At 40.3% G+C, this 57671-nt stretch carries 51 protein-coding genes, 1 pseudogene and 1 riboswitch (2 of these 53 cut by a window edge); of the genes and pseudogenes, 40 read left to right on the forward strand and 12 right to left on the reverse strand.

Going from position 1 to position 57671, the window contains the following annotated elements; translation table 11 throughout:
- The 3 genes from secA (QUF94_RS01840) to QUF94_RS01850 form a co-directional block, all read left to right on the forward strand.
- Nucleotides 1–1648: the 3' portion of a preprotein translocase subunit SecA gene (gene secA, locus QUF94_RS01840; protein WP_289314355.1), read on the forward strand. The gene continues 734 nt to the left of window position 1, outside the view; 1648 of the gene's 2382 nt are visible here — the last part of the coding sequence; its start codon lies beyond the left edge, outside the window; its stop codon occupies nt 1646–1648.
- Entirely contained in the window at nt 1642–2124 is a 483-nt protein-coding gene (locus QUF94_RS01845) for an SLAP domain-containing protein (RefSeq protein ID WP_289314356.1), read from the forward strand. Before secA (QUF94_RS01840) ends, QUF94_RS01845 begins: the two co-directional genes overlap by 7 nt.
- Before the next feature lie 514 nt (nt 2125–2638).
- Nucleotides 2639–4405 carry an LTA synthase family protein gene (locus tag QUF94_RS01850; protein WP_289314357.1) on the forward strand — a complete coding sequence of 589 codons (1767 nt, stop codon included), beginning with the start codon at nt 2639–2641 and terminating at the stop codon, nt 4403–4405.
- Nucleotides 4406–4452: 47 nt separating this feature from the next.
- Here the strand turns inward: QUF94_RS01850 and QUF94_RS01855 are convergent, their stop codons facing one another.
- Together QUF94_RS01855 and QUF94_RS01860 are read right to left on the reverse strand one after the other, a co-directional pair.
- Nucleotides 4453–5379: an LCP family glycopolymer transferase gene (locus tag QUF94_RS01855; protein WP_289314358.1), complete on the reverse strand. Its 927-nt coding sequence runs from the start codon at nt 5377–5379 to the stop codon at nt 4453–4455.
- 288 nt (nt 5380–5667) lie between these two features.
- Complete coding sequence (locus QUF94_RS01860) at nt 5668–6708, reverse strand: C40 family peptidase (protein WP_289314359.1); 1041 nt, start codon at nt 6706–6708, stop codon at nt 5668–5670.
- Between the two features lie 1087 nt (nt 6709–7795).
- Between QUF94_RS01860 and QUF94_RS01865 the strand changes: the two genes are divergently transcribed.
- Nucleotides 7796–9355 carry a glycosyltransferase gene (locus QUF94_RS01865; RefSeq protein ID WP_289314360.1) on the forward strand — a complete coding sequence of 520 codons (1560 nt, stop codon included), beginning with the start codon at nt 7796–7798 and terminating at the stop codon, nt 9353–9355.
- A gap of 240 nt (nt 9356–9595) precedes the next feature.
- On the opposite strand, the gene QUF94_RS01870 is transcribed toward QUF94_RS01865, so the two are convergent.
- Complete coding sequence (locus tag QUF94_RS01870; protein ID WP_289314361.1) at nt 9596–10780, reverse strand: CDP-glycerol glycerophosphotransferase family protein; 1185 nt, start codon at nt 10778–10780, stop codon at nt 9596–9598.
- Nucleotides 10752–11150, reverse strand: a complete 399-nt coding sequence (gene tagD, locus QUF94_RS01875) for a glycerol-3-phosphate cytidylyltransferase (protein ID WP_289314362.1) — start codon at nt 11148–11150, stop codon at nt 10752–10754. The genes QUF94_RS01870 and tagD overlap by 29 nt, the downstream gene beginning before the upstream one ends.
- Before the next feature lie 552 nt (nt 11151–11702).
- On the opposite strand from tagD, the gene QUF94_RS01880 reads away from it, so the two are divergent.
- From QUF94_RS01880 to tagH, 4 genes and pseudogenes are all read left to right on the forward strand, one after another.
- On the forward strand, nt 11703–13844 hold the full coding sequence (locus QUF94_RS01880; RefSeq protein ID WP_289314363.1) for a CDP-glycerol glycerophosphotransferase family protein: 2142 nt from the start codon (nt 11703–11705) through the stop codon (nt 13842–13844).
- A 68-nt stretch (nt 13845–13912) separates the two neighbouring features.
- Nucleotides 13913–15103 (forward strand): annotated as a pseudogene (locus QUF94_RS01885) (CDP-glycerol glycerophosphotransferase family protein); the annotation flags it as partial.
- Between the two features lie 3 nt (nt 15104–15106).
- Complete coding sequence (locus QUF94_RS01890) at nt 15107–15904, forward strand: ABC transporter permease (protein WP_289314364.1); 798 nt, start codon at nt 15107–15109, stop codon at nt 15902–15904.
- A 17-nt stretch (nt 15905–15921) separates the two neighbouring features.
- On the forward strand, nt 15922–16719 hold the full coding sequence (gene tagH, locus QUF94_RS01895; RefSeq protein WP_289314365.1) for a teichoic acids export ABC transporter ATP-binding subunit TagH: 798 nt from the start codon (nt 15922–15924) through the stop codon (nt 16717–16719).
- A gap of 38 nt (nt 16720–16757) precedes the next feature.
- Here the strand turns inward: tagH and QUF94_RS01900 are convergent, their stop codons facing one another.
- From QUF94_RS01900 to QUF94_RS01910, 3 genes are read right to left on the reverse strand one after another with little or no spacing between them, the layout of a single operon-like run.
- Nucleotides 16758–17924, reverse strand: a complete 1167-nt coding sequence (locus QUF94_RS01900; RefSeq protein ID WP_289314366.1) for a glycosyltransferase family 4 protein — start codon at nt 17922–17924, stop codon at nt 16758–16760.
- A 24-nt stretch (nt 17925–17948) separates the two neighbouring features.
- Nucleotides 17949–19475, reverse strand: coding sequence for a murein biosynthesis integral membrane protein MurJ (murJ, locus tag QUF94_RS01905; RefSeq protein WP_289314367.1), 1527 nt, complete (start codon nt 19473–19475; stop codon nt 17949–17951).
- Between the two features lie 4 nt (nt 19476–19479).
- Nucleotides 19480–20910 carry an O-antigen ligase family protein gene (locus QUF94_RS01910; protein WP_289314368.1) on the reverse strand — a complete coding sequence of 477 codons (1431 nt, stop codon included), beginning with the start codon at nt 20908–20910 and terminating at the stop codon, nt 19480–19482.
- A 112-nt stretch (nt 20911–21022) separates the two neighbouring features.
- Here QUF94_RS01910 and QUF94_RS01915 point away from each other — a divergent pair, with 112 nt between their 5' ends.
- The 3 genes from QUF94_RS01915 to QUF94_RS01925 all read left to right on the forward strand — a co-directional run bounded on the left by QUF94_RS01915 (nt 21023) and on the right by QUF94_RS01925 (nt 24026).
- Nucleotides 21023–21766: a WecB/TagA/CpsF family glycosyltransferase gene (locus QUF94_RS01915; protein WP_289314369.1), complete on the forward strand. Its 744-nt coding sequence runs from the start codon at nt 21023–21025 to the stop codon at nt 21764–21766.
- 18 nt (nt 21767–21784) lie between these two features.
- Complete coding sequence (locus QUF94_RS01920; RefSeq protein ID WP_289314370.1) at nt 21785–22888, forward strand: glycosyltransferase family 4 protein; 1104 nt, start codon at nt 21785–21787, stop codon at nt 22886–22888.
- Nucleotides 22889–22964: 76 nt separating this feature from the next.
- Nucleotides 22965–24026, forward strand: a complete 1062-nt coding sequence (locus QUF94_RS01925) for a glycosyltransferase family 4 protein (protein ID WP_289314371.1) — start codon at nt 22965–22967, stop codon at nt 24024–24026.
- A gap of 145 nt (nt 24027–24171) precedes the next feature.
- Here QUF94_RS01925 and QUF94_RS01930 read toward each other — a convergent pair whose 3' ends face one another.
- A complete protein-coding gene (locus QUF94_RS01930) occupies nt 24172–25194 on the reverse strand; it encodes an LCP family protein (RefSeq protein ID WP_289314372.1) in 1023 nt (340 codons plus the stop codon).
- 174 nt (nt 25195–25368) lie between these two features.
- Nucleotides 25369–26004, reverse strand: a complete 636-nt coding sequence (locus QUF94_RS01935; RefSeq protein ID WP_289314373.1) for a YigZ family protein — start codon at nt 26002–26004, stop codon at nt 25369–25371.
- Nucleotides 26005–26630: 626 nt separating this feature from the next.
- Between QUF94_RS01935 and QUF94_RS01940 the strand changes: the two genes are divergently transcribed.
- The 20 genes from QUF94_RS01940 to sinI all read left to right on the forward strand — a co-directional run bounded on the left by QUF94_RS01940 (nt 26631) and on the right by sinI (nt 42992).
- On the forward strand, nt 26631–27773 hold the full coding sequence (locus QUF94_RS01940) for a sensor histidine kinase (RefSeq protein WP_289314374.1): 1143 nt from the start codon (nt 26631–26633) through the stop codon (nt 27771–27773).
- A gap of 47 nt (nt 27774–27820) precedes the next feature.
- The gene (locus QUF94_RS01945) at nt 27821–28504 is read left to right on the forward strand and encodes a response regulator (RefSeq protein ID WP_283916290.1); all 684 of its coding nucleotides are present in this window, start codon (nt 27821–27823) and stop codon (nt 28502–28504) included.
- Between the two features lie 198 nt (nt 28505–28702).
- Nucleotides 28703–29545 carry a DegV family protein gene (locus QUF94_RS01950; RefSeq protein ID WP_289314375.1) on the forward strand — a complete coding sequence of 281 codons (843 nt, stop codon included), beginning with the start codon at nt 28703–28705 and terminating at the stop codon, nt 29543–29545.
- A gap of 187 nt (nt 29546–29732) precedes the next feature.
- Nucleotides 29733–31064 carry an ATP-dependent helicase ComFA gene (locus QUF94_RS01955; RefSeq protein ID WP_289314376.1) on the forward strand — a complete coding sequence of 444 codons (1332 nt, stop codon included), beginning with the start codon at nt 29733–29735 and terminating at the stop codon, nt 31062–31064.
- The gene (locus tag QUF94_RS01960; protein ID WP_289314377.1) at nt 31057–31749 is read left to right on the forward strand and encodes a ComFC family protein; all 693 of its coding nucleotides are present in this window, start codon (nt 31057–31059) and stop codon (nt 31747–31749) included. The genes QUF94_RS01955 and QUF94_RS01960 overlap by 8 nt, the downstream gene beginning before the upstream one ends.
- Before the next feature lie 98 nt (nt 31750–31847).
- Nucleotides 31848–32267: a TIGR03826 family flagellar region protein gene (locus QUF94_RS01965; RefSeq protein ID WP_289314378.1), complete on the forward strand. Its 420-nt coding sequence runs from the start codon at nt 31848–31850 to the stop codon at nt 32265–32267.
- Nucleotides 32268–32490: 223 nt separating this feature from the next.
- The gene (gene flgM / locus QUF94_RS01970; RefSeq protein ID WP_289314379.1) at nt 32491–32754 is read left to right on the forward strand and encodes a flagellar biosynthesis anti-sigma factor FlgM; all 264 of its coding nucleotides are present in this window, start codon (nt 32491–32493) and stop codon (nt 32752–32754) included.
- Between the two features lie 77 nt (nt 32755–32831).
- Nucleotides 32832–33320 carry a flagellar protein FlgN gene (locus tag QUF94_RS01975; RefSeq protein WP_289314380.1) on the forward strand — a complete coding sequence of 163 codons (489 nt, stop codon included), beginning with the start codon at nt 32832–32834 and terminating at the stop codon, nt 33318–33320.
- A gap of 30 nt (nt 33321–33350) precedes the next feature.
- Nucleotides 33351–34910: a flagellar hook-associated protein FlgK gene (flgK, locus tag QUF94_RS01980; RefSeq protein ID WP_289314381.1), complete on the forward strand. Its 1560-nt coding sequence runs from the start codon at nt 33351–33353 to the stop codon at nt 34908–34910.
- Between the two features lie 12 nt (nt 34911–34922).
- Nucleotides 34923–35801 (forward strand): flagellar hook-associated protein FlgL, encoded by an 879-nt coding sequence (flgL, locus tag QUF94_RS01985; protein ID WP_289314382.1) that lies wholly within the window; start codon nt 34923–34925, stop codon nt 35799–35801.
- A gap of 44 nt (nt 35802–35845) precedes the next feature.
- Nucleotides 35846–36424 (forward strand): DUF6470 family protein, encoded by a 579-nt coding sequence (locus QUF94_RS01990; protein ID WP_289314383.1) that lies wholly within the window; start codon nt 35846–35848, stop codon nt 36422–36424.
- Between the two features lie 8 nt (nt 36425–36432).
- Nucleotides 36433–36876 (forward strand): flagellar assembly protein FliW, encoded by a 444-nt coding sequence (gene fliW, locus QUF94_RS01995; RefSeq protein ID WP_289318264.1) that lies wholly within the window; start codon nt 36433–36435, stop codon nt 36874–36876.
- The gene (csrA, locus tag QUF94_RS02000; protein WP_289314384.1) at nt 36876–37109 is read left to right on the forward strand and encodes a carbon storage regulator CsrA; all 234 of its coding nucleotides are present in this window, start codon (nt 36876–36878) and stop codon (nt 37107–37109) included. The genes fliW and csrA overlap by 1 nt, the downstream gene beginning before the upstream one ends.
- Before the next feature lie 136 nt (nt 37110–37245).
- The gene (locus QUF94_RS02005; protein WP_289314385.1) at nt 37246–38343 is read left to right on the forward strand and encodes a flagellin N-terminal helical domain-containing protein; all 1098 of its coding nucleotides are present in this window, start codon (nt 37246–37248) and stop codon (nt 38341–38343) included.
- A gap of 233 nt (nt 38344–38576) precedes the next feature.
- Nucleotides 38577–38936 (forward strand): flagellar protein FlaG, encoded by a 360-nt coding sequence (gene flaG, locus QUF94_RS02010; protein WP_289314386.1) that lies wholly within the window; start codon nt 38577–38579, stop codon nt 38934–38936.
- Nucleotides 38937–38949: 13 nt separating this feature from the next.
- A complete protein-coding gene (locus tag QUF94_RS02015; protein WP_289314387.1) occupies nt 38950–40455 on the forward strand; it encodes a flagellar hook-associated protein 2 in 1506 nt (501 codons plus the stop codon).
- Between the two features lie 24 nt (nt 40456–40479).
- Nucleotides 40480–40881, forward strand: a complete 402-nt coding sequence (gene fliS / locus QUF94_RS02020) for a flagellar export chaperone FliS (RefSeq protein WP_289314388.1) — start codon at nt 40480–40482, stop codon at nt 40879–40881.
- On the forward strand, nt 40881–41225 hold the full coding sequence (gene fliT, locus QUF94_RS02025) for a flagellar protein FliT (protein ID WP_289314389.1): 345 nt from the start codon (nt 40881–40883) through the stop codon (nt 41223–41225). The genes fliS and fliT overlap by 1 nt, the downstream gene beginning before the upstream one ends.
- A gap of 252 nt (nt 41226–41477) precedes the next feature.
- On the forward strand, nt 41478–42035 hold the full coding sequence (gene hpf / locus QUF94_RS02030; RefSeq protein WP_289314390.1) for a ribosome hibernation-promoting factor, HPF/YfiA family: 558 nt from the start codon (nt 41478–41480) through the stop codon (nt 42033–42035).
- A gap of 699 nt (nt 42036–42734) precedes the next feature.
- Nucleotides 42735–42820: riboswitch (cyclic di-GMP riboswitch) on the forward strand.
- Between the two features lie 31 nt (nt 42821–42851).
- Nucleotides 42852–42992, forward strand: a complete 141-nt coding sequence (sinI, locus tag QUF94_RS02035) for a DNA-binding anti-repressor SinI (RefSeq protein ID WP_289314391.1) — start codon at nt 42852–42854, stop codon at nt 42990–42992.
- 137 nt (nt 42993–43129) lie between these two features.
- Here sinI and QUF94_RS02040 read toward each other — a convergent pair whose 3' ends face one another.
- Nucleotides 43130–43453 carry a helix-turn-helix domain-containing protein gene (locus QUF94_RS02040; RefSeq protein ID WP_289314392.1) on the reverse strand — a complete coding sequence of 108 codons (324 nt, stop codon included), beginning with the start codon at nt 43451–43453 and terminating at the stop codon, nt 43130–43132.
- A 421-nt stretch (nt 43454–43874) separates the two neighbouring features.
- Here QUF94_RS02040 and secA (QUF94_RS02045) point away from each other — a divergent pair, with 421 nt between their 5' ends.
- The 9 genes from secA (QUF94_RS02045) (at nt 43875) to QUF94_RS02085 (ending at nt 55407) form a co-directional block, all read left to right on the forward strand.
- Entirely contained in the window at nt 43875–46388 is a 2514-nt protein-coding gene (secA, locus tag QUF94_RS02045) for a preprotein translocase subunit SecA (RefSeq protein ID WP_289314393.1), read from the forward strand.
- 169 nt (nt 46389–46557) lie between these two features.
- Nucleotides 46558–47656, forward strand: a protein-coding gene (gene prfB / locus QUF94_RS02050) for a peptide chain release factor 2 (protein WP_289314394.1) whose coding sequence is annotated in 2 segments (ribosomal slippage) — nt 46558–46620 and nt 46622–47656 — 1098 coding nt in all. Because the reading frame shifts where the segments join, the coding sequence is not laid out codon by codon here.
- Between the two features lie 216 nt (nt 47657–47872).
- Nucleotides 47873–48688, forward strand: a complete 816-nt coding sequence (locus QUF94_RS02055) for a YitT family protein (RefSeq protein WP_483313675.1) — start codon at nt 47873–47875, stop codon at nt 48686–48688.
- 49 nt (nt 48689–48737) lie between these two features.
- Nucleotides 48738–49079, forward strand: a complete 342-nt coding sequence (gene cccB / locus QUF94_RS02060; protein ID WP_289314396.1) for a cytochrome c551 — start codon at nt 48738–48740, stop codon at nt 49077–49079.
- Between the two features lie 293 nt (nt 49080–49372).
- On the forward strand, nt 49373–50059 hold the full coding sequence (gene ftsE / locus QUF94_RS02065) for a cell division ATP-binding protein FtsE (RefSeq protein WP_061141190.1): 687 nt from the start codon (nt 49373–49375) through the stop codon (nt 50057–50059).
- Nucleotides 50049–50942: a permease-like cell division protein FtsX gene (ftsX, locus tag QUF94_RS02070; protein ID WP_289314397.1), complete on the forward strand. Its 894-nt coding sequence runs from the start codon at nt 50049–50051 to the stop codon at nt 50940–50942. The genes ftsE and ftsX overlap by 11 nt, the downstream gene beginning before the upstream one ends.
- 99 nt (nt 50943–51041) lie before the next feature.
- The gene (locus QUF94_RS02075) at nt 51042–52433 is read left to right on the forward strand and encodes a murein hydrolase activator EnvC family protein (protein ID WP_289314398.1); all 1392 of its coding nucleotides are present in this window, start codon (nt 51042–51044) and stop codon (nt 52431–52433) included.
- 141 nt (nt 52434–52574) lie between these two features.
- Complete coding sequence (locus tag QUF94_RS02080; RefSeq protein ID WP_289314399.1) at nt 52575–53999, forward strand: S41 family peptidase; 1425 nt, start codon at nt 52575–52577, stop codon at nt 53997–53999.
- A gap of 172 nt (nt 54000–54171) precedes the next feature.
- On the forward strand, nt 54172–55407 hold the full coding sequence (locus tag QUF94_RS02085) for a PDZ domain-containing protein (protein WP_289314400.1): 1236 nt from the start codon (nt 54172–54174) through the stop codon (nt 55405–55407).
- Between the two features lie 167 nt (nt 55408–55574).
- Here QUF94_RS02085 and QUF94_RS02090 read toward each other — a convergent pair whose 3' ends face one another.
- Nucleotides 55575–56564 carry an ABC transporter substrate-binding protein gene (locus tag QUF94_RS02090; RefSeq protein ID WP_289314401.1) on the reverse strand — a complete coding sequence of 330 codons (990 nt, stop codon included), beginning with the start codon at nt 56562–56564 and terminating at the stop codon, nt 55575–55577.
- Nucleotides 56565–57007: 443 nt separating this feature from the next.
- On the reverse strand, nt 57008–57671 hold the 3' portion of the coding sequence (locus tag QUF94_RS02095; protein WP_289314402.1) for an ABC transporter substrate-binding protein. 326 nt of this gene lie beyond the right edge of the window; the window shows 664 of its 990 coding nt (coding positions 327–990); its start codon lies off the right edge, out of view; its stop codon occupies nt 57008–57010.

Here is a 57671-nt window from a genome sequence, read left to right on the forward strand (position 1 = left end):
AGAAAATGATGATTACGAGATTTTCACTGAGTCAAAGGCTGCCTTTTTCACGGATCAAGGGGCTTCCAAGATTGAAGAGGCTTTTGGTATCGACAATCTGTATGGTCTGGATCATCAAGAGTTATTGCATAATGTCACACAGGCGCTTAAAGCCCACGCAATCATGAAATTGGATGTGGACTACATTGTCATGGATGGAAGGATTGCATTAATCGATAAATTCACAGGCAGGGTGATGGAAGGGCGAAGCTTCAGTGATGGGCTTCATCAAGCAATTGAGGCAAATGAGGGCTTGGAGATTTCCGAAGAGAATGAAACACAGGCGTTGATAACCATCCAAAATTATTTTCGTTTATATCATTCAATGTCCGGGATGACAGGCAGTGCTGTGCAATCAAAGTCGGAATTCCAGGAAACATATCAGCTCCCCGTCATTGAAATTCCAACTAATAAGCCTATTATTCGAGTGGATGAGATTGATTTGATCTATAAGGATGAAATCAGCAAAATCAACAAAATCGTCACGGAAGTAAAACGGATTCATGAAGAAGGCAGACCTATTCTGATCGGGACGACCTCCATTGAACAATCTGAAAAAATTTCGGTTCATTTAGATAAGGGGAAAATTAAGCATAAAATCCTTAATGCGAAGACGGAAGAGGATGAAGCGGAAATCATCGCCAATGCCGGGCAAAAAAATCAAGTCATGCTGGCTACGAACATGGCTGGGAGAGGAACGGATATAGTGCTGGATGATGCTGTCAAGGAATTAGGCGGCCTTCATATCATCGGTACGGAGCGACACGAGAGCAGTCGGATTGACATGCAGCTAAGGGGACGTTCCGGCCGGCAGGGTGATCCAGGTTCAACACAATTCATCATTTCCTTGGAAGATGATTTGTTTGATTACTATGATGAAGAAGAGATCGAACGGTATATAAATAAAATCAAAACGGACGAAAATGGATTGGTTGTGGGCCCTGCACCCGATAAATTCGTGAAAAGGGTGCAGGAAACGATAGAGCAGATGCATCAATCAAGTCGTTACCATTTGTTGAAGTTAGAACATGCATTAAATGAGCAAAGAAAAATCATCTATGCGATGAGAGATAGGATTCTTGATTGGGATTCTGGACGGATGTCGGCCATATTACTAGAATATATCGAAAAATACGTTCGTCGTCTCATAGAGAAACATTCCCCTGAACATCTAGCAGAGCCTGATTCCTCCGCCTTTATTGATGAGCTTTCCCTTGTTTTCCTGTCTTTGGATTGGCAGGCAAGTGATTTGAAGGATTTGGAAGGTCATTTAGTTGAAGCAAAAGCATTGGATGCTTTAGGTGAATTGGAATCGATGCTAGTAATTTTTCAAGACGATGCAGAATGGGGAAATCAGTTACGTGCTTTCATGCTGCAGCATATTGATACAAATTGGATGAATCATTTGGACGAAATGAGTAGTATGAAGGAAGGCGTTGGTTTAAGCGGATATGGTCAACAGGACCCATATATGTTGTTTGAAAAAGTGGCACTTAGCCAATTCAACCTTCTCTTAAGTATAATCGAGTCGGAGATAAGCATCCGTTTTATGGAATATATGAATAGCAATCAGGAAGATGAAGCTGCTTTGGAGAGTGAAGAATGGTGAGTTTATTTGGAAAAAGGGATATAAGGGTTAATGAAAAGAAAAACCATTTAACTATAGATGAACGTGAGGTACTCAATCAGGACGCTGTTCATACTGCCCTGATGTTTCACAAGGAATGGGAAATTTCCAAGCAAGAGGAATATGTATATAGATTCCACCATCAAAGGCTGGCTGCATTAAAACCGAATCAAATTTCAATATCCGGCGTTAAGCTGACTAGGGTAGAGGATGATGTAATCATAGTTGCTTTTCTCCGAAATTCATTGGAGAAAGCAGTCCGGTTTGATATCGTGGATTTATTGTTAGTGGATGGGAACGGAAAATTATTGGCAAAAAAGGCATTCGATCTATCAAATCTGGGGGAGATACCGGCACTTTCAAGCATGCCATGGCGTTTCTTATTCGAAGAAGGGGATATGTTGGCAGAATCGATTCCTGATGAAGATTGGAAGATTGCTTTTGAATGGAAGAGATAGTAGGAAAAACACTCACATGAATTGGCGGCAACCGGAATGAAAAGAAATGATTAAGTATGTTGAAAAGCCCTCATCTATACCAGTTTGTCGACAAAATAGGGTGCGGAATGGTCTCATCCCGAATCCCTTTCACGATTTTATCGAGGGAAGTATTACCCGAATTATAAAAACGGGAAGGGGTTATGCTCCTTGATTTTTTACTGGTTTATATGGGATGAAACCCTCACTGGATTGAAGAAATTTGTGACACTCCTCTCGAAGCAATTTCTGAAAACAACTGAAGTTTATTAAATAATAAACTTGCTTTTCTCGAGTTTGTCTACAGTCTGAGCCCTCATCTATAGATGAAGGCTCTTGTTTATGAGGGAAGGCATTAAGACTGGTTTGACAACTTAATGCTGTTTTCTGTCTGCAATTTCTCATAAATGGTAACGCTAAGTAATATTTATAAGTAATCTTCCGTAATCAGGCGTAACGATGGCCTGGAAATAATGAAGAGGAAAGTGGCTGGAGCATGAAGAATAACCTAAATCAGCGATTGAAGGAGAGGCTATTTGAGATTTTGTCCATTTCAATCGTGGCCATACTTTTCATTTATACGAATGATAGGATGGGTAATGATCTTTCTATCGGGATTATTACGATAATCATCGGTGTTGCCGGTTTTATTGTTTATCTGAAGGAATGGATACCGAATTGGATCCTAAAGGGCATCATTTTTTCTGTCCTCCTTCTTTCGATCATGGTCTTTTTCCTTGGGGACATCTGGTTTTATCGCTATTACTCGACACCTATAACTTCCTATATGTGGATGCAAAAAAGCAATCTGAATGGGCTTGGTGAAAGTATATTCAGTATGATGGAAATGAAAGATTCTATCTTTCTTCTGGTAGGCATTCCAATTGCAGAATCATTCGTGAAGAAAAAATACCCCCTCAAGCATATGGCACTTATACCGGCCGTGATTTTCCTGATGATAGCAGGGCTTAAGCCGGTAAAGAATATTTTTATCGACAAGGTGGATATAACCCGGCGTTATGAGGCGAATACCTTTTTGCGAAACTGGGGCCCGATCGGTCATCACGTATTGGACACGTATGCCTACTTTACTGACTCGGGAGGGCATGGAATGTCTTCGAAAGAAAAGAAGGCCGTTTCTGATTACTTCAATAAAAAGAAAATAAAGGATCATGCCTTTTCAGGCTCATTGGAGGGGAAGAATCTCATTATCATCCAAGTGGAATCTTTACAGGCGTTTCCGCTATTTCAAAGGAGTGCCGGACAGGAGGTCACACCATTCATGAATGAATTGGCGAAGGAGGGTTTGTACTTCCCGCATGTATATCCACAGACCGTATTTGGAAATTCATCTGATGGAGAGCTGATCGTGAATACCGGTTTATTTCCTTTAAAGCAAGGCGCGACCTTTTTTCGGTTCCCTTATAATGATTTTCCGGGTCTTGCTAAAGAATTAAAGAAGTCGGATTATCAAAGTTATGCTTTCCACGGGGATGAAGAAGACTTTTGGAATAGGCAGCATGCATATCCCTCACTAGGGTTTGATGACTATTTTTCCATAGAGGACATGAAGCAAGATGAGATGATTTCGATGGGCTTGGGAGACCGCAGTTTCTTCAATCAAAGCTATGATTTATTAAAAGATAAACAAAATCCCTATTACGCTTTTTTCGTTACATTGACCAGCCATGTCCCTTTTTCGCTACCGAAGGAACAGATAACATTGAAGCCTGAAGTTGGAAAAGAGGGCAGTTATCTATCTAAATATTTTGAAGCAATTCATTATACGGATTCAGCCATCGGGGATTTCGTAAAGAAGTTGAAGGATGACGGGAAATTGAAAGACAGCGTGATTGTCATTTACGGAGATCATGATGGGATATTTTTAAAAGATAAACACGAGGTTGAAGCGTATTACGGTAGTAAAATTAGCGATGAGCAGTGGATTGAAAAATATATGCCCATTCCCGTGATCATTTATCAGGAGGATATGAAAGGAAGAACGATTGATAAGGTAGCGGGCCAAATCGATATTTTACCAACTCTATGTGATCTGTTCAATATTAAGAGTTCTTCATACTTTGGAGAGAGCATGCTTAATGACGAAAAAGGTGATGCTTTGATATTAAAAGGAGATTATGGCTCTCAAATGAAAATTAATGAAGAAGGCAAGGTCGAAGGATTTTCACCAGAAGACCAAAAGGAGATTGATCTGAGTGACCAAGTGATACGTTCCGATTATTTTAAAAAAACGAAGGATTGACCAAAAGGTAAAAAAAGAGGATGGCTATTAAAGCCATCCTCCCCCCATTATAATCCCAGATGTGTTTTCACACGGTTTTGGGCTTCAAGTTTTGTATCTTCCGGAACGATGTTGTACCAAACGCCATCTACCTTTTGATTGTCACCTTCAAGAGTATATTGTTCAATATTTTTTAGGGATGATTTATAGTTATTTTGGATACTCAACATTTCATTGAAACTTAAATTGGTCTCAACGTTTTTACCTAGTGCTTCGAATATATCGTCATAATTGGTAAGTGTTGAGAGACTTGACCCTTTTTTCATGACAGCTTGGATAACCTGGCGTTGCCGCATTTGCCGTCCATAATCTCCGCGGGGATCTTCCTTGCGGATTCGGGAATAAATCAATGCCTCTTTACCATTTAAGTCGATTGTGCCTTTATTAAAATTAAACCCTTTATAGGCAAGGTCCATATCATTATCAACTGTGATGCCACCTACAGCATTCACAATATCCTGAAAGCCTTCCATATTCATTTTGACGTAATAATCAATCGGAATATCCATATAGGCTTCCACTGTGTTTATCGACATGGAAACTCCGCCATATGCATAGGCATGGTTCATTTTATCATTTATGCCTTTACCGATGATTTCTGTACGCGTATCTCTGGGTAAACTCAATAATTCAATGGATTCTTTTTTAGGATTAACCGTCATGACAATCATCGTATCTGATCGACCTGAGTCATTTTTCCTTTCATCCACGCCAAGAATGAGTAATGAAAATGGATCTTTGCTTTTGAACTTGATGTCATCTACACGCTTATCCGTTTTGTGCTCTGTACCCTGCATAGTTTGAATCGCTCCGGCTAACGATTGATAAACTGAAGCTCCATAAGTACCTGCGCCAATGATAAGGATAAGAAGGGTGAAGCCGATTATTTTAAACGTTTTACGTTTCTTTTTCTTTTTTTTATGTTCGGATCTCATCTAATATTCCCCCTTGAACCATCCCATAAAATGGAAGGTGCGAAAAAATACCTAGTTGGTATGTTTTTAACTATACCTTTTTTTTGTCAAAAATAGAATAGTTTCTTTTTGTACTTAGAGTGCATATTTACCTGTATTAACAGTAAAAAAACGAAGGATTCTCAGATACTGAATTCCTTCGCTATCTTATCAATCGAATTTTTTTAATTATATAACCATGAATAAAAAGAAGGTGTGAATCTCTACATAAGATTGCCAGACTTTAAGATAAAGTCTGGCATGTAAATCTTATAAACTTCTATATCCTATGATTCTACTTTTGAAATAAGAGTTTGAAGTAGAACTGATTGTTACTCCCTTACTTGATGAGGCATGAATGAACTGTCCGCCACCCAAGTAAATTCCCATATGGCTTACCACTGATTTGTTGGAACCCGTTGCAAAGAAGATAAGGTCGCCACTTTTCGGTGAAGTAACAATTTTACCCATATCATAATATGTGGAAGATGAAAGCCTGGAAACTTCATATCCAGCCTTTTTGAACGTATAGTAAATAAATCCACTGCAATCGAAACCTGATGGAGAGGCGCCCGCCCACGAATACGGTGTTCCAATTAATTTCTTTGCTTCAGAAACGAGCTTGGTTACTTTGTTCCCGGAACTTGGAGCTTCCACATTTCCATCATCATGTTTACCTGGAGAGGCTGTACTTGCCGATTTACCTAATTTTAGTTTTTGGCCCACTCTGATTAGATCAGACTTTAACGAGTTGATTGATTTAAGCTGGGCTACAGTCAAGTTGGTTTTTCTGGAGATCTTGGAAAGTGTGTCCCCTTTTACCACAATGTATGTAGACGAATTGGCTGGGGTCTGAGTAACATTAGATGGCTTGGAGCTGCTGGGTAGATCAATGGTGGTGGTAGTGGTTGATTTAGATACGATAAGTTTAGCACCCGCATAAATTCTATCGGATTTTAAATTATTCAATTTCATCAATTCAGCAAGTGTAAGGTTATGCTTGTTTGCTATCCTGGTTAAGGTATCACCTGAAACAATGGTATATGTAGTATTCTTTGTTTTTTTCAAGGAGACTGAAGAATCATTTGATGTGGTTTTGGAGTTGGATATAATTAATTTTTGGTTAATACTCAAAAAGTCTGTTTTTAAGTTATTAAGCTGTTTTAAGTCTTTTACTGTCGTATTATGCTTCTGGGCGATTTTACTTAAGTTATCACCGCTTTTGACTGTATATGTACTGGCAAGGGCAGGAGAAACAAAAGTCGAAGATAAAATGGCTAATGTCGAAAATGCGACTACACTTTTTTTCACGGTTTTCCACCTCGAATATGTCTTTTTCCCTATTCTAACAAATCAAAAGGGTTAAAACATATTACATTTTTGTTACAAGGGGAAAATAGTAGTATTTTACTGGTTTATATTGGTTGGATTTGAGTAATGTAATCTACAATATTTTCTATAATGTGAGTCTTTTTTCACAATTTGGATTCGTGTAATTAATTTGTCAGTCCCTGTAAAAATAGCCCTGTTTTTATAATGTACATTTCCATCTTCATTTAGGTAATTCCTTCTTTTAATGATGGGTTATTGGTTTTCGAATAACAATTTCTATCAGAAATAGTGCGTTATTTTGTTAGTATTTCACTAATCGTGGGCTGAAATCTTCCCGCACTAATTTTACTCATTTTTTTTAACTGGACTGAGTTTTTGAATATCAAAGATCACAGTGGCTTGTTGATTGTTGTAGGGAATAAAAGTTGGTGTGAAGGTTCGTTTTTGGGGTCGCTCATGTGAACTCATGGGCTAAATCCATACCTGTTTTAATCGTAGTTTTTTCTTTCCTCTTGATTGGAGATTGGTAGTGAAGTTTGTTCCCAAGTTATAATTTTCTGTAGTAATCTTTGCATAAAAAATCGACTTTTGTATTTGTTGGAAACTTCATTTACTAAAAAGGGCGATTTTTTTGTGCATTAATTTCATGAAAAAAGGGTATTGTTCCTTAAAGTCATTTTCCTGACTTTTGGGGGATCCCCATCATTCGTGTTCCCTTTTTTTACTCTTTCGGTAGCGCCTACGTTAAAAAAGTCATCCAACTAAATGAGGCAGAAAAGTCGGTTAAGGATGAAAGCAATCAAACTCTTTAGATGTTTTTCTGTTCCCTCTCTGCGATTATTTGGATTGCTAGGTCTAATGTTCTGCTTTTTTAGTATCAGAGGGGCATAATAAAGTTTGGTATGACAACGAGCATTAAATTTAAGTGAATTCAAACAGTTGGTGACCTATTCCTAAACTTTACTTAAGAAATTACTTTAATCACCAAACTTAGTAACATTAAAGTATAAAGCTCTTAGCAAATTCAGACAATGATTCTATAGTTATTAATTCAGGAGGTTTTAAAATGGAAAGTCGCGCGACGATGTTTTGCTTATTAAACTCGTTGGACGTTAATCGGGGTGGAATGACAAAGGCCGCACTTCTACAAGCTAACTTATTTGCAGAATTAGGTTATGAAACCTACATCCTTACCTTTAACTTCAATCCCCGATATAACACGATCATTCAACAACTAATTAAACAGGGTAAGATTGACAAGCGTATCAAACTTTTGAATATGTTTGAATCGTTAAGCCTTACAAACAGAAGTACGTTACAGCAGAAGGAAATTGAAACCATTAAACGGATTGAAGAGTTTAATGCAGTATTGGACAAACGTGCCGGTTTTAATGCATATAGAGCATATGAGAATGGATTATATACAACTTATATAAATTATGATAAAGAAAACAAAGTGAGTTTCCTTGATTACTTTAATGAACAACGTTATCGTACAAAACGTGAGGAGTATGATGAATACGGTTATCTAAGGAAAGTCGCCTACATGGATTTCGAATTGAATAAGCCAAGGCAAAAGATCTATTTTGATGACAAAGGACAAGCTTACTTGTCCGTATGGTCCAACCCTAAGAATGGAAAAACGAACCGCGTAAACCACTTCAATTCAAATGGTGTGCTACTATCCGTTCATACGAATGAGTTGGATCTAAAAATCAAATGGGTGGAGAGCATCATAAAAGACTATGATTACCCTGTTTTAGTTTGTGATGCCAGAACATCCGATCCAGTCATGATGAATGTCAAACTGGAAAAAGCAATTAAGATATGGAGACTCCATAGTAATCATGTTAAACCGCCATATAATGTAGACGGTGAAATTGGTGTAAAAATCGCTCCTACTTTAGAAGCCATCGATGAACTGGATGTAGCTTTGTTATTAACGGAATCACAAAAGGTTGATTTGGAGGAACGCTTTGGCAAAAAAGATAATATTCGAGTGATTCCTCATTATATGAAAGATTTCGCGTTCAGTTCTTTTAAGAAAGCTGATAACTTAGCTGTCATCATTAGTCGATTCTCCACTTTGAAAAGAATCGACCATTCAATAAAAGCCTTCAAAAAAGTAGTCAATCGTATACCAAAAGCCAAATTGGAGATATGGGGCTTAGGTAATGAAGAACCGAATTTAAGAAAACTGATTAAGGAACTAGACTTACAAAATCATGTCTTCCTTAAAGGATATACGAATGATCCGGGTAAGCTTTATCAAAAAGCCTTGTTCTCTGTAGTAACAAGTAAAAGTGAAGGCTTCTCATTGGGCATTCTGGAAAGCATGTCAAATGGTTCGCCCATGATTAGTTATGATATTAACTACGGCCCACGGGATCTCATTATTAATGAGGAAACTGGATTTATAATAGAGAATGGCAATATCGATCAACTCTCCGAGAAGATGATTTGGATGTTTGAAAACAAAAAAGCTGCTTTGAATATGGGTAAGAATGCGGTTAAGGATATGAAAGAACGATTCAATGAGCAGCAATATACAGATAAATGGGTTGACACTATCGAAACAGCGGTAAAAAATAAAAAAGCTAAGCTTGGCGTTTATGCATATAAATGACTAAATAGACCTGTCTTATAAGTTCCTAAAATAAAACAGGTGAAGAAAAACATTTCGTTTTTCTTCACCTGTTTTTCTATTTTAATAATTCTTTATTGAGAGTAGCTGGAGGAAGCCAGCTATCTTCAGCAATGTTAAACTCCGTTTAGACTTCGTTAAGCCCCGAAAAGAAAAGCGGCGAACACCACAAAAAGGGGGGCGCCCCTATTTATTTTCCTGACTTTTGGAATAGCCCCGGTTTTATTTAAAAAGGAAATCAACTAAATTCCTACTCGAATTTCCTGTAGAGTATTGATTCCATTTTTGGTTAAAGGGAGCGATTTTCATTAATGGGTGATCGGCGGCGCGGATTTTCCTTAAGAGCTCTTCTGTGGTAGATACTACCGATCCGGGCATGGAAGAGGAGTAATCCTCCCAGAATCCCCGTTCCTGCATATAATATTCTAAGTCATATGCAAAGAATATCATTGGTCTTTCCAGAAAAGAGAATTCAAATGGAATCGAAGAGTAATCCGTTATCAAAAGATCCGTACTGATCAGCAGTTGATTTACGTGAAATTCACTATTGACAGGATAAACGAACCCTGGGAATTTATGTCGTAAATCATGCTCTGCTTTTACGGCAGGATGCAGTTTAAGTAATAACGCATAATTTTCACCCTGAAGTTCCTTGTAGAGCAATTCCAAATTGAGTGCAATCTCTCCATTGTTCAAGCCGTCATTACGGAATGTAGGGGCATATAACATGATTTTCTTATGCTCAAGTTCTGGATACTTGGCTAGCAATGCACTGCGTGCAGTTTTTTTGGCTTCATCATTGAAAAAGAAATCGGTCCGAGGTATCCCGGTCCTTAGGATATGGGATGTCGGTAGTTGAAAGCTTTCTTGATAAATTTCCGCCATTCTCTCTGAACCTGCCGTAACATAATCAAATTTTTTATATACCTCTAAAAATCTTTTCCTTGCACCGGCAGAACGGTTTTGAATGGAAGGGTCTTTTGCCCCGAATTGCTTAACGGCACCTGCCGCATGCCAGACTTGTACACATGTCACTTGCTTTTTGAATGAAATGGCTGAAAGAAAGCCAAAATAATTATCAATGATAATCCATTTTGATGTAGCGAGATGATAAATGGATCGGAACATGGCAATGATATTTTTAGATTCAAACGGAAGGACGATGGTTTTCCCATCGTCCTTAACTTCTATATGACTGCTCGGTTTCATTAAAAACACTTTTTGAACAGAAATGTCCTGCTTGTCCATTTCATCTGCGATATATTGGCAATTGTCCCCGAATGATGTGACAAAGGTCGTTTTGCCATGTAAAGGGAAAAGTTTAAAGATAGAGAATAAAATTTTGAAACAAAAAAGATAAATCCCTATCGCGAATTCTTTAGCCATTAGTAACTTGTAAAAGGTCATCTTTAATTTGGGAAGTCGAAATGCCAATTGTTCTTGGAAGGTAGACCACTTCACAAACTTCAGATAATTCATCGAATTGGCCTTTCCAGTCATCTCCCATTACAAAGATATCTACACCTTCACGAATGATGTCTTCCTTTTTTTGTTCCCATTTGTCTTCAGGTATAACTTCATCCACATAGCGGATCGATTCAAGAATCATTTTTCTATTTTCAAAGCTATGGTAAGCCTTTTTATCTTTTAAAGCATTAAATTCATCCGTGGAAATGGCAACGATAAGGTAATCCCCTAAATCTTTAGCGCGTTTTAATAGATTAATATGCCCCCAATGAAGCAAATCAAAGGTTCCATAAGTGATTACTTTCTTCATGTTTATTCCTCCTGTAAAAAAATGTATTTATATATTTAATCTTGATGGTCGCAAAAAGAATACATAGTCATATGACTAATTCATGATAAAGTTGAAGTCTTTTTAATTATAACAAATAAGATTTACAATTGAACCACAAAAATTTTACAATCTTGTTTAAATTGTAATGTAATTCACAATTTTGGATCCTATTCTATAATTTAATTGATCCTTAATCAAGAATATATAAATATATTAAAATGGTTATAATCAGAATTTAAGTATAACACATAGCTAAATTCTTAAAAGGATAAGTATATTTCATTTATGTTAAAAAGTGATAGGCAAATAGACCAGATTCAATTTTTTTGCTAGACTTGTTTAGGTTTCTTATATTAAAAAAAATTCGAACTCTTAACTTGATTATTGGGGAATTCGAGAAAAAATAGCTTCATTATTATAAAATAAATGATATTTGGTAAAAGTAAGTTTGAAATTAGATGTTTGTAATCCTATAATATTCTTATTTGAAGCATATGATATGCATGCTGCCGAGAGGGGAATTTCTTCAAAATGGAGAACTATATTTTTAAGAATAGAAAAACGATGAATGTTCGTCTCATTGATGAAGTTTATTATATAGAAATAGCTATAAAAAAGAGTTATCTTGAGGGAATAGAAGATCACTCTTTTATATTAACGAATAGATACAACATTGATGATATAATCCATTTGGATTTTCACGTAAAAGATCAAACGGATGATTATTTTTTATTCGAAGTTAAGATGCCATATCAAGCGATGCAAGATCGCCTTGTTGATGGTGAAATGTGGGATTTGCATATCCTTCGGCATATGGAAGATGCACCTGTAACAACACGGATCAAAAGTAATAATCGCCAGTTGAACTTCTTTTCGATGCTGAATGAAGATCGCAAGAAAATGTTTTATCCTTTCGCGACCAAAAAAGGAAACCTTTCCTTTTATGCAAACGATTATAAGATGTTTTCCTTTTTTGAGGATATTGAGCTTCGAAAGGATGGCACTCTTCATTTCAATGGTCATTTTAATTACCCACCATTATTCCAATTTAATGATTTGAAATTCGAAAAAGTTGAATTGCTCGTCAGGAATAATTTAAATGAAGAAGAAGTCATCATACCGTTAACTGGTATTGACCGTATAGACCTCGCGGAAAAATTCCCTGGAGTTAAGCTTCATGAAAATATCGGTTTTCAAGGTGAGGTCGACCTCAGATCTGAAATCAATGGTGAACAACCTAAATATTTCATGTTCTATACAGTTCTTCACTATCAAATGAATGGCGAATTGGAAGAGCTAAGAAGCGTTCGCATGAAATGCAGTAATCTAAAGAATATGCCTGCAAACCGAATTGTTAAAGTGCAGGATAAAAAAATACAAATTAAAATAAAAGCAACAAAATTAGCGAAGTACCTTTCTTTATCTGCATCTAAATATAACTTTAAAACAAAGTTTCTCAAAAAGGCAAAAAATAACTGGGTGAAAATTCGAAGAAGTAAGCGGCTTAAAAAATGGTATAAATCAGCTTTTGCGGTAGTGAGCTTGCTTATTCCAGCCAATAAAAAATTGGCAGTATTCGAAAGCTATCATGGCAAGCAGTATAGCGACAGTCCTAGGGCAATATATGAGTACATGAAAGAGAATAATCCAGAATATAAATTGGTATGGAGCGTCGACCGCGCTTCAGTTAAGTATTTTGCTCAAAAAGACGTCGAGTATGTCAGACGTTTTTCCATACGATGGCTGTGGATCATGACAAGGGCGAAATATTGGGTTAACAATGTACGGTTCCCGCTGTGGATTCCAAAGCCTAAACACACGATATATATACAAACATGGCATGGAACGCCCCTTAAGCGACTTGCGATGGATATGGATGCAGTGCATATGCCTGGGACCAATACGAAAAAATATAAAGCGAACTTCTTAAGGGAATCGAGTAATTGGGATTATCTGGTCTCGCCGAATGCATATTCCACAGAGATTTTTCAAAGGGCGTTCCAGTTCGACAGAAAGATGATTGAGTCAGGTTATCCCCGTAATGATTTCCTGCATAACTCGAATAATGAAGAAACGATAAATAATCTCAAAAGAAAATTCAATCTACCTCTCGATAAGAAACTTATTTTGTATGCCCCAACCTGGAGGGATAATCAATTTTTCAGGAAAGGGAAGTATAAGTTTAATTTGGAACTCGATTTAATGAGGATGCAGGAAGAGCTTGGCGATTCCTATATTGTCATCATGCGTATGCATTATTTAGTGGCCCAAAATATGGATCTTTCCCAATTTGAAGGCTTCGCCTATGATTTCTCACATTTAGAGGACATTCGTGAGCTATATTTGATATCTGATTTACTAGTGACGGATTATTCTTCCGTATTCTTCGATTATGCGAACTTAAGAAGACCTATGATTTTCTTTACGTATGATATAGAAGATTATCGTGATAACTTAAGGGGTTTTTATTTTGATTTTGAAGAGAAGGCACCTGGTCTTTTAACCAAAACCACGGAAGAACTTATTGAAGAGATTAAAAATATCGAAAGAAGCAATTTCAAATTAAGTGAACGATTCGAAGAGTTTTATCAAAAGTTTTGCTATTTAGAATGCGGGCAATCTTCTAAACGAGTTGTTGATGAAGTGTTTGCTAAGGGCAATACTACTGTTTAGAATGGGCATTCAAATCCTGAAAATGCCGGCTGTTTAACAGTCGGTTCTTTTATTGAAAGGGGAGGCTTATGGCATCAATAGTGACAAAAGTAAAAGCTATGCTTACAAGCGCCTATAAAATGGCTTTTTCAATGGCAGGAAAATTATTGCCAGTGGACCAAAAGCTTGTTATATTTGAGAGTTTTTTAGGAAAGCAGTATAGCTGTAATCCACGAGCCATTTATGAATACTTGCAGAGTCACCATCCTGAATATAAAATGTACTGGAGCGTAGATAAAAGGTACAGAGCTCATTTCGAAGAGGCTGGCATTCCTTATCTCGATCGTTTTTCATTTAGTTGGCTGCTTAAAATGACTAGAGCCCGTTATTGGGTAACGAACAGCAGGCTCCCGCTTTGGATTCCGAAGCCGAAGCACACGATCTATTTGCAAACTTGGCATGGGACGCCATTAAAGAAACTTGCGGCGGACATGAATGAAGTTCACATGCCTGGAACAACGACGGATAAATATAAAGAAAATTTTCATGCCGAATCAAGTAAATGGGATTATTTAATTTCCCCGAACGCTTATTCAAGTGGAATTTTTGCCAGGGCCTTCAATGTCGATGCTTCTAAAATTCTGGAAACCGGTTATCCGCGTAATGATATACTTTACAATGGGAATAATCGTGATACAATCGACTCATTGAAACAGAAGTTGGGTATACCAATAGAGAAAAGGATCATCCTTTATGCCCCAACTTGGAGGGATGATGAGTTTTATAGCAAGGGAAAATATAAGTTTGAAATAAAACTGGATCTGGATCGAATGAAACAGGAATTGGGGGAGGAGTATGTCATTTTACTCCGTCTTCATTATTTGATTTCTGAGAACTTGGATTTATCGGCGTATCAAGGATTCGCCTACAATTTATCCAGTTACGAAGATATTAGTCATTTGTATCTTATTTCGGATTTATTAATAACGGACTATTCATCCGTATTCTTTGATTACGCAAATTTACAGCGTCCGATGCTTTTCTATGTATATGATATTGAAAAATACAGGGACAAGCTTCGCGGGTTTTACTTTGATTTTGAAAAGAATGCACCTGGTTTGTTAGTAAAAACATCGGATGCGGTCATTGATAGTATCAAGACGATGAAATATGAAAATACCAATGAAATCAATCATTTTCACGATCGGTTTTGTGCACTCGAGGATGGCCAGGCTTCACGCCGTGTCGTAGAAAAAGTGTTTTTAGGAAGGTCTGTGTAATTTATGAGTTCAGCTTTGACCGTTTTAAAAGAACAAATCAATAGTTTTTATTTGGTAAGGCGTTTATCTGTTTATGAGGTGAAGAGTGCCAACAGCAATAACTATCTGGGAATCCTCTGGGAAATCATCAATCCGATGATACAGATTGCGATTTATTGGTTTGTATTCGGATTTATAATCTTAAATCGCGGTGATAATTTCCTTCCATGGCTTATGGCAGGGATCGTTGTCTGGTTTTTTGTGAATCCTGCCATAACCCAAACGTCTAAATCCGTCTATTCCCGACTGAATATGGTATCCAAGATGAGCTTTCCGATGAGTGTCATTCCTTCGTATGTCATCTTTGCTAAGTTGTATCAGCATCTCATGCTGCTGGGAGTCATTATCATACTATTGGGTTTTACTGGATACCCCCCAACAGTTTATATCATACAACTGCCGTATTATGTTGTCGCGACGGTTGCGCTGTTATTTTCATTTGGCTTAATCTCTTCAACATTATCAACCATTATTCGTGACGTTCACAATATAATCGTGTCCTTAATGAAAGTCTTGTTTTATTTAACACCAATCCTTTGGGTATTGGATGCTAAGGAGCACCCTATTCTAGTCAATATCATGAAGCTTAATCCACTATATTATATTGTCGATGGGTATCGAGCTTCATTGTTGGGGGAATCATGGTATCTGATAGAGCATTGGGAATATACGCTTTATTTCTGGGCAGTCATTATCATCTTGTTTTTGATAGGTTCCTCGCTGCATGTCAGGTTTAGAGATCGCTTTGTTGACTTTAAGTAAACTGGAAGTGAGAAAAGTTGGAAAAATCGGTAATAGTCAAAGATATAACGAAAAAATATAAATTATATAATAAAAACTCGGAAAAATTATTGGATCTCCTTTTGCCTAAAAGCTATGGGGAAGAGTATTTTGCTCTGAGGAATGTAAGTTTTGAGGCGGAAAAGGGCGATGTAATAGGATTTGTCGGGGTCAACGGATCCGGGAAATCCACATTGTCCAATATTATTGCAGGCATTATCCCGCCAACGGACGGAAATATCCAAACTAACGGGAAAACGGCTTTGATTGCCGTGTCATCTGGCCTGAATAATCAATTGACGGGCAGAGAAAACATCGAGCTGAAAATGTTGATGCTTGGATTCGATAAAAATAAAATCAAGGAACTTGAGCCTGAGATCATTGAGTTTTCAGAGTTGGGCAAGTTCATTGACCAACCCGTGAAATCCTACTCAAGCGGTATGAAGTCCAGGCTTGGTTTTTCCATTTCCGTGCATATTGATCCAGATATCCTGATTATTGATGAAGCCTTATCAGTCGGGGATAAAAACTTTGCTGAAAAGTGTTTGGAGAAAATGAACGAATTTAAGGAAAAAGGCAAAACGATGTTCTTTGTCAGCCATTCAATCGGTCAGATGAAGAAATTTTGCCAAAAGGCTTTATGGCTTGAATATGGAGAGTTAAAAGCATACGGTGCCATGAAAGAAGTAATGCCGCAATATGAAGCATTCTTAAAGGAATATAACGCCATGTCTAAAAAGGAACAGAAAAAGTATCGTGAAGAACAAATGAAAAGGCGTAGTTCTGCACTGGTATGAAAGTGAAAAGCAGACCCGAAGCTTCGGGTCTGCTTTTTTTAGTTAAGCACTTCACCGTACGTTTTCTCAAACCGCTCGGCAGCTGTAAGATGGGAGTATTCGCTTTCCATTTTATATCTTGCTTTCGAAGCTAACATTGCTGCATATGTAGGGTCATTAAGCAGAATGGAGATGGCTTGTGCAAGTGCTTCTGTATTTTTTTCCTCAACTAACAGACCATCTTCACCATCAATGAGAATCTCCTTTAAACCTCCGATTGCACTTGCAATGACGGGTGAGCGGCAACTCATCGCTTCTAATGCAGATATGGATGTAGCTTCTTCCACACCGTGGGAATGAACGCTTGGGATGAGTACGATATCCGATGCTTCATAGAGGTTATGCATTTTCTCGAAAGGCACTGAACCCAAGAAAAGTACGGAATCGGATATTTTGAGCCTTGCTGCCGTTTCCTCAAGCCGGGTTCGCTGTTCTCCTGTACCTGCATAGACCAATATCGTTTCATGATGATTTTTCAGTACCTCCGGCAAAGCAAGAAGCGGGAAGATGACACCGTTCTTTTCAGTCATTCTTCTAGGAACGAAAAGCATCTTTTTATGTAGGGGGATTTGAAAATCCTGGCGAGTTTGCTCCCGCTTTGCCATTTCCGGTTTGAAAGCAGACACGTCAATGAAGTTCTTAATCGTGTCCGCCTCTATATGTGCCAAGTGATTTATATAGTCTTTGATCCTTTGATCGACCGTCACAACTTTTGCAGCAGACCGGTATGCTTTTCTTTCAAGCTCCCGAATGATTAAATCTTCTTCGCTATCCGGAAGGAGAGCACCCCTGCTGACTGCCTCGAATGAATAATATCCATGGACAGTTTGCACCGTTGGTATCCCGGATTCAATGGAGGCAAGCGTTGCGAAAATGTCTTGAGCATTAATGACATCATAGTTCTTTTTCAAGGCTTTAATAGATGAAGCCAATAATTTTTGGCGCTGTCTGTCATTGAAAAGCTGGCCGCTCCCCTGTTTTACTTTATTTAATAAAAATCCTGGAGCCTGGGCGAGCATCTTCCTCTTGAAAGGTGGCAATTGAGAGAAAGATAATATGTCCACATCATGGCCCCGCGACATTAAACCCTTTTTTAACGTAGTGATATGGCTCGATAGCCCTCCTTCATGAGGGTAGTTGAAAATCGTTGTGATTAAAATGTTCATAAAGGCACTCCTTCTTCTAATGTATTACTGTGGTGATCTAATCCTTTTCATTGCCTGTAGGCTGCTTACTTTAAAAAGTAAGGATAGTGCGAAATATAATCCGAATACCAGCAGCGAGATGATCACTAATTCCGGAATGATGGGTAACGTTAGGGTAAGCGGATGGATCCAGAGAGCAAGTCCGTAAATGATGCTTCCGATGATGATCAGCTTGCTGCCTTCCTGAAAAACATCCGTGAAAGCGGCTTTGTCCGCCTTTTTTGACTTTAGCCATAGGAAGCCGAATAGGTAAAGAGATTGCAGGAGCATGGAAATGCCCGAGGCTAAGGCAATTCCACCGACGCCAAGATGACGTGATAGGATCCAACTGAGCAGGACATTAAGCAATACGGCAATCAGGCAGGAATACATGGCCACTTTTGTTTTTTTTAAGGCGTAGAAGGCGTTCATCAAATAATCCCTTAGTGCAAAGAACGGGAGGCAAGCTGAATAAAAGATAAATGCCGCATAAGTCGTTTCGGTAGCTGAAGCATCGAAAGCCCCGCGTTGGAAAGCCAGAGTGATTAAGCTGTTTCCGCTGATTAACATGATGATCATGAAAGGAATGGCTAGAAATAAAAGCGACTTCAACCCCTTTAAGGTCAAATTAAGGAAAGCTTGATAGCCTATAAGTGCCCGCTCGACGATTGAAGGATACAATACTGTGATCAGCGGCGTGAGGACAATGCTCAATGGCAGCCACAGCAGCCGATTCGCATAGTTCAGCGCTGATACGCTTCCGGTTTCGAGCGAGGTGGCAATAATCCGATCGACGACACTATTCAATTGGATCGCCAAAGCGGCGATGATGATTGGGTAAAAGGTGTACAGTGTTTGGGCGATCTGCCGTTTATGAGGCAGTAACGTGACGATTGGCCGGATTCCGTATCTCTTTAATGATGGGTATTGAATAAGGAACTGACTGGCTGCACCGAACACAAACCCCCAAGCTAACCCTTCAACCCCAAAGGGAGCAGCGAGTAATACGGTGGCTGCTATAATGACCGTGTTTTGTGCAGTTGAAGTTAGTGCTGGCAGAATAAAACGCTTATTCGCATTCAGGATACCCGTCGCCATGTATGAAAGCGTGAAAAATAGTAAACTTGGCAGCATGATCCGGGTCAGGGACTCCGTTAGTGCAAGCTCTGAATCAGAGAAACCGGGGGCTACCAATATGACGAGCGGTTTTATGAAAATCATGCAGGCGATGGTCATGACGCCGGCTACCAGCATGAAAAAGGAACCTAACACACTGATGAATTCATCAGCTTTCAAAGGGTTATTCGCCTTCTTTTCCAAGTATATGGGGATGACGCCGGCCTGAAGACCGCTGCCGAGAGCCGTAAATAGGATGGTTGGTATGAGGCTTGCCACGAAAAAGACATCCGCCATTGAGGATGCCCCGAAATAGGCGGCTATGATCGATTCCCGCCCGAATCCGAGGACTTTTCCAACGGCTGCAATAATGGTGACGAGCCCGACCGATTTAATTACATTTGAAAGAGTAGGCATATTTTCAATCCTTTAAAATGATGTCCTTTTGTATACAGAAGCCCAAACAACTATAAAAAAATAGTGTAAAGGTTTTATCTTCGAGAATATTGTAAAAAAGTCCTGCTAATAATGCTGCCAACATCAGGCTGATGGTGAACACTGTCAAAGTGCCATTTCCCGATTTAATGATTTTACGGTAGGTAAAAAGGATGAATGCTAGAACCGCGAGAAAACCAAGCACCCCAGTTTGTACGAGAATCTGGATATATTGATTATCGGAATACATCCTTTCACCAATTTGGTATTCCTGATAGATTGGTGAAGAAAAGGTAAGCGTGGCAGAATCTCCGAAGGTTGCCATCCCTGTACCGATTATGGGATGATCTTTGAAAATTTCAATTCCCTTGATCAGGACATATAACCGGCCCCATTCCGTACTCTGGTGTAAAGTCTTATCAGAGAACATTTCAGAAAATCGATTGGAGAGGGCATGTTCATGTTCGGAAGTGGGTGTGCTGCCAATTACCATATTTTCCATGGGAACAGATGCGGATACCTCCACTTTACTTGAAGCGAATAAAACTGGGTAATAAATCAGAAGCAGGCCGAGAACTAATGCTCCTGCAGCATATTTGAGAAATGGTTTATTTCTAGTCCAAATGATGAAGACAAGTGCCGCGAATCCGAATGCAATCATCGTGCCCCGTGAATAGGTAAGCAGTAACGTACCAGAAAGTAAGATGGACGCTAGAAAGACGATGGATTTATATTTTTTCAGCGACTGGTAAAGAAAGAAACTAAGGAATAACTGGATGCTTAAGAATAAGGCAAATACATTAGGGTTGGCAGGTGCACCATAAATCCTCATCCGGTTCGTTGGAGAAAGATTCCACATTTCCCATGCGTGGGGAAGCAGGATCGTACGCGAAAAGATTTTCTCCAATATACCATGCAGGCAAAGAAGGATAGTAAATATTAGGATTACCTTCAAAAAGCGAAAGATATCCTTTCTTTCTAGATTTAATTCACCGATAATGTAAAGAAGCAAGAATGTAACAAGCAAAGCCCGGAGTTCAAATACGATAGGGAGGATTCCCACTCCGTTAATGAGTGCAGCTACGGCACCAACTAAACAAAACAACCAAAATGGCAAGGTAAAATGATAGTTCGAAAAATGCCATTCGTTCTTCTTGAATCTTTCAATAAGCAAAGAAACGAATAAGGTGAGGATGATCAGGTCACCTGTATAGGTTAAGCCGCTATTCAGTTCCATCAATAAGGGACGGGCAGGGAAGTAAATGAATAGAATTAATAACAGGTTTTTTTTATTTATACCGATAAAAAAGAGCATCAACGCCGTTGCCATGTAACCGGCGATAGGGTGAGGCACTGCTAATGGGACAAGCAGGCACATGACTAGAATGGGTAATGATTGTTTGTCTAAAAACTTCAATTGATTAACCACCTTTGAATCGAAAAATCACGTTCTATTATGTGTATGAAAAAATTTCTTGAATAATACCCCACCCTTTAGATGTATAGTACATATGAAAGGCTGAAGTTAAATGACAGAAAAGTTTGTTGAGATACTATCCATACCATTCATTGATAGCAATATGGATGAATTCGTGAATGGAATGATCTATCCAAGATTAATGAATCAGGAAAAAACGTTTGTCGTTACGGCAAACCCAGAAATAGTGGAGTATGCAAATGAACATCAGGATTATAAGAACATCATTAAATCGGCTGATTACATCACTCCGGATGGCATTGGTATTATTATGGCCTCTAAATGGCTAAATCAACCTTTGCAAGAACGGATTACAGGATTCGACTTGATGAATGAATTATTTAGGGTCGCTGATGAAAAAGCGCTTAAGGTATACCTGCTTGGAGCGGAAGAGCATATTATTGAAGCAGCTGCCCGTAAAGCAAAAGAGCTATACCCGGGTCTCGAGTTGGTGGGATACAACCATGGTTACATTGATATTAAGGACGATGGCCTTGCTAAGTCGATAGCGGAACTTGAACCTGACATCATTTTGACTGCATTAGGGTTTCCTAGGCAGGAAAAATGGGTTTCCAGACACTATTCGCTATTTAATAAAGGGTTGTTCATGGGAGTTGGGGGGAGCTTTGATGTTCTTGCGGGAAAGGTGAACCGCGCTCCGGTTTTCTGGCAGAAGATGCGTCTTGAATGGTTGTACCGATTGATCCAGCAACCTTCACGGTGGAAACGGATGCTTGCGCTGCCAAGATTCGTATTCAAGGTTAGACGGTTAAGGAAAACGGTACAGCGTTCCTGAACTTAAGGAGTGGACTGGATGAGAATCTTGCATTTAAACGCTGGTAATGAAACTGGCGGCGGTATGTTTCATATTATGTCCTTACTGAACCAATTGAATAAAGAGGAGTGCTTGCTTGGTTTATTTGAAGATGGTGAATTTTACCGGAGGGCCAGGTCCTCTGGGATACAAACTGAACTTTTCAAGCAACATTCGAAATATGACCTTTCAATTTTGAAACCTTTACGGGACTTTATCCGTCTAAATAATATAGACATCATCCATACCCATGGTCCGCGGGCGAATATATATGGTGCTTTATTAAAGCGCCTCATCAAACGTCCTTGGCTTCTTACTGTTCACAGTTCACCTCATCATGATTTTTTAGGCCAGGGTGTAAAAGGAAAATTGTTTACGGGCCTTCATGTAAGGTCATTTCAATATGCCGATCATATACTGGCGGTTTCCGATCGCTTTAAGCAGGACTTGATTGACCAGGGAATCCATTCGTCCAAAATTACAAAGATCCTAAATGGAATTGACTTTGAAAAGGAATTGCCTTTCCCCTTTCAAAGGGATGCTTTCGGGTTTGGGGCAGATGATTTCATCATCATCATGCCTGCAAGGCTTGAACTGGTGAAAGGTCATGAATTTGCCTTAGCGGCATTAAGTGAAGTGGTATCAGAATTCCCCCACGTAAAGCTGTTGCTTGCTGGGGATGGGAGCAGGAGAACTGTTCTGGAAAATATGGTCTCGGAAAAGGGATTATCCGATCACGTGCACTTTTTAGGGTATCGTGAAGATTTGGAGAGAATCTACCCATTGGGGGACGTCACATTATTGACTTCCTTAAGCGAAAGCTTTCCATTGGTTTTACTTGAAGGAGCAAGATCCGGTCTGCCGGCAATCACTAGTGATGTTGGCGGTGTAAAGCAATTGATTCCTGATGGGAGCAAGGGTTGGATTACGGATATCGGCAATGTCGATCAGCTGAAATTGGCCATCTGCAACGCTTTAGAATCAAAAAAATCCGGAAACCTGACAAAGATAGGGTTGGATTTACAAAAATTTGCAAAAAACAACTTTTCTATAGAGATTTTAGCCAAAAACGTATATAATGTTTATTTGAGGATGAAAAATTAAAATAAGCATTTATATATAGGTTTTCTTATAGATCGTTACGGGTATTAGATTTTTAGTTGAAATGAGGTGGTTCTTGATGTTAATAGGGGCCTTGTTGGTAGCCTTTTTATTATCCATTTTTTTGACTCCTTTTGTCGGAAAACTGGCCTTTAAATTAGGAGCTACCGATAAACCGAATGAGCGAAAAGTGCATAGTAAAATTATGCCGCGCATGGGCGGTTTAGCTATATTTTTGAGTTTTTTCATTACCTTCTTACTTTTTACATTACTTTTTACAAATGATTTGTGGGGACAATTGCCACTCCTGGTGGGAGCACTTGTCATCATTCTAATCGGGATGGCTGATGATATATATGAATTAAGAGCTGCACCCAAATTCCTGGGCCAGGTTTTGGCTGCCCTCATTATCGTATTATGGGGCGGTCTTGAAGTGGAATTCATCAATTTGCCGTTCTTTACCGATACACTTGAATTTGGCGTTTTAAGTATACCGATCACCATTTTGTGGATTGTCGGCATCATTAATGCAATTAACCTAATAGATGGACTGGATGGTCTCGCAGGTGGTGTCTCGACGATCGCATTAGTGACAATTGCAACAATGGCCCTTATTCAACGGGATTTATTTGTTGCTATGGTCGCATTGATCGTGATTGGAAGCACTCTGGGCTTTTTGAAATATAACTTTCATCCGGCAAAGATTTTCATGGGAGATACAGGTGCCTTATTCTTAGGTTACATCATTGCCGTCCTGTCCCTGCTAGGATTTAAAAACGTTACGATGATTTCCTTGATCGTACCGATCATCATCTTGGGTGTGCCCATTTCGGATACATTTTTCGCGATTATCCGCAGGGTCGTCAATAAACAGCCAATCTCGGCTGCTGATAAATCCCATTTACATCACTGCTTGATAAACTTGGGATTCACTCATAAGCAGACTGTCTTGCTCATTTACGCTTTAGCTGCCTGCTTCGGTTTAGCGGCAATAATCTTTTCATTTGCAACGATGTGGGGAGCTTTGATCCTTGTAACTGGACTCCTGTTGATCATAGAGATTTTTGTGGAGAAAATTGGTTTGGTCAATTCAAACTATCAGCCGTTGCTGAAGATGCTCAACTTTAAAAATAAGCCATGACCGCTTTGCAAATAGATTACTAGATTAGAAAAGAAAAGCCTCCATCCGTTACTTTAAAACGGTTGGAGGCTTTTTTTCGGAGTAGAATCGAAAGGGAAGCAAGAAAAAGTGAAAACCCCCACTTTATAACGAGTGGGGGTTCACTTTATTCTTGTATTTGTGATTGAACGGCTTCAGTTTGATTGCCTTCATTCGGTCCCAGGTTCAAGTGGGATTGAAGCATAAGCTTAGTGTTGGCTACTGATGTTTCGTTCAGCTGATAATAATAGGTTCCGCTAATGGTAGAATCCTGACCTTCAAGTTTGATGGTTTCAAGATTGAGGCCTTTATCGGTAGTTACATATTTTATGAAACCTCTCATTTGTGAGAATTGAAGGTTCGTTGTCATATTGTCACCGACAGCTTCCATTACGTCTGTATATTTAGTTAGTGATCCAGCAGAGGTTGCTTTGGCAATGATGGCTTTTAGGACTTCTTGCTGACGCTCACCACGTTGGATATCACTGTCCTTTTTACGTGTCCGTGCAAACGCTAATGCTTCTTCACCATTAACTGTCTGTAATCCTTCTTCAAGATGGATGGCATTCCTCTTGTCCTTTGAATCCATTTCATTCAATTCATATGGTACGTCGACTTCGATTCCGTCCAATGAATCCACGACATCGATGAAAGCATTAAAGTTCATGCGGACATAATAATCGACAGGGATATCGAATAACTCCTCAACGGTGTCCATCGTTGCTTTTGGTCCACCGGCAGCATGGGCAGCGTTGATTTTCGTGGTTACGCCTTTGGCTGGCACGTACACATATGAATCACGGGGAATGCTTAATAGTTTTATAGATTTTTGATCTTTATTGAATGTAGCCAAGATTAAAGCATCCGAGCGTGAGTTTCCTTTAAAGTCACGTTCCTTACTATCATCGATCCCTATGAAAAGAATGGAGAAATTATCTTCGAGCGGGTCGATCGCTGCACTCCGCTTTCCAGATGCTTCCACAGGGTCATAGGAATCATTGAATACATTCTGGGCTTTCATATACAGGGTTGCAGCATACGTAGAAGCCCCCAGACCAAGTACCAGCAGCGGAACAAGCAATAACCAAAGTCTCTTTCGCCTTTTTTTCTTTGTTTTTTTTATTTTATAGACACGCCTAGTAGTAGACATCTTTTCTTCTCCTTTTAAATAGCGAACATCAGACATAAATCGCTATTTTTCGAATCCTGCAGTTTATATTTCGTCAATTAATCCTAATTTTACAATGATTTAATAATTTCGTAAAATAAATATTTCTTTTCAATTATATTACAGCATAAAAAAGGAAAAATATGCAGGAGGAAATCAGGTGAATTCCTGTTCCAAATATAGCATTTCGTCCTCAGTGATTTGGCCTTGACCATTTGTCAGCTCTGTAATCCAGGCGGTATATGCCTCTTTTTGTGTTTCCTCGACATATACAAGGATATTGACCTGATCGAGGTACTGAATTTCCTTTATTTGATAAATGGAAGATCGCAATTCGTTTTCCAATTTTCCAAGCCAGGTATAGTCGACGGTTGTCGAAATGACCCGCATTAATTTTCTAATGACTACACCGGTGGTATTTATTCCTTCTGAAGTCGCTTTGCTGTATGCGCGAATGAGGCCGCCAGCACCAAGTTTGATGCCGCCAAAATACCGTGTGACCACAACCGCCGTGTCTTTCAGTTCTTTTTTCTTAAGAACTTCAAGGATAGGGACGCCTGCTGTACCACTCGGTTCTCCATCGTCGAGGGCTTTTTGGATTTGATTTTGTTCCCCGATCATATAGGCAGAACAATTATGTGTAGCATCTTTATGCTTTTTCTTGATCTCCTGGATAAAGGCCTGTGCGGCTTCTTCGGTTTCGACTCGGGCGATGTGGGAAATAAAACGGGATTTTTCAATGATGATTTCGTGTTCGCCGCGACCTGCCACCGTTAAATATTGAGTGAGCATTACTATTCCACCTTCGTACTTCCTATTAGTTGATTTATTATAAGGCTTTGCGGAAAAAGTGGCAATGACGATCCATTTTCATACCGGCATGTGTAAAGAAACTTTAATATAAGAAAAATTTGTACGTGTTATAATTAATTCTATTGCCTGTTATTGTTATTAGCTGGTCACATATGCTTAAAAGAATAACATTCTAGGAAAAACATGCGTCCTGTACCATAATCCTGGCTTGTCCATAACGTGTCCTCTCATTTCAAGGATTTTGCCATTTAATAAATGCATCTGTTTCGTATGATAATCAATGGAGCGGAATATCCCGTTTGTTTGAAAAGGATAATTTGTATTAGGATAATGGAAATGGCTTTCTGCCTTTAATAGGTAGACTATTACGCTATCCATAGCCGGGAAAATGAGATGTATAGTAAATATGTACATTTTGTGGAAATCCGAAAAGGAAATTAACGTATTTTTATTCTTTTTTTGGTACAATATGTTCATGAAGGTTACTTCACAAAAGTTTCCTGAAATTTAACCATTCATGAAAAAGGAAAAGAACTTTTTTCCATATACATAGTCTTTAAGACAATAAATTGTTTAAGTCTTTTGATTTAAGTGGAGGGATCTTAATGTCCATAAAAAAGGTTGATGCTAAAGCATTGGACAAGATCTTAGAAACAATGGTGAGCACTGTCAGTGAAAGTAAGGGTGAGGTCTTTGATATCGGCGAACAATGCCGAAAGGATTTTGAGTCACTGACAAAAGAGCTTGATGATGTGAAAATTAGGGTTGCCATTGTGATAACCGATAGCGATGCACTGGATTCAAAAGCCAGGTTTGCTCGAAAAAGGCTTTCCGAAGTCAGTATGCACTTCAACCATTTTTCTGAAGAACAGGTGCGCGATGCTTATGAAAGGGCACATAAGCTGCAAGTCGATTTACAAATAAACCGGCAATTGGAGAAAGAGCTCCGTAATCGCCGGGATGAACTTGAGTTAAGGTTAAGGGGTTTACAGCAGACGATCGATAAAGCGGTGCATCTCGTCTCACAAATATCGGTGGTACAGAATTATTTGACGCAGGATCTTAAATTTGTGGGGGAAGCCCTTCAAGAAGCGAAACGCAAACAGGACTTCGGTTTGAAAATTATCGAAGCCCAGGAGCAGGAACGTAAAAAGCTCTCGCGGGAAATTCATGATGGTCCGGCGCAAATGCTGGCAAACGTCATGATGCGTTCAGATTTGATAGAACGAGTACAACGTGAGAGAGGTCCTGATGAAGCGCTAGTGGAGATTCGTAGTTTAAAGGTCATGGTAAGGAATGCTTTATATGAAGTGCGCAGAATCATCTATGATCTTCGCCCTATGGCACTTGATGATTTAGGCCTAGTTCCTACCCTCAGAAAGTATTTGCAAACGACCGAAGACTATAATAAGGGCGTGCATTTGAATTTCGTCAACCTTGGACAGGTCAAAAGGCTTCCTTCTGATATGGAGGTCGCTTTATTCAGGCTAGTTCAAGAGGCTGTACAAAATTCATTGAAGCATGCGGAGCCAAAACAGGTTCAAGTTAAACTGTCCATTTCCAAAGAGATGGTGACCGTCGTCGTCAAAGATGATGGAAAAGGGTTTGACTCTTCGATCCAAAAAGAAGGTTCATTTGGATTGGTAGGCATGAGGGAAAGAGTCGAGTTGCTTGAAGGTGAAATGACGATCGATTCACAACCAGGGGCAGGCACTTTGGTGTTTATACAGATTCCCTATCATTTATAAAATATAGAGAATAGACATTTTAAATAGAAACTAGGAGGAAGAAGCCGTTGAAGACTAGTATCATCATTATCGATGACCATCAGCTTTTCCGTGAAGGCGTAAAGCGCATATTAGATTTTGAATCATCCTTTGATGTTGTTGCCGAGGGCGATGACGGAAGCGAAGCTATGGATCTCGTTGAAACACATAAACCTGATGTTGTCATCATGGATATCAACATGCCGACTATGAATGGGGTCGAAGCGACAAAAATGCTCGTGAACCGTTACCCTGAAACAAAAGTCATCATCCTTTCCATTCATGATGATGAAAACTACGTGCAGCATGCATTGAAAACAGGAGCACAAGGTTACCTGTTGAAAGAAATGGACGCAGATGCGTTGATTGATGCCGTTCGTGTAGTCGCTGAAGGCGGCTCGTACCTTCATCCGAAGGTTACCCATAATTTAGTTAAAGAATATCGCCGCTTAGCAGCTGAAGAGGGTGCTGATCGTGATTCCATTCACACAATAGAAATCAGGAGACCGCTTCACCTATTGACTCGACGTGAGTGTGAAGTACTTCAACTTTTAGCGGACGGAAAAAGCAACCGTGCCATCGGCGAAACTCTATATATCAGTGAAAAAACAGTCAAGAACCATGTGAGTAACATTCTTCAGAAGATGAATGTGAATGACCGTACACAAGCGGTCGTCCTAGCTATTAAAAATGGCTGGGTAGAAGTGAAGTAATTAAAGCTTTCGATAAGTCCGGCTCTTCAGTTTCCGCAATGCGTACTGAAGGGGCGGACTTTTTTGTCGGCCTCGATTTAAAATTGGGATTTTCCATATTTATGGTAATGAATAAAGCTATTTAATGCAAATAAAGGCATTTTCAGATAGAATGGTGAATAAGATACAGAGTAAATTTTTATAAGGATGGTACTATTTATGAAAACCGCAGTCGTAACAGATAGCACTGCATATATACCCAAGGAAATTCGTGAACGTCTACATATACATATGATGCCGCTTAATGTCATTTTTTCCAATGAAGCTTACCGGGAAGAAGTGGACATTACTGCGGATGAGTTTTATGAGGAAGTAAAGAGGCAGGAGAAATTGCCGACCACTTCACAGCCTCCAATCGGACAGTTTGTCGAGAAGTTCGAGGAGCTGCAAAAAGAATATGATGATGTTATTTCGATTCATTTATCGAGCGGAATCAGTGGTACGTATCAAGGAGCGGTATCGGCAGGTGAAATGGTCGAGGGGATTAGGGTACATGCCTTTGATTCGGAAATCAGCTGCATGGTCCAGGGCTTTTACGTGATTGAGGCGGCTAAGATGGCACTCGATGGTAAAGGTGCAGGAGAGATCATCGCCAGGCTCGAAGAAATGAAACCATCCGTCAAGGCATACTTCATGGCAGACGATCTATCCCATCTCCAGCGCGGTGGACGCTTAAGCAGTGCCCAAGCATTGATTGGCAGTCTGCTTCAAGTGAAGCCGGTCCTCCATTTTGTTGATAAAGTCATTGTTCCTTTTGAAAAAATCCGTACAAGAAAAAAAGCGATGAAACGGATTGCCGATTTACTTGGAGATGACGCGGCAGGCGGCGAGAAGTATAAAGCCGTCATTATTCATGCAAAGCGAGAAAGTGAAGCTGAAAGTTGGAAAACCGAACTTGAAGTTCGGTTCCCTAATGTCGAGTTCGACATCAGCTATTTCGGTCCAGTAATCGGTACGCATCTGGGCGAAGGCTCGATGGGTATGGGCTGGTATAAAATATAAGCTGGTACGCCTTTCCCTTGAAAAAGGGGAAGGCGTTTTTATATGAGCAAAAAGGGATCTGAGAGTAAAAAGCGAATGATATGGAGGAGTGTATTTTATTAAGAAAGAAGGTTGCAGCTTGGAAAATATGATCATTCCCCCTCCTTTTTCCCCGGAACTTCAGAACCATCTCATGGGAAGGCACCTTTTGGCCTTCGAAATCCCCTTCTCCCAAGAACTAATCGCAGGGCATCTCAAGAATGGGTATGTATCGGAAACTTGCGGCGTGCAATCCGAAAGTGGCCTGTTTAACTGTGTTCGCTGCGGTAACAAAGATCCAGCTTTGTTTTATACGTTCCCATGTAAGATTTGCAATCGGGATTGCACTTACTGCCGCTCCTGCATCATGATGGGACGGGTCAGTGAATGTGCAAAGTTATATAAATGGACCGGTCCAGGTGTTCAGTTTGAGGTTCCGGACAATGTGATGAGTTGGGAAGGCACTTTATCTGCAGGTCAGCAAAATGCCTCCGCCTGTGTCGTTGAAGCCATACACGGAAAAAGTGAATTCCTGGTATGGGCAGTATGTGGCGCCGGTAAGACGGAGGTCCTATTTGCAGCAATTGGGGCAGCCTTGCATTCCGGGAAACGGATCTGTTTGGCAACACCGCGGACCGATGTCGTTCTCGAACTCTCCCCACGGTTAAAAAAAGCCTTTCCTGTCATTGAGGTCTCGACCCTCCATGGAGGCAGTGCAGATCGACATGGATTTTCGCCACTAACTGTTTCCACTACACATCAGCTTTTCCGTTTTATTGAAGCCTTTGATGTCATCATCGTCGATGAAGTCGATGCGTTTCCCTACTCAATTGATGATTCGCTCCACTATGCGGTTAATAAATCGAAAAAGTTTTCTGCCGCAACCATCTACTTGACCGCCACACCTACAAAACGGATGCAGCGGCTATATCGCAGCGGCAAATTGAAAGCCGTTATAATCCCAGCCCGTTACCATCGTCAGCCCATTCCTGTCCCTGAAATGAAATGGAGCGGCAACTGGCAAAAACTATTTCTTCAAAAAAAGATTCCTCCCGTAATCAACGAATGGGTAACTGACCGCCTTAGGCAGAATATCCCCTTCCTTTTGTTTTTTCCAAGCATTCGAGTGATGGAGCAAGTCATTCCTCTATTTCAAAGGCTGTCCCCTGAATTATCGATTGTCCACTCACAGCACCCTGATCGAAGGGAAAGAGTACTGGCATTAAGAAATGGAATCGTTCCGGGATTATTGACCACGACCATATTAGAACGGGGCGTGACAATTGAACGGTTGGAAGTAGCCGTGATTGGTGCTGAACATGAAGTGTTTTCAGAAAGCGCCCTCGTTCAGATTGCAGGCCGGGTAGGGAGGAGCTTTGCTAACCCAGCCGGGACGATCACCTTTTTCCATTACGGGAAAAGTAAGGCGATGGTCGAGACGGTTCACCATATACAAATGATGAATGAAGATGCCAAGAAAAGGGGGCTGCTGGATGAGTAGATGTCTTGTTTGTGATGAAGGAATGAAGGAAGCATTGACTTGGAGGAGCCTATTGGTGAGGACTGAGGCAAAGGCGATCTGCGAAAGGTGTGAGGGGAAACTTAATAGGATAACCGGAGAAACATGTAAAATGTGCTCAAGGGAGCTGGTCGGTAATTACAGCACAGGTGACCTCTGTCTGGATTGTTCAAGATGGGAAAGGGATAGGGAATGGGGAGGCTATTTGTCGAAGAACATATCGCTATTTCATTATAATGAATACCTAAAAGATATTATTGCCAAATATAAGTACCGAGGGGATTATGCATTAGCTGAGGTTTTCGTCCCTTTTATGAAAGACAGGTTAAAGGACGTGGAGTTTGACCTGGTAACCGCCATCCCTCTTAGTGATGAACGGCTTAGGGAACGGGGATTCAATCAGGGACAGGCATTGGCAGACCTTCTTGGACTTCAAACCGTTGAGACCTTAACGAGAATCCATTCGGAAAAACAATCAAAAAAATCACGTCAAGATAGACTGTCATTACCGCAGGTATTTCGGGTCATACACCCCGATTTGCTGGAGCATAAATCAATTTTGATCATCGATGACATTTACACGACAGGCACAACTCTCAGGCAAGCAGCCAAGTCATTGAAAACAGCTGGGGCCAAAGAAGTATCATCCATCACCCTTGCTAGGTGAAACAGCTCATTTTAATCAACATCCTAAAGTATCGCCGGTATTATTCGATATATAAAGTACTGAAGAATAATCGTTGTGATGGTGAAGGAGGGGCCCTAATGGAAATATTCAACTGTCCAAACTGTAATTCGTTATTCGTTATGACGAAATTCCGTGATGTATGCGATGCCTGCTATAAAGAAGAAGAAGCCCAATATGATAAAGTGTATGCATATATTCGCAAGAAAATAAATAGAACGGCGTTCATGATGCAAGTGGTTAAGGACACTGGCGTTGAAGAAACCTTAATCATTAAATTCGTGAAAACAGGAAAGCTATGGATTTCTCAGTTTCCCAATCTGGGAATTCCTTGTGAAAAGTGCGGTACTCACATCAAGAGCGGAAGGTTATGCGGAGAATGCAGCGATTCACTGCGTACGGATTTGAAGACATTTGAAAATGAGGAAAAGCGCCTAACTGAAATTCAAGGAAATGATAAAAAAAATACGTACTACATGAAGGAAGATCAAAAAGGATAAATCATGGCAACATGATGCTTGATTTGTTAAAATATTCGATATTTAGAACAAGAATCAACAATGGTTGTCGAAAGAAAGATTAAAAGAAACAATTAAGGAAATCCATTCCTTGTCGATAATAACGATAGGGAGATTAACACAGTCCAGAGCCATTTTCATGGTCTGTTAAGGAAACGTACTATTATGGAATCTAAAAAATCGACCGAAGGAGAGGATCTGGAATATGAAAATCAATAACGTCGGTATGACAGGTGTTAACCCTTATAATCTTCAAGCCAATAAAACGGGGAATATCAAAGAATCCAAGGTCAAATCCTCGGATAAAGTTGAAATTTCTTCAGCGGCAAAAGAAATGCAGCAATCATCTCCGATTTCTGCTGCAAGACAAGCAAAAGTGGACGAATTGAAAATCCAAGTTGAAAACGGAAATTATAAATTGAATGCACAGGCAACGGCTAAGGGTCTCATCGATTTTTACCGAAAATGAATTTTCATTGAAAATGCTTGAATGAAGTGGACGGAACCATTTTCCGTCCTTCATTTATGAGTAGAGGAGGCGGCAAAATGTCTGCACGGAACATCATCGAATCGCTTGAAAAATTGATCAAGCTCCATAAAAGCTTCAATCAATTAGCGATAAGAAAAACGGTCATTTTGAAAGCAAGTGATACCGAGGCAATTAATGCCCTGCTGATTCAGGAACAAAAGCATATTAAAGCAATCAGTCAAACGGATAAGGAAAGGGAAGGGGCAGTCGAGGAATTTCTTGCAGCAAATGGATCGGTGGGACAGGCGGCCTCCATCCATGCAATAACGGAAATGACAGGACCGGCAGAAACGGAAATCCTTGAACGGCTTAAAGCGGAATTGATTGAAGAAGTGGCTAAGCTGAAGGAGCGGAACTTTTTAAATCAGCAATTGATCTATCAGTCCCTTCAATTCATCAATGTCTCTTTGGATATGCTGAGGCCGCAAAATCAGAACCTGAATTACGGGGATTCGGTTAAAATACCGGTAAAAAGCGCCATGGGAATGTTTGATACCAAAGCATAAGAAACAGAAAAAAGATGGAGGTTCGAGTAAATGATTTCAACCTTTATGGGTCTTGAGACGGCTAAACGCGGATTATCCACCTCTCAAGGGGCCTTGTACACAACAGGAAATAACGTGGCCAATGCCAATACATTAGGTTATTCAAGGCAGCGGGTCAACCTGGTCCAGACGTCTGGCTTTCCTACTGTCGGGTTGAACAGCCCGCGCGTAGCTGGGCAGATCGGGACAGGGGTAGCGGCAGAAACGGTTCAGCGGATACGTGACAGTTTCCTGGACGCACAATACAGGACACAAAGTAATAAAATCGGTTATTACGGGGCCATAAGCGAGTCCTTGACCAAAATGGAAGGGGTCATGAATGAACCAACCGACAGCGGATTGGCTGCCACGATGGAGAAGTTCTGGAATTCGCTGCAAGGGTTGACGGCCAATACGGAAAACTCCGGGGCGCGTGAAGTAGTTGCCTCAACAGGCGTCATGGTCGCGGATACCCTAAACTACTACTACAACTCGCTAACGAGCGTTCAAACGGATATCGGTAATCAGATAAACGTCAAAGCGAACGATATCAATAGGCTCATTAGCAGTATTGATCAGCTTAATCAACAGATCAGTAAAGTGGAGCCGCATGGTTATATCCCCAATGACCTTTATGATAAACGTGATGTACTCGTAGACAATCTCTCTCAACTTGTCAGCATTAAAGTGAATAATGTCATTCCGACGGATTATGGCAGGGCCAGCGATGTGGCAACTGGGCTGTACAACATCGAATTGATGCAAGAAGACGGTTCCTCTTATAAGCCGCCCATCAATCTGGTAAGTGTTAACCAAACCGGGATGGTGGGGATTTCGAAAGTTGAAGTTAGCCATGATAAGACGACAGGTATGGTGGACGGAGTGAAATTTGGTTCGAAAACATTGACGGATTACAAATTCACTGGAGAACTATCCGGTTTGATCAACAGCTTCGGTTATAAAAAGGCTGATGGCACGATCGGGGGAGCTTATCCTGATATGCTGAAAAAGCTCGATAATATGACGACAGCTTTTGTGAATGAGTTTAATGCCATCCATAAACAAGGATATGCGTTAGGAGATGGCAGTACTTCGACATTGAACTTCTTTGAACTCGAACCAGGTAATAGTGCCGCCCAAAGCATCAAGGTGAATCGTGAGATCGTAAAGGACCCGACAAAAATTGCCGCAGGCGGTAAAGGTGGAGGGGCGTCCGGGGATAATGAAAATGCAAAACTCCTGGCTGACCTCAAGAAGAAGGCGTTTAGTGAGTACTCGACTAAAGACCAAAATTCAAAGGAATTGACAGGAAGCTTCGACACCTATTATTCCGGTATCATCGGGAAGCTTGGCGTGGATTCCCAAAGCGCCCAAAAGAACCTTTCCAACTCTGTCGTGCTTGCTGAATCCGTTAATCAAAATAGGGATTCCGTCAGTTCCGTATCCCTTGATGAAGAAATGACGGACATGATCAAATTCCAGCAGGCATACAACGCTTCTGCACGAATGATGACGATGATGGATGAAATGCTCGATAAAATCATAAACGGAATGGGTACAGTAGGCCGATAGGAGTGAACGGACATGCGGGTAACGCAATCGATGCTAACCAATAATATGTTAAGCAATTTAAGCGGCAGTTACGAAAAGATGGCCAAGCTGCAAGAGCAGGTTTCCTCTCAAAAGAAATTCTCCAAACCATCGGATAACCCTGTTGCGGCCATGATGGGAATGGGGTACCGGACAAATCTCAATCAAATTGGGCAGTATCAAAGTAACATTGCCGAGGCGACTAATTGGATCGACAGCACGGATGATGCCATTACTGAAGCGGTTTCCGCCATGCAGCGGATTCGTGAATTAACGGTTCAAGGTAGCAATGGTACGTATGAAGGGGAACAGCTGAAAAATGTTTCAGAGGAAATTAAGCAATTAAAAGAACATCTCATAACTCTTGGCGACACACAGATAGGCGGGAAGTATATTTTCAACGGCCAGGATACGAATGTGAGACCGTCTTCCATTAAAGACGCGAATGGGAATACGGTATATGGCACAGGGGACATAAACCTTGAAGTGTTTTCCGGGATTTCCCTTAAAATCAATACGGACGGTTCCAAGATTTTTGGTGATGCACTCGCCGCTGGCGGAAGCATCGACCAGACAATCGATGCACTGGAAAACGGCGGCGACGTGAGTGGCACGCTCGAAGGGCTTGACGCAACGATAAATACGTTCTTAAGTATGCAGGCACAAGTTGGCGCAAGGCAGAATCGGATTGAACTGATGACGGACCGTCTCAAGCAGCAGGAGGTTTTTGCCACTGAGATCCTTTCGAAAAATGAGGATGTCGATATCGAAAAGGCGATCATGGATTTGACGACCCAGGAAAGTGTCCATAGTGCTGCATTAAGTATCGGAGCAAAAATCATGCAACCGAGTTTATTGGATTTTCTTCGCTAAGCTATTCTTAAATGGATAGCTTTTTTCTATAAGGAGTGTTGATGATGCAGATTCCACAAATTAGATTGCAATCCACCTCAATGAAGATTGGATTGAAAATAGAGCAGCCTGTACAGCAAATCGAACAGAAGGCAGCGGTCCAATCAATCGATCAGCCGCAAGCAATCCTGGAAATTCAAACGACCCCAGGCAAGCTGACGATCGATCAGTCACAAGCCAGGGAAGATATGGATTTGAAAAGCCTCTCCAAGCGAGTGGAGGAATTTGCGCAGCAGGGATATCAAGATTGGCTGGCAGGTATGGCAAGACGTGCCCAGCAGGGGACGGAGCTGAGGCAATATGAAAAAGGCGGTAATGCGCTCGCTGATCAGGCCAGGCAAAACAGCAAAGGACCTGAGAAGCAATTCAATCTCGGATGGATTCCCTCTCATTTCAGCGTGAAGCTTGACTACCAGCCGGCCCAAGTGAAGCTTGAAGCAACCGCTCAAAAACCGATCATTGATGCTCAAATCCATAAGGCGAACCATGCGTACACACCAGGCAGTGTGAATGTGGAAATTCTACAAAAAAATGCGCTGGATATAGATTTCATTAATTTATTTCCGGATGAGATAGGGAAGTGAAAACAAAGATGATCATACAGCCAAAATTTCATGGCGAAATGGAAATTGCAGAAGAAAAGATTTATAGATTTGAAAGCGGGATACCAGGGTTTTTAGAAGAAAAGCAGTTTTGCTTGCTAACTTTGGATGACACGCCTTTTTTCGTCCTGCAATCCTTAGAAACAAAAGAGGTTGCCTTCATTGTCACGAATCCTTTTGAAGTGTACCGCGATTACGAAGTGAAGCTTACGGATGAGGTATTATCTTCTTTACAAATAGAAACGGAACTGGAAGTCCTGACTTTCGTTATATTAACGATCCAGGACCCTTTCAATGATACGACGGCGAATCTCCAGGCACCCATCATCATAAATAGCTCTAAAAAAATGGGAAAGCAATTTATCATGAACGGCAGTGAATACCGTACAAAGCACAGACTGATTGGACCTTTAGAAGAACAGGGGGGAGAATGATGCTCGTATTGACCAGAAAACTAAATGAATCAATCATGATTGGCGATGATATCGAAATTACGATTCTGTCCGTTGAGGGAGAACAGATCAAACTGGGTATCAATGCCCCTAAAAACGTCGATATCCATAGGAAGGAAATCTATCTGTCAATCCAGCAGGAAAATAGCGAAGCCTCCAAAACTGAAACCAATCTACTGAAAAATATAAATGAGTATTTCAAGAAAAAATCGTAATATCCGCTAAATATGTTTCCAAGCAGGTCGATATAAAATACAACGAAGGGAAGTGAAATAGGCGGCCGACTTATTCACTTCCCATCGTAAACAACCACATGGACGTGGGAACTTAAAACTCAAGGAGGAAACATAAATGATCATCAATCACAATATCTCAGCTCTAAACACGCACCGTCAATTATCAAGTGCAACCAATGCACAATCCAAATCAATGGAGAAACTTGCATCAGGTATGCGTATCAACCGTGCAGGCGACGATGCAGCAGGTCTTGCAATCTCTGAAAAAATGCGTGGGCAAATTCGCGGATTGGACCAAGCCTCCCGTAACTCACAAGATGCGATTTCTATGATCCAAACTGCTGAAGGTGCATTGAATGAAACAACTGACATTCTTCAGCGTATGCGTGAGTTAGCCGTTCAAGGTGCGAATGATACTAACGTTGACCAAGATAGAGAAGCAATTCAAGAGGAATTGAATGCATTAAAAAGTGAAATTGACCGTATTGGTAATACAACAGAGTTTAATAAACAGACGTTACTTAATGGTGGTCTAGGTGGTACTGTTGATCAAGATGCAGGTACAACTACTGTATTAGCAGTAACTGGTGTAGCAAGTGCAACAACAAACGGTGCTACTTCTGGAACTTATGCAATTACAGCTGATACAACTGCGCATACACTTACAATGACATTTGGTGGAAAAACTCAAACAATCGATAATGCTAATGGAGCTCAAGATTTAAATTTCTCTGATTTTGGAATTACTATTAAAACAAATGCTGGTTACACACAGGATGAAGCAATTGGTGATGTAGAAGTAAATGCGGGTGCAGTTACATTTCAAATTGGGGCTAATGAAGACCAAAATCTAAGCTTAAACATCAGAAATATGAAAACAGATGGTGTACTAAATTTAGCTAATGCTGGACGTGTTGATGTTTCTTCTCATGATACAGCTAAAGCATCAGTAACTAATATCGAGAGTGCTATAACTGAAGTTTCAAAAGAGCGTTCAAAACTTGGTGCATATCAAAACCGTTTAGAGCATACTATCAATAACTTGAACACATCTTCCGAGAACTTAACTGCTGCAGAATCACGTGTACGTGATGTAGATATGGCTAAAGAGATGATGGAGCAAACTAAAAACTCTATTCTTTCTCAAGCAGCGCAAGCAATGCTTGCACAAGCTAATCAACAGCCTCAAGGCGTTCTTCAATTATTACGTTAATTATTATTCGGTTTTCATTGAAAAAGACTCTAGATATTTTTTCTGGAGTCTTTTTTGTATTTAAAGAGATATTAAATCCAAAGTAGTAAAACTCTTCTAAATAGAGAGTGAGAGGATGTTAGTGAAATATCATTCATGAAAGTTTTAGGTGAAAACCAAATCTATGAGTGACTAAATAAAAGACTGTAATTACCGATATAAAAAGTAAAGATATCATATTGGAGGCTATTTAGATGTTGGAGAGTTTGTCCACGAATATTCTTTCCTCACAACTTAGAATAGCCATTTCAGAGGGAATCAGTTCCTACTATCAAAGAGAAATCAATACAGTTGCCTATTCTGAACAAAGTGTAGAATCCAATCAGCCTTCAAAAGAAAAGGTGCAGGAAGTTGTTGATAGTTTGAACACTTTTCTTAATCCAACACATACGGCTGTTCGTTTTGAGTATCATGAGAAGCTGAATGAGTATTATGTCAAGGTTGTGGATGACATAACGGATGAGACGATTCGGGAAATCCCTCCTAAGAAGTTGTTGGATTTCTACGCGGCAATGACGGAGTTTGTCGGGATCATGGTGGATGAAAAAATATAGGCGGTGATCAATTTTGGTACGAATCAGTGGTTTAGCAAGTGGAATGGACATTGATGAGCTAGTTAAGAGCATGATGCAGGCAGAACGGGTGCCATTGGATAAATTAACACAGAAAAAGCAGTCTTCCGAGTGGCAGCGGGATGATTACCGCTCGATGAATACATCTTTATCAGAATTGGATACGCTCATTCGTGATGGAATCGGGAAGCAGTCATCCTTCATTAAAAAGAAGGTGTCGGTATCGAATCCAGATGCAATATCCGTGAAAAATGTGAACTCGGCCAGTGATTTTACTGGCAATATAAAGGTGATCGGGCTTGCCAAAGCAGCAACGATGACCAGTACGGAGAAATCAGCTGTTACTGACTCCAAAAAGAAACTATCGGAATTGGGCTTCACGACACCTCAAGATATTACGATACTGGCCATCAATGGCGGTTTTGATACGGAAGTAAAAGATGGAGTAACAGTGGAAAAACCGTATACGCTTACCCTTAATGCGGACGACACGTTAGAGAGTGTCATCAATAAAATCAATGCTAACTCGGGAGTGACTTTATTTTTTGATGGAAATTCCCAGCAGTTTTCCATCACTGCTAAAAATACCGGCGATGTTAAAGACCGCCCTGAAATTGAATTGGGGGGCACCGGAGATTTTTTCAATATGTTAAAAATGAGCAGTAACAATGAGGGGGCTGGCGGCTCAAAAGGGGAAAATGCATCCATTGTTTATAATGGCCTGGCAATTTCCCGACCTTCGAATACGTTTCAGATTAATGGAGCGGAAATAACGGTAAAGCAGAAAACGACGGATACCGTTACATTCTCATCAACAGCTGATGTTGATGCCATCTTGGACACGATCACTCAGTTTGTGAATAAATATAATGAAATCATTAAAAAGGTTCAGGATAAAACGGGTGAAGCGAAATATCGCTCCTTTACCCCACTAACAACCGAGCAAATGAAGGCAATGACGGAAGATGAAGTGAAGCTGTGGGAGGAAAAAGCGAAGAGTGGAACGTTAAAAAGCGATTCGACATTAAAAAGTCTTCTAACTACGATGAGATCATCTCTGTACACCTCGGTCGATGGGATTACAGGAAAAAACAGTCTTAGCAGTTTGGGAATTACCACAACAAAGAATTACCTCGAGGGCGGTAAATTAACGATTGATGAGGACAAGCTCCGGGCAGCCATTAGTGAGGATCCCAATGCGATTTATGATATGTTCATGGCCAATGGATCGGAAAAGAGCGACAAAGGCCTCGCCCGCCGATTAAGGGATGATATACAATCATCCATGAAGGTGATAACTGAAAAAGCAGGGAAGGCCGGCTATGTTAATAACTCGTTTACCATTGGGAAATTGGTTAACGGATTGGATACCCGAATTTCAACATTTGAAGCAAAGTTAACGAAATTGGAATCGCGTTACTACAGCCAGTTCACGGCTATGGAAAAAGCGATTCAAAAGGCAAACAGCCAAAGTGCATCGTTAGCTTCTTATTTTAGTTAAGGTAAGTCGGAAAGGAAGTTAAATATGGAGATAAATAATCCATATCAATCGTACCAACAAAATTCAGTCAATACAGCATCTCCTGGCGAGCTTACATTAATGCTGTATAATGGCTGTTTGAAGTTCATCATGCTTGGGAAAAAAGCCATTGAAGCTGGTAATATTGAAGCGAGGAATACGAACATCATCAAGGCGCAAAACATTATCCGCGAATTGATGGTGACGTTGAATATGGATGTGGAAGTATCCAAAGAAATGATGAGTCTGTATGATTTCGTGAATCGCTGTCTGATAGATGCGAATTTGAAAAATGATGTTGCTGCCTTAGAAGAGGTGGAGGGACTTGTTACTGAATTCCGGAATACTTGGAAGGAAGTTATTCAGATGAACCGGAAAAAACAATTTACGCAAAGCGGTCAAGTGTAATGGTGATTCAAACCTTTCATGATTTGACTGCTGAATTACTTGGTGTTCTGGAAGACCGGACGATTGCAGAACGCGATGATAAAATAGAAAGGGTCACACAGCTGATTGATCAGCGAGATGAACTTCTTTCAGAAATCAAACCGCCTTTTACTGGTGAAGAGCAACAGCTAGGCCGTGCAACCATGTTGCTTAACCAAAAGGTCGATCACTTGCTGAAGCTCCAAAAGCAGGAAATACAGCGGGATATCCAGGGAATAAATAAGAAGAAAAAATCATCTAATAAATACACGAACCCGTATGAGAGTCTATCAGTAGATGGCATGTTCTACGATAAAAGAAATTGATTACCCAACCGTTTGGATCCCAAACGGTTTTTATGTTAAATATTTTTAAATTTTCTGTAAATAATATGGTCTTAATTTTTTCTTTATGGCATTACATTTGTTATAATGGAGTTAGGGCAGACATCAACCCTTTCCAAACCTTCCGACAATTGTTTCATAATTTCGACATATTTCATGATGTGATTCCAAAAGGAACCGGAGGGGTATTGTAGAATCTAACTGTATAGTCTTAATTTAAGGAGGACTCACTTTATGAATTACAACGTACGCGGTGAAAACATTGAGGTAACTCCAGCAATTCGAGAATACGTCGAAAAGAAAATTGGCAAGTTAGAACGATATTTTAACAATACACCAGATGCAAATGTGTTAGTGAATTTGAAAGTGAACAATAATACATCAAAGGTCGAAGTGACGATTCCTATGCAGAATTTGGTTCTTCGCGCTGAAGAGGAAAATGCGGATATGTATGCTGCCATTGACTTGATCAATGATAAGCTTGAACGCCAAATTCGTAAACATAAAACGAAGGTCAATCGTAAATACCGGAACAACCTATCAACGACTCCCGAGGCATTCGCCTTCAATACGGAAGTTGACGAAGTGGTGGATGAATTCGAAGACGATAACGATATTGAAGTGGTCCGCAATAAGCGCTTTGATTTAAAGCCGATGGACAGTGAAGAAGCGATTTTACAAATGAATATGCTTGGTCACAGTTTCTTCGTTTATACGAATGCGGATACCAACACAACGAACGTGGTGTACCGTCGTAAAGATGGACGCTACGGATTAATTGAACCTAGTTAATTATGAATCTAAGATCAAAAGCACAGCCCAGCCTCTGGGTTGTGCTTTTTTAATGCATTTTGGTAGATTACCAACATATTCGTTGGCAGTTGATAACATTTTTTTATATTTATATGAATTGGAAAGTATAAAAGTTTTGTTCTTTAAAAAATACAAAGTAATTTGAGTTTCATTTTAAAGAACAAAATTCGTTCTTTAAAGAAATAAAATGATTATTTATGTCTATTAAAGCGCCTCTATCTTTTGGACTGTACTAAATTTGTTAGTTCTTTAAAAAGAATGGTTAGTTTATTATGAAAAACAATTGGGTAAAGCTGCAGAGGGGTTGGATTTTTTTGTATCGGAAGAATTGCCATACATGCCATAGGGCTTCTTTTAGCAGTGCGGAATATGGAAAGTGGCTTTGTCCGACCTGCGGCAAGGACTTAACTGTGCAAAAAGCATGGACGCACTTACAATGGAGAGAATTAATACGCCCCATCGATTGATTAAGAAGAGCAATATTTACTATTATATAAAAAAGCGAAATTGACTATTGCATATGATAAAAAATGAATTAGGTTTTTAATTTTCGTAATATTGTAATATTTTGTCGGATGAAAGTTTTTGCATTTTGGTAGATTACCGACATAAAATAGCAATATATGGAGTGGGTATCCGTTATAATATGATTATAAGTAATGTATTTGGTAATAAGTACCACGACAAAGGCTAACTTATTGAAAGATGAGGGCGCAAAGGCACAGGTCTAAGGTCCTTAAGACTATGATGGCTGGTCTGCCTGAAATACAAAGAGTATTTTAGGAGGTAGAAGAGGTGGCTAATGTGGAAATGGATCCAGAATGGGTGAAGTTGATTTCAGAAGCAAGGAGCTTGGGTTTCAAAAAAGAGGAAATTATAGCTTTTTTTGACCGGAAAAGCCTTGAGGTTACATTAGAGGAAAACGATGGAAGATAAGTACCGAAAAGATGAGAACATCCCTATAAACAGTGGTTCAACCCATTAGCTGTTTATAGGGTTTATTCTTCCGTTCTAGCGAGTCTGGCTTATTCAAGCTGTATTCTTCAGGATTATGTAGGTAGACTAGTGCACTTCTATTCTTCTTTATCTTTTCTCCATTTATTAAACTCGATGAATTCCCTGAATTGTTGTTTTGAAACACCGGAATTCATAGCCTCTTCAACGATTTTCATCCAATCAGTGTCCAAGATTTCCTTATTCGGTGCATCGTAAAGTAGGGCATCGACAGGAATGTTGAGTACGGCGGAGATTTTTTCAAGAAATTGAATGGAAGGATTCGTTTGTAAGTTCCGCTCGAGGGAACTTAAGTAAGACTTTGCCACGCCTGCTTTATCGGCGAGTTCGGTCATCGACATTTTCTTTTCTTCTCGCAGTTTTTTTACACGTTCACCAATCATCAATACCACCTCGAAACATGTTCTATTTATCTTCTGCTAATAAGTTTCAGTAGCCCACCTTATCATTCAAAACATGAAGCCTGTAAGGTTGGATTACCTTGACATGCTATCGCTAGGGATGACACAGCATCTAGTGATGGAAGGTTATGGGAAATTCTCTTTTGCATTTGGAATAGAGGGGAGTCTGCTATATATTTTATATACTTCCTTCTATTTTAACAGTTTTACTCCTCATTTATCCATTGTTTTTCACAAGAATTGAATCTGGGTCGATAGGAACGGTAGTGACAGGAAGTTGTACCTCTAGGATAGAAGTGGTAAAATTAAGCGTGGATTAGTCATAATAGAAGGTGTGTTTCTTCTTAATTTATATGAATTTTGTCATTGAACGATCATTACCATAATAGAGGAGCGTTATTGAATGCTTAATATATTAAATAAAGTTTTTGATCCGAATAAGCGAGAAATCAAACGTTTGGAAAAAATCGCTGATCAGGTCGAAGCGCTGGCCGATGGGACGGCTGCGTTATCGGATGAACAGTTGCGTGCCAAAACTGGTGAGTTTAAAGAGCGTTATCAAAATGGGGAAACCGTGGATGATTTGCTCGTTGAGGCTTTTGCGGTTGCGCGTGAAGGGGCAAAGCGTGCTCTAGGGTTATATCCTTACCGTGTGCAAATCATGGGTGGGGCATCCCTTCATGATGGAAATATCTCCGAGATGAAAACAGGGGAAGGTAAAACATTAACATCCACCATGCCGGTTTATTTAAACGCGCTTACTGGTAAAGGTGTACATGTCGTTACTGTCAATGAATACTTGGCACACCGTGATGCCACCGAAATGGGGATATTGTATGATTTCCTTGGTTTGACCGTCGGATTGAATTTGAACAGTCATTCTAAAGAAGAAAAACAAGAGGCGTACAATGCCGACATTACGTATAGCACGAATAATGAGTTAGGTTTTGATTACCTGCGTGACAATATGGTGTTATATAAAGAGCAAATGGTACAGCGTCCACTGCACTTTGCTGTCATTGATGAAGTCGATTCGATTTTGATCGATGAAGCGAGAACGCCTTTGATCATTTCCGGTTCCGCACAAAAATCGGCCCAGCTTTATATCCAAGCCAATGCGTTTGTGAGAACGTTACAAAAAGATACGGACTACACGTATGATGAAAAGACAAAAGGCGTACAGCTGACCGAAGATGGGATGAACCGAGCTGAAAAAGCGTTTAATATCGATAATTTGTTCGATATTAGTCACGTTACATTGAATCATCATATCAATCAGGCGTTGAAGGCGCATGTTTCCATGCATTTGGATGTGGATTATGTAGTCCAGGATGGCGAGATTGTCATCGTTGACCAATTCACTGGCCGTTTGATGAAGGGCCGCCGTTATAGTGAAGGTCTCCACCAGGCGATCGAAGCGAAAGAAGGCCTTGAGATTCAAAATGAAAGCATGACTCTTGCGACGATTACATTCCAGAACTATTTCAGGATGTACGAAAAGCTTTCCGGTATGACTGGTACAGCCAAAACGGAAGAAGAGGAATTCCGCAATATCTATAATATGAATGTCATTGCGATCCCGACAAACAGGAATATCGTCAGGGATGACCGGGCAGATCTTATATACGCGTCAACAGATGGGAAATTCAAGGCTGTTGTGGAAGACATCGCCGAACGTTATACAAAGGGTCAGCCAGTGCTTGTCGGTACGGTTGCCATCGAAACATCTGAAGTCATTTCTGCCTATTTATCCAAAAAAGGAATTCCTCACGATGTTTTGAATGCAAAGAACCATGAACGTGAAGCGGAAATCATTGCGAATGCAGGTAATCAAGGCTCAGTCACGATCGCTACGAACATGGCAGGACGCGGTACGGATATCAAGCTTGGTGAAGGTGTCAAGGAGCTCGGTGGCCTTGCTGTAATCGGTACGGAACGTCATGAAAGCAGGCGTATAGATAACCAGTTGCGTGGTCGGTCCGGCCGTCAAGGGGACCCAGGGGTCACTCAATTCTATTTATCAATGGAAGATGAATTGATGCGCCGCTTCGGTTCCGATAACATGAAAAGCATGATGGCACGCCTTGGAATGGATGATTCCCAGCCAATTCAAAGTAAAATGGTGACGAGGGCCGTTGAATCCGCACAGAAACGGGTCGAGGGCAATAACTTCGATTCACGTAAGCAATTACTGCAATATGATGATGTTCTCCGTCAACAACGGGAAATCATTTATAAGCAGCGTTTCGATGTAATGGAAAGTGAGAACTTACGTGAAATCGTCGAAACGATGATTACGGCATCCATCCAGCGCAATGTTGTCGCGTTTGCACCAATGGGCGATGAGGAAGGCTGGAATTTACAAGGCCTTGTCGATTACCTGAATGGTAACCTAATCAATGAAGGTTCCATCACTGTAGATGATCTAGAAGGAAAAAATGAAGCGGAATTGGTTGAATTCATTTTAGCGAAAGTGAAAGAAAACTATGACCAAAAAGAAGAAGAGCTATCTGAAGAACAAATGCGTGAATTCGAAAAAGTAATCGTTCTTCGTGCAGTCGATAGTAAGTGGATGGACCATATTGATGCAATGGAGCAATTGCGTCAAGGGATCCACCTTCGTGCTTATGGCCAAATCGATCCACTTCGTGAATATCAATCAGAAGGTTTTGCGATGTTTGAAGCCATGATTGCTTCTATGGAAGATGAAGTCGCAAAATACATCATGAAGGCTGAAATCCGCAACAATCTAGAGCGGAAGGAAGTCATAAAAGGACAAGCGGTCAATCCGAAGGAAGAAGACGGGGGAAAAGTGAAAAAAGCCCCTGCCCGTAAAAAGGAAGACGTTGGCCGAAACGCGTTATGTCCTTGCGGCAGCGGTAAAAAATATAAGAATTGCCATGGCAATTTAGGCTGAAATTAGGTGTATAATGATTATGAGACGGTTAAGTGTAAGGCTTGCCGCCTCTTTTCATGTTTAGTTTGCATAAAGCAATATATTTGCATATAGTTTGAAGAGGTTTATTTGTAATGAAGCGAATCCCTCTACAAGGATTTTTTTTAACATACTAATGAGGTGAAGAGAAATGGAATTAGCAGAAATAAGAAATGAACTTGAACGGACAGCGCAACGATTAACGGACTTTAGGGGGTCTCTTTGACTTAGATGAAAAAGAGGCACGAATCGCAGAGCTTGAAAATGAGATGACACATCCCGATTTTTGGAATGATCAGCAAACAGCACAGACTGTCATCAATGAAACGAATGCTCTGAAAGAACAAGTCAATCAATTGTCCGATCTGAATGAATCATATGAAAATCTGGATTTGACATATGAACTAGTGAAAGAGGAGAATGATGAAGAACTTTTGGCAGAGCTGGAAGAAGAAATCACGATCCTTTCACAAAAGATGAATGACTTTGAACTTCAACTTTTACTAAGTGAAGAATATGACTCGAAAAATGCCATTCTTGAACTGCATCCAGGTGCAGGTGGAACGGAGTCCCAGGATTGGGGTTCCATGCTGCTTCGTATGTATACAAGATGGGGTGAAAAAAGAGGCTTTAAAGTGGAAACCCTTGATTACCTTCCAGGTGATGAAGCTGGAATCAAGAGTGTCACTTTACTTTTCAAAGGCCATAACGCCTATGGTTATTTGAAAGCGGAAAAAGGAGTGCACCGTCTTGTCCGCATTTCTCCTTTCGATTCCTCAGGACGACGCCATACTTCATTCGTTTCATGTGAAGTCATGCCGGAATTCGATGAGACGATCAATATTGAAATACGCACGGAAGATTTGAAAATCGATACGTACCGTGCAAGTGGTGCAGGTGGACAGCATATCAATACAACTGACTCGGCAGTCCGGATCACACATTTACCTACAAATACCGTGGTAACGTGCCAAAACGAGAGATCTCAAATCAAAAACAAGGCCCAAGCGATGAATATGCTGAAAGCCAAATTGTATCAACGTGAAATTGAACAGCAACAAGCGGATTTGGATGAAATCCGTGGTGAGCAAAAGGAAATTGGCTGGGGAAGTCAAATTCGTTCTTACGTTTTCCACCCGTATTCCATGGTTAAAGATCACCGTACTAGTGCGGAGACCGGAAACTTGGGAGCTGTCATGGATGGAGATATCGATATGTTCATTGATGCGTATTTACGTTCAAAATTATAAGATGTGCAAGTCGGACTGGATTCCCGGTCCGGCTTTTTTTGTGATTTCTTATGCATGGGGCTCCCTGAATGATGTCTTCTGGCTGACATTTACAGGATATGAAAAGGGATGCTATGCTTCGTTCGGCCAATACTAGATAATAACGATGGTTTGAGGAGACAATATGGAATGAGGAAAAGATACCGGGAGCCGAAGCACCCTTTTCTGCAAAAGTTAATGGAGTATGGATTGGTGATTGTCGGTTCGGCCATAATTGCCATTGGTTTTAATGTATTCCTGTTGCCTAACCAGATTGCATCTGGCGGGGTCAGCGGGATTAGCACGATTCTGGATTCAACTCTCGGTTGGGAGCCGGCGTATGTACTGTGGGGGTTTAATATCCCTTTGTTCATTGCGGGGCTTATCATCCTGGGAAGACATTTCGGAGCCAAAAGCCTGATTGGAACCTTGTTCTTGCCTTTAGTGGTATTTCTGACAAAGGATTGGGGTGCATGGACGAATGATGCATTGCTTGGTTCGATTTGTGGAGGGATTATGGTCGGACTTGGGCTGGGGATTGTCTTTCGCGGGAAGGGTTCTACAGGGGGGACCGATTTAGCGGCACAGATTTTCCATAAGTATACCCACCTGTCATTAGGGACCTGTGTGGCTGTCATTGATGGAATCATCGTTTTAAGTGCTGCCATTGTTTTTGATATTGAAAAAGGGCTTTATGCATTAATAGGTTTATATGTGACAAGTAAGACGATAGACCTCGTCCAGGTTGGGTTGAACCGTTCAAAGATGTCACTGATCATCACGAATAAAGAAATGGAAGTAAGGGATGCTATTATACATGAGCTGGACCGGGGTGTAACAGGGATATCCGGGTATGGCGGCTATACGGATGATACTCGTCCTATATTAATGTGCGTGATAGATCAGTCGGAATTCACCAAATTGAAACAATTGGTGAAACTCGTTGACCCTAAAGCGTTTGTAATTGTAATGGACGCATCTGAGGTACTTGGAGAGGGTTTTAAACTGGATTGAAATTGGTATAATGTTCTTGTGCTGGTATAAATCAGAGGGGGTAAATTCAATGAAAATGAAATGGTTAGTCTTAGTTTTGGGTACTTCTTTGGCATTGGCTGCATGCGGTGGGAACGATGATGCTGCAGATAAAGAGCCTGCAAGTGAAAATAATGAAACGACAACGGCAGGTGCTGGTGATGCCGCGAAAATTTACGAAAACAAATGTTCAAGTTGTCATGCAGTGAATCTTGAAGGCGGCGTAGGACCGAATTTAACGAAGGTCGGTTCGAAGCTATCAAAAGCAGACATCGAAAAAGTCATCGAGAATGGCCAAGGTGGTATGCCACCAGGTATACTCCAGGGCAAGGAAGCGAGCATGGTCGCAGAATGGCTTGCTGGACATAAGTAATATTAACGAAACGTTCTGTTATCAGCAGGACGTTTTTTTAGCCTCCTTAAAAACCTCGAAACAACTCACAGTCAATCCCTTACCAAGCAATTAAACCCTTGAAATATTACATATGATGTTGATATATGTCTAACTGAAATGAAACTGTAATATTTTTTAAGCTTAATTTGACAAAATATGATGTTATAATGTTTCTGTGCTCAAGTAAGAAAGATTCCTGTCAGATTTAATTGAAAATTGTCGAAAAAGCTGTAGTACATAATGATAATACAAGCAAATTAGGTGGTTTTAGAATGATAGAAATGATAGATGTGAAAAAGACATATCCAAATGGCGTAATTGCCATTAATGGAATCAATGTGAAAATAAAGCCAGGCGAGTTCGTTTATGTAGTGGGTCCCAGTGGTGCCGGAAAATCCACTTTCATCAAAATGATGTATAGGGAAGAAAAGCCTACAAGCGGTAATATTTTGGTCAATGGCCTTAGCCTTCCAAGTATCCGCAATTCGAAAGTTCCTCTATTCCGCCGTAATATCGGTATGGTATTCCAAGATTTTAAACTCCTTCAAACATTCACTGCTTATGAAAATGTAGCATTTGCCATGGAAGTTATCGAAAAGGAACCAGAAGAAATCAAAAAGAGAGTCATGGAAGTTCTTGATCTGGTTGGCATTAAACATAAAGCTAGAATGCTGCCTTCCGAATTATCTGGTGGGGAACAGCAAAGGGTTGCGATAGCCCGTTCGATCGTAAATGATCCAAAGGTGGTCATTGCCGACGAGCCTACAGGGAATCTTGATCCTGAAACATCATGGGAAATCATGAACATATTTGAAGAAATTAATAAACGCGGAACTACACTTGTCATGGCCACTCATAATAGGGACATCGTCAACAATATCAAACGACGTGTCATTGCCATTGAAAGTGGAAAAATAGTTCGCGATGAACATAGAGGTGATTACGGATATGAAATTTAGAACATTGCTCCGTCACTTCCGTGAAAGTTTTAAAAATATTGGCCGTAATGGATGGATGACGTTTGCTTCAGTCAGTGCAGTAACGGTCACTCTAACATTGGTTGGCGTCTTTTTAGTGCTCATGATGAATTTAAATCATATCGCGGGAAATGTGGAGAAAGATGTCGAAGTTCGTGCACATATTGATAATGCAGCGAATGATGACGATATAAAAGCTATCGGTAAGCAAATTACGGAGATGAACGGCATTGAATCAGTGGTCTTCTCTCCAAAAGATGAAGAGCTTACGAATTTAATAGATGATTTAGGCGATAATGGTGATGCTTTTAAACCATTTGAACAGGACAACCCATTAAGGGACGTTTATATCATCAAAACGAAATCACCGCAAGATGTCATCAAGGTGGCAAAGGAAATCGAAGGCTTTGAGTATATCCAAAGTGTTAAATATGGACAAGGCTACGTCGAGAAACTGTTCAGCTTCGTGAATATTGCGAGAAACATAGGAATCGTTCTTATTGTTGGTTTACTATTTACTGCAATGTTCCTGATTTCTAATACGATTAAAATTACCATTGTAGCCAGAAGAAAAGAAATTGAGATCATGAGATTGGTAGGAGCAACGAATACATTCATCCGTTGGCCATTCTTCTTGGAGGGACTCTGGTTGGGAATCCTCGGTTCCATCGTTCCCATAGGTCTGATAGCTGTACTCTACTACAATCTTTATAAATATGCAGCACCACAGATTACGTTCAAATTCATAGATTTTCTGCCTGCGAATCCGTTTATTTATCAAGTTTCGGCCATCCTCATTGTAATTGGCGCCGTTATCGGGATATGGGGTAGCTTGATGTCCGTCAGGAAGTTCTTGAAAGTATAAAAATGTAACTTTACACTTGAATGCCAAAAGAAGCCGGATACAAATAGAGAGACGTTACAAGGCACTGGATGTAACGGGATTGAAAGGGGAAATGAAACGTTGAAAAAAAATATCATTGCTATGAATGCCTCCATCATGATTGGGTTGGGAAGCATTTTAGCGGCACCATCGGTTTATGCAGAGTCGATTTCGGATTTAGAAAAACAGAAAGAATCCATTCAGGAAAAACGTTCTGGTGTTGAATCGAATATTTCAGACACGGAGAAGAAAATCGATAACCTGCAGGATAAGCAAATGACAGCAGAAGAACAAATAGAGGCCATTGAAGCGAAAATTGCAGAGTCAACAAAAAAAATCGATGCTAAAAATGCTGAAATTACACAAACGAAAAAAGAAATCGAGGCATTGAAAGAAGAGATTAAAGTATTAAAAGAGCGGATCGCCAAACGTAATGAAGTATTGAAGGAAAGGGCACTTTCTTTCCAGGAGACTGGTGGGGACGTGAACTACCTTGAAGTATTATTCGGATCATCCAGTTTTGGAGATTTAGTTGACCGTGTTGGAGCTGTAGCGACAATTGCAGAAGCCGACCGAGATATTTTAAAGCAGCATGAGCTGGATAAAAAGGAACTGGAAGAAAAACAAAATGCCGTTGAAGCGAAGCTTGCCAGTTTAGAAGTGGCAAAAGCTGAACTTTTGGAAATTCAAAAGCAACAAAAACAGCAGAAGCAAGAAAAGGATGCATTGGTTAAGAAATTAAAGCAACAAACTGAAAAGCATGAACATGAGAAGATGGGCCTAGAGGAAGAAAAAGCGAATCTTGCTGCTCAAGAAAAAGCTATCAAATCAGCCATCAACTTAGAGCATCAGCGTCTTGCCGAATTGGAAGCAGCTCGTAAAAAAGCGGCAGCCGAAGCGAAAAAACGTGCAGAGCAAGAAGCGGCACAAGCTGCAGCACAAGCAGCTTCACATGCTTCCGAAACAAAAAAACAATCCACTTCTTCAGGATCTAGTGCAAAAAGCAACAGTTCATCATCAGCACCATCATCTTCACATGTTTCGTCTAATGTAAGTCAAGCGCCAGCTGTATCATCAGGTACTTTCACTAGACCAAGTGCAGGATATGTATCTTCAACAATGGGTGAACGTTGGAATAAACAGCATGCCGGCATCGATATTGCTGCAAGTGGAACGGTTCCTGTTGTAGCTGCAGCCGACGGAGTCGTAAGCCGTTCTTACTTCTCAAGTACATACGGTAACGTCATCTTTGTTACCCATTCAATCGGCGGTCAGCAATGGACTACTGTGTATGCACATTTAAGTTCTAGACAAGCAGGCGAAGGTTCTGTTGTTGCCAAAGGTCAACAAATTGGCATCATGGGTAACACAGGACATTCATACGGTCAGCATTTACACTTTGAACTACATAAAGGTGCATGGAATTATAGCAAGTCAAATGCTGTTAATCCATTAAACTATATACCTAATTAATACCCCAATATATCAACAAAAAAACAGACCAGGAAAATTCCTGGTCTGTTTTTTTGTGTGGTGTCGCCATTTTCTTCAAGCATATTCTTTCCAATCCCCTCATATAGTGAAATACATATCAGGTCAGAAATGGGGATAAATATGGTCAAAAAATGGGTACTTCCTCTAGCAATCATCATGTCACTAGCCATTGGAGCAGTGGGGGGCATATATTGGACAAGCCTCCCGGATAAGAATGAAGCAAAGTATGAAAGCCAAACAATATTGAAGGATAAGGAATGGGCAAAAGTGGAACAAGCTTACGGTTTGATCGTAAGTCAGTATGTAGAACAGGTGGACGGCTCCAACCTGGTGGAGGGTGCCATCCAGGGCATGCTGTCAGCGTTGAAAGATCCTTATTCCGTATATATGGACAAGGAGACCGCTAAGCAATTCAATGAAACCTTGGACTCCTCTTTTGAAGGGATAGGTACTGAAATTGGTATGGAAGATGGTAAGGTCATAATCGTATCTCCTTACAAAGATTCTCCTGCTGAGAAAGCTGGATTAAAGCCGAAAGATCAAATCCTTAAGGTGAATGGTGAAAGTGTAGAAGGTTTGGATCTGTATGAAACACGCCTGAAAATCCGTGGTGAAAAAGGGTCACCCGTCAAAATGGAAATCAAGCGGGCGGGGGTTTCCAACCCACTTGAATTCAATATGGTGCGTGCCGAAATTCCATTGGATACCGTATTTTCATCAATTAAGGAAGTCGCCGGGGAACAAATCGGTTACATCGAGCTGACTACTTTCTCGGAAAATACTGCGAATGATTTCAAAAAGCAGATGAAGGAGCTGGAAAAGAGGGGGATCGGAGGCTTGGTCATAGATGTACGCGGCAACCCAGGTGGCCTTCTTTCTAGTGTGGAAACGATTCTTGGCGAGTTTATCACAAAAGAAAAGCCCTATTTGCAAATAGCAGAAAGAACGGGAGAAACACAATCGTTTTTTACAAGTCTTAAGAAAGCGAAAAGTTATCCAATTGCCGTCTTGACGGATAAAGGCAGCGCTTCGGCCTCCGAAATCCTGGCTGGCGCGATGCAAGAGGCGGGGGGCTATCCATTGGTCGGCGAGAAGACCTTCGGGAAAGGCACAGTACAGCAAGCAGTACCAATGGGTGATGGCAGTAAGATTAAACTTACGTTATATAAGTGGCTGACGCCTTCAGGGAACTGGATCCATAAAAAAGGGATCGAACCGACCATCAAAGTAAAACAGCCCGATTACTTTGATGCCCATCAGCTCGCTGTTGAGAATGTCTTGCAGCGGGATATGAATGATGAACAAATCCAGTATGCCCAAAGCATTCTGAAAGGACTTGGATTTGAACCTGGTCGTGAGGATGGATATTATGATTGGAGTACAGAAATCGCCGTAAAAGCATTCCAAAAACAATTTGGCCTGAAAGTGACAGGTAAGCTGGACGCAAAAACCGCAGCACATCTGGAATCCGCCATTCTGGACAAGATCCAGGATGAAGATAATGATATTCAGTTGCGGACGGCTTTGAATTATTTAGTTAAATAACTGTATTGCGCCGTTCCCTTGGAGCGGTGCCTTTTTTGCGTTGGATCAACGCCTGTCTGCAAACATGAAGGCAGTATAGGGAAAACATAAGGTAAAGCTATTTTTTCTGCATCTTAATAGGCATGGAGGTTACATTTTTGATAGAATAGGAGGTAACTGACCAGAACGAAATTTGACAAAATATCGATTACTTTTAGAGGATGGTGGAAAGAAATTGACAACGGATTGGCTGATAGCATGCTTAATGGGATTAGGAAAACTCTTCCTTCATCCTTTGCTTTATGTTTCGATTGCCTATTGTTTATTCATCGGCTATCTTCGAGTTAAACGGGAACGACATGATTTTAATACGAAGATCTACAGAGTTTCCATGGAGCTACGTTCCATGTTACCTCAAGGATTGATATGGGGATTGATCTTTTCTGTCCTCACGTTGGCTTCGGGATTCACCATTCCTTTGGCGGCACTGTTCATCATGGCTGGGGTTACGATCTTGTCCATGCTATCCATGAAAAAGCGGTTTGTTTCCCCCGTTTATACAGTGGGACTCACCTTCTTCATCCTTTTTTTTCTATATGATAGAGATATCAAGCTGACGGTATTTCAGGATGTTTTTAATCAGCTTGATCGGTCCGTGTATCCGACACTTGTTATTTTAATAGGGTTATTACTGATTGCTGAAGGGTTTTTGATTGTTGGCAATGGAAGCAAAAAGGTCTCCCCTCAGTTGGAGGTATCCAAGAGGGGGCAGCCGATTGGTGTGTATGTTTCACAACGTATCTGGCTAATTCCAATGTTCGTCATGATTCCGGGAGGACAACTTCCAGTTCCCTTCGAATGGTATCCGGTTTTTTCGATCGGGGACACATACCTGTCGCCAATCTTACTTCCCATTTTAATCGGTTTCAAGCAAAAAGTTCATGGGACGCTCCCGGAACAGGCCATAAGGGCGCAAGGCAAAAAGGTAGGGGCATTGGGATTTGTGATTACGGCCTTGGCAGTGGGTGGTTACTGGTACCCCCCATTGGCAATCATAACGGCCGTTTTAGCAATCTTGGGCCGTGAATTCCTTCATTATTCCCAAAAGGCATTGGATGAAAAGCTTCCTTTTTATTTTTCGAAAAGTAAGCTTGGTGTCCAGATCTTAGGCGTTATCCCTCAATCTCCGGCGGATAAAATGGGGTTGCTTAAAGGCGAGGTCATTTCGAAAATAAATGGTGTCGTCGTCAGGGAAGAAGAAGAGTTATACAGGGCTCTCCAAATAAACCGGGCGCATTGCAAGCTTGAGGTCATCGATAATAATGAACAGATACGTTTTGTGCAAAGAGCTCTTTTTGACGGGGAGCATTACGAATTGGGCATCTTGTTCGTAGACGATCAATTGAAAGAAAGTGGACAAGCAGGGTAATTGTGATTTTTCATAATCACTTGGAATAGCGTCTTAATTCCAGACTAATAATATTTAAAGATACTTTTATTTCGACGAAGAGACAAAACCTCATTGAAATGAATTTGAAAAAAAGAAACGGACTTTCTCGATTTATATATCGAGAAAGGCCGTTTCTATTATGAATATTACTTTTCAAGCATTATTTTTTCTATATCATCTAGCATTTTGTTAGCTGCAATAACACCGCCAGCCGTATTCCAAAATGCGTCATTAACCTCATATGCATTTCCTTTTTTCACTGCATCTAGGTTTTTCCAAAGAGGATCATTTGTCATTTCTTTTGCTGTACTTAGGGCTTGTTTGTCACCTTTAGGTGCGTATGTGAAGTAGAAAATAATATCTCCATCCATTTTAGGTATAACTTCTTTTCCTACCTCAATAGCAAAGTTTCCAAGTTTATTATCTGCAGTAAATAGTTCTTTCTGCTGCTCTGCACGTTTAAATCCTAATTGATCCAAAATTGCTCCAGAGAATGTATCTGTGTAATAAATACGTGTTGTTCCAGCCATAAAACGAACTACAGAAACTTCTTGATTTACCTTATCGCCCAGTTTAGTTTTTACATCTTCTGTGTGGGCATCGAATTCAGCAATTACATCGTTACCTTTTTCTTCAAGGTTTAATGCTTTTGCATATAATTTAAAGTTTCCTTTCCAATCTGCATTAAGTGTTTCTGAAAAAACAGTAGGAGCAATGGCACTTAATTTGTCATATACGGCTTCCTGGCGAATTTTAGTACCGATAATTAAATCAGGTTTTAATGCTGCAATTTTCTCTAAGTTTACCTCATGCTCAACGCCAACAACTTCAACGCCATCCATATCCTCTTTAATATGATCGTACCAAGGATCTCCAGTCCAAGATTGAGCAGCTCCAACTGGTTTTACTCCTAAAGCTAGTAATGCTTCTGTACCTTCATTTGTAAGAACGACGACTCTTTCAGGCTGTTTTTCTAATTTTGTGGTTCCCATTGCATGCTCAATTGTATAGCTTGTATCTTCTTTTTTGTCATCAACCTTGTTTCCCTCTGCTTGATCATTCGAACTTCCGCAAGCTGCTAGTAGGAAGGCTGCAAATAAAGAAATAATAGTAAAAAGTGATCTAATCTTAAACATCTTATGTATTCCTCCTAATTTAGAGCAAATGATAATCATTCGCACTTACCAGCATCATCATAAAATGAATATACTTTTATGTCAATATATAATTGAAAATGATTCTCAAAATCATTGGCATATACAAATTGGACGGCGAGCATTACGAATTAGGCATACTGTTTGTTGACGATCAATTGAAAGAAAGTGGACAAGCAGGGTAATTGTGATTTTTCATAATCACTTGGAATAGCGTCGTAATTCCATGCTAAAAAAATTTTTCGGACCTATTATTCTTGATGTGATCGATATAGAAGAAAATAGTTGCCGAGACGATTTCATGTAGGCTAATAATAATTTCAATAATACTTTTATTTCGATGAAGACAAAACCTCAATTGAAATGAATTTGAAAAAATGAAAAGGCCTTTCTCGAATATATCGAGAAAGGCCTTTTTCAAAATATTACTTTTCAAGCATGATCTTTTCTATATCTTCCAGCATTTTATTAGCTGCTAATACTCCGCCAGCTGTATTCCATGTTGCGTCGCTAACTTCATGAGCATTTCCATTTTTGACTGCATCAAGGTTTTTCCAAAGTGGATCATTTGTCCATTCTTTTGCTGTGCTTAGAGCTTGTTTGTCGCCTTCAGGAGCGTAGGTGAAGTAAAAGAGAAGATCTCCATCCATTTTAGGGATGACTTCTTTTCCTACCTCGATGGCAAGGTTACCTAATTTATTATCTGCAGTGAACAATTCCTTTTGTTGTTCTGCACGTTTAAATCCTAATTGATCGAAAATTACGCCAGAGAATGAGTCTGTGTAATAAATACGAGTAGTTCCAGCCATGAAACGAACAACGGAAACTTCTTGATTTACCTTATCACCCAATTTAGCTTTAAGATCTTCTGTGTGTTTATCGAATTCTGCAATTACGTCGTTTCCTTTTTCTTCAAGGTTCAAGGCTTTTGAATATAGTTTAAAGTTTTCTTTCCAATCTCCTCTTAGCGTTTCAGATAATACGGTAGGGGCGATTGCATTTAATTTATCATAAACAGCCTCTTGGCGAATCTTGCTTCCAATAATCAAGTCAGGCTTCAGTGATGCGATTTTCTCTAAGTTAACTTCA

This window comes from Peribacillus sp. NJ4, from assembly GCF_030348345.1.
Taxonomy (GTDB): domain Bacteria; phylum Bacillota; class Bacilli; order Bacillales; family DSM-1321; genus Peribacillus.

Excerpts from the sequence above, each read along its gene's own strand:
- fliW (WP_289318264.1), top strand. The coding sequence starts at position 36,433 with ATGATCATACAGCCAAAATTTCATGGCGAAATGGAAATTGCAGAAGAA.
- QUF94_RS01850 (WP_289314357.1), top strand. The coding sequence starts at position 2,639 with ATGAAGAATAACCTAAATCAGCGATTGAAGGAGAGGCTATTTGAGATT.
- QUF94_RS01990 (WP_289314383.1), top strand. The coding sequence starts at position 35,846 with ATGCAGATTCCACAAATTAGATTGCAATCCACCTCAATGAAGATTGGA.
- QUF94_RS02005 (WP_289314385.1), top strand. The coding sequence starts at position 37,246 with ATGATCATCAATCACAATATCTCAGCTCTAAACACGCACCGTCAATTA.
- ftsE (WP_061141190.1), top strand. The coding sequence starts at position 49,373 with ATGATAGAAATGATAGATGTGAAAAAGACATATCCAAATGGCGTAATT.
- QUF94_RS02080 (WP_289314399.1), top strand. The coding sequence starts at position 52,575 with ATGGTCAAAAAATGGGTACTTCCTCTAGCAATCATCATGTCACTAGCC.
- QUF94_RS02040 (WP_289314392.1), bottom strand. The coding sequence starts at position 43,453 with ATGATTGGTGAACGTGTAAAAAAACTGCGAGAAGAAAAGAAAATGTCG.
- QUF94_RS01925 (WP_289314371.1), top strand. The coding sequence starts at position 22,965 with ATGTTAATAGGGGCCTTGTTGGTAGCCTTTTTATTATCCATTTTTTTG.
- QUF94_RS01880 (WP_289314363.1), top strand. The coding sequence starts at position 11,703 with ATGGAGAACTATATTTTTAAGAATAGAAAAACGATGAATGTTCGTCTC.
- cccB (WP_289314396.1), top strand. The coding sequence starts at position 48,738 with ATGAAAATGAAATGGTTAGTCTTAGTTTTGGGTACTTCTTTGGCATTG.
- QUF94_RS01900 (WP_289314366.1), bottom strand. The coding sequence starts at position 17,924 with ATGAACATTTTAATCACAACGATTTTCAACTACCCTCATGAAGGAGGG.
- csrA (WP_289314384.1), top strand. The coding sequence starts at position 36,876 with ATGCTCGTATTGACCAGAAAACTAAATGAATCAATCATGATTGGCGAT.
- murJ (WP_289314367.1), bottom strand. The coding sequence starts at position 19,475 with ATGCCTACTCTTTCAAATGTAATTAAATCGGTCGGGCTCGTCACCATT.
- flgL (WP_289314382.1), top strand. The coding sequence starts at position 34,923 with ATGCGGGTAACGCAATCGATGCTAACCAATAATATGTTAAGCAATTTA.
- QUF94_RS01950 (WP_289314375.1), top strand. The coding sequence starts at position 28,703 with ATGAAAACCGCAGTCGTAACAGATAGCACTGCATATATACCCAAGGAA.
- fliS (WP_289314388.1), top strand. The coding sequence starts at position 40,480 with ATGGAGATAAATAATCCATATCAATCGTACCAACAAAATTCAGTCAAT.
- QUF94_RS02055 (WP_483313675.1), top strand. The coding sequence starts at position 47,873 with ATGGAGTATGGATTGGTGATTGTCGGTTCGGCCATAATTGCCATTGGT.
- flgM (WP_289314379.1), top strand. The coding sequence starts at position 32,491 with ATGAAAATCAATAACGTCGGTATGACAGGTGTTAACCCTTATAATCTT.
- fliT (WP_289314389.1), top strand. The coding sequence starts at position 40,881 with ATGGTGATTCAAACCTTTCATGATTTGACTGCTGAATTACTTGGTGTT.
- QUF94_RS01940 (WP_289314374.1), top strand. The coding sequence starts at position 26,631 with ATGTCCATAAAAAAGGTTGATGCTAAAGCATTGGACAAGATCTTAGAA.
- tagD (WP_289314362.1), bottom strand. The coding sequence starts at position 11,150 with ATGAAGAAAGTAATCACTTATGGAACCTTTGATTTGCTTCATTGGGGG.
- QUF94_RS01865 (WP_289314360.1), top strand. The coding sequence starts at position 7,796 with ATGGAAAGTCGCGCGACGATGTTTTGCTTATTAAACTCGTTGGACGTT.
- QUF94_RS01890 (WP_289314364.1), top strand. The coding sequence starts at position 15,107 with ATGAGTTCAGCTTTGACCGTTTTAAAAGAACAAATCAATAGTTTTTAT.
- QUF94_RS01845 (WP_289314356.1), top strand. The coding sequence starts at position 1,642 with ATGGTGAGTTTATTTGGAAAAAGGGATATAAGGGTTAATGAAAAGAAA.
- QUF94_RS01960 (WP_289314377.1), top strand. The coding sequence starts at position 31,057 with ATGAGTAGATGTCTTGTTTGTGATGAAGGAATGAAGGAAGCATTGACT.
- QUF94_RS01975 (WP_289314380.1), top strand. The coding sequence starts at position 32,832 with ATGTCTGCACGGAACATCATCGAATCGCTTGAAAAATTGATCAAGCTC.
- QUF94_RS01965 (WP_289314378.1), top strand. The coding sequence starts at position 31,848 with ATGGAAATATTCAACTGTCCAAACTGTAATTCGTTATTCGTTATGACG.
- ftsX (WP_289314397.1), top strand. The coding sequence starts at position 50,049 with ATGAAATTTAGAACATTGCTCCGTCACTTCCGTGAAAGTTTTAAAAAT.
- secA (WP_289314393.1), top strand. The coding sequence starts at position 43,875 with ATGCTTAATATATTAAATAAAGTTTTTGATCCGAATAAGCGAGAAATC.
- QUF94_RS01855 (WP_289314358.1), bottom strand. The coding sequence starts at position 5,379 with ATGAGATCCGAACATAAAAAAAAGAAAAAGAAACGTAAAACGTTTAAA.
- QUF94_RS02090 (WP_289314401.1), bottom strand. The coding sequence starts at position 56,564 with ATGTTTAAGATTAGATCACTTTTTACTATTATTTCTTTATTTGCAGCC.
- QUF94_RS01935 (WP_289314373.1), bottom strand. The coding sequence starts at position 26,004 with ATGCTCACTCAATATTTAACGGTGGCAGGTCGCGGCGAACACGAAATC.
- QUF94_RS01915 (WP_289314369.1), top strand. The coding sequence starts at position 21,023 with ATGACAGAAAAGTTTGTTGAGATACTATCCATACCATTCATTGATAGC.
- QUF94_RS01920 (WP_289314370.1), top strand. The coding sequence starts at position 21,785 with ATGAGAATCTTGCATTTAAACGCTGGTAATGAAACTGGCGGCGGTATG.
- QUF94_RS01930 (WP_289314372.1), bottom strand. The coding sequence starts at position 25,194 with ATGTCTACTACTAGGCGTGTCTATAAAATAAAAAAAACAAAGAAAAAA.
- flaG (WP_289314386.1), top strand. The coding sequence starts at position 38,577 with ATGTTGGAGAGTTTGTCCACGAATATTCTTTCCTCACAACTTAGAATA.
- hpf (WP_289314390.1), top strand. The coding sequence starts at position 41,478 with ATGAATTACAACGTACGCGGTGAAAACATTGAGGTAACTCCAGCAATT.
- QUF94_RS01870 (WP_289314361.1), bottom strand. The coding sequence starts at position 10,780 with ATGACCTTTTACAAGTTACTAATGGCTAAAGAATTCGCGATAGGGATT.
- flgK (WP_289314381.1), top strand. The coding sequence starts at position 33,351 with ATGATTTCAACCTTTATGGGTCTTGAGACGGCTAAACGCGGATTATCC.